Annotated in this window: 58 protein-coding genes and 1 pseudogene (1 of these 59 only partly in view); 41 read left to right on the plus strand and 18 right to left on the minus strand. The window is 74.4% G+C overall.

Annotated elements, in window-relative coordinates:
• Positions 1-64 precede the first annotated feature (64 nt).
• The 15 genes and pseudogenes from H9657_RS08560 to H9657_RS08630 all read left to right on the plus strand — a co-directional run.
• The gene (locus tag H9657_RS08560) at positions 65-673 is read left to right on the plus strand and encodes a signal peptidase I (protein ID WP_191782382.1); all 609 of its coding nucleotides are present in this window, start codon (positions 65-67) and stop codon (positions 671-673) included.
• Positions 670-1,302, plus strand: coding sequence for a hypothetical protein (locus tag H9657_RS08565; RefSeq protein WP_191782385.1), 633 nt, complete (start codon positions 670-672; stop codon positions 1,300-1,302). Before H9657_RS08560 ends, H9657_RS08565 begins: the two co-directional genes overlap by 4 nt.
• Positions 1,299-2,042 carry a hypothetical protein gene (locus tag H9657_RS08570; protein WP_191782388.1) on the plus strand — a complete coding sequence of 248 codons (744 nt, stop codon included), beginning with the start codon at positions 1,299-1,301 and terminating at the stop codon, positions 2,040-2,042. The genes H9657_RS08565 and H9657_RS08570 overlap by 4 nt, the downstream gene beginning before the upstream one ends.
• A gap of 5 nt (positions 2,043-2,047) precedes the next feature.
• The gene (locus tag H9657_RS08575; RefSeq protein ID WP_225214956.1) at positions 2,048-2,800 is read left to right on the plus strand and encodes a hypothetical protein; all 753 of its coding nucleotides are present in this window, start codon (positions 2,048-2,050) and stop codon (positions 2,798-2,800) included.
• 75 nt (positions 2,801-2,875) lie between these two features.
• Positions 2,876-4,171: a preprotein translocase subunit SecY gene (gene secY / locus H9657_RS08580; protein WP_191782394.1), complete on the plus strand. Its 1,296-nt coding sequence runs from the start codon at positions 2,876-2,878 to the stop codon at positions 4,169-4,171.
• The gene (locus H9657_RS08585) at positions 4,168-4,746 is read left to right on the plus strand and encodes an adenylate kinase (RefSeq protein WP_191782397.1); all 579 of its coding nucleotides are present in this window, start codon (positions 4,168-4,170) and stop codon (positions 4,744-4,746) included. The genes secY and H9657_RS08585 overlap by 4 nt, the downstream gene beginning before the upstream one ends.
• 10 nt (positions 4,747-4,756) lie before the next feature.
• Positions 4,757-5,590, plus strand: coding sequence for a type I methionyl aminopeptidase (map, locus tag H9657_RS08590; RefSeq protein ID WP_191782399.1), 834 nt, complete (start codon positions 4,757-4,759; stop codon positions 5,588-5,590).
• Positions 5,591-5,863: 273 nt separating this feature from the next.
• Positions 5,864-7,786, plus strand: coding sequence for a collagen-binding domain-containing protein (locus H9657_RS19030; RefSeq protein WP_225214957.1), 1,923 nt, complete (start codon positions 5,864-5,866; stop codon positions 7,784-7,786).
• A gap of 261 nt (positions 7,787-8,047) precedes the next feature.
• The gene (gene infA / locus H9657_RS08600) at positions 8,048-8,269 is read left to right on the plus strand and encodes a translation initiation factor IF-1 (RefSeq protein ID WP_012867920.1); all 222 of its coding nucleotides are present in this window, start codon (positions 8,048-8,050) and stop codon (positions 8,267-8,269) included.
• A 68-nt stretch (positions 8,270-8,337) separates the two neighbouring features.
• Positions 8,338-8,451 carry a 50S ribosomal protein L36 gene (rpmJ, locus tag H9657_RS08605; protein WP_013117849.1) on the plus strand — a complete coding sequence of 38 codons (114 nt, stop codon included), beginning with the start codon at positions 8,338-8,340 and terminating at the stop codon, positions 8,449-8,451.
• A gap of 168 nt (positions 8,452-8,619) precedes the next feature.
• Complete coding sequence (rpsM, locus tag H9657_RS08610) at positions 8,620-9,000, plus strand: 30S ribosomal protein S13 (protein WP_191782401.1); 381 nt, start codon at positions 8,620-8,622, stop codon at positions 8,998-9,000.
• Between the two features lie 77 nt (positions 9,001-9,077).
• On the plus strand, positions 9,078-9,479 hold the full coding sequence (gene rpsK, locus H9657_RS08615) for a 30S ribosomal protein S11 (RefSeq protein ID WP_135973018.1): 402 nt from the start codon (positions 9,078-9,080) through the stop codon (positions 9,477-9,479).
• Between the two features lie 213 nt (positions 9,480-9,692).
• A complete protein-coding gene (locus H9657_RS08620) occupies positions 9,693-10,706 on the plus strand; it encodes a DNA-directed RNA polymerase subunit alpha (protein ID WP_191782402.1) in 1,014 nt (337 codons plus the stop codon).
• 80 nt (positions 10,707-10,786) lie between these two features.
• Complete coding sequence (gene rplQ / locus H9657_RS08625; protein ID WP_191782404.1) at positions 10,787-11,329, plus strand: 50S ribosomal protein L17; 543 nt, start codon at positions 10,787-10,789, stop codon at positions 11,327-11,329.
• Between the two features lie 165 nt (positions 11,330-11,494).
• Positions 11,495-12,055: pseudogene (locus H9657_RS08630) on the plus strand (alpha/beta fold hydrolase); the annotation flags it as partial.
• A gap of 111 nt (positions 12,056-12,166) precedes the next feature.
• Here the strand turns inward: H9657_RS08630 and H9657_RS19035 are convergent.
• Positions 12,167-12,940 (minus strand): ROK family protein, encoded by a 774-nt coding sequence (locus H9657_RS19035; protein WP_318241381.1) that lies wholly within the window; start codon positions 12,938-12,940, stop codon positions 12,167-12,169.
• Between the two features lie 26 nt (positions 12,941-12,966).
• Between H9657_RS19035 and truA the strand changes: the two genes are divergently transcribed.
• Positions 12,967-13,896: a tRNA pseudouridine(38-40) synthase TruA gene (gene truA / locus H9657_RS08635; protein WP_191782408.1), complete on the plus strand. Its 930-nt coding sequence runs from the start codon at positions 12,967-12,969 to the stop codon at positions 13,894-13,896.
• A 50-nt stretch (positions 13,897-13,946) separates the two neighbouring features.
• On the opposite strand, the gene H9657_RS08640 is transcribed toward truA, so the two are convergent.
• Complete coding sequence (locus tag H9657_RS08640; protein ID WP_191782410.1) at positions 13,947-14,438, minus strand: DUF5709 domain-containing protein; 492 nt, start codon at positions 14,436-14,438, stop codon at positions 13,947-13,949.
• 103 nt (positions 14,439-14,541) lie between these two features.
• On the opposite strand from H9657_RS08640, the gene H9657_RS08645 reads away from it, so the two are divergent.
• The 8 genes from H9657_RS08645 (at position 14,542) to H9657_RS08680 (ending at position 22,034) form a co-directional block, all read left to right on the plus strand.
• Entirely contained in the window at positions 14,542-16,218 is a 1,677-nt protein-coding gene (locus H9657_RS08645) for an ATP-binding cassette domain-containing protein (protein ID WP_191782412.1), read from the plus strand.
• Positions 16,219-16,447: 229 nt separating this feature from the next.
• Complete coding sequence (gene rplM, locus H9657_RS08650) at positions 16,448-16,891, plus strand: 50S ribosomal protein L13 (RefSeq protein WP_191782414.1); 444 nt, start codon at positions 16,448-16,450, stop codon at positions 16,889-16,891.
• Between the two features lie 43 nt (positions 16,892-16,934).
• Positions 16,935-17,423 (plus strand): 30S ribosomal protein S9, encoded by a 489-nt coding sequence (gene rpsI / locus H9657_RS08655; RefSeq protein ID WP_191782416.1) that lies wholly within the window; start codon positions 16,935-16,937, stop codon positions 17,421-17,423.
• A 167-nt stretch (positions 17,424-17,590) separates the two neighbouring features.
• Positions 17,591-18,940, plus strand: coding sequence for a phosphoglucosamine mutase (gene glmM / locus H9657_RS08660; RefSeq protein ID WP_191782417.1), 1,350 nt, complete (start codon positions 17,591-17,593; stop codon positions 18,938-18,940).
• A gap of 52 nt (positions 18,941-18,992) precedes the next feature.
• The gene (locus H9657_RS08665; protein ID WP_191782420.1) at positions 18,993-19,685 is read left to right on the plus strand and encodes a peptide deformylase; all 693 of its coding nucleotides are present in this window, start codon (positions 18,993-18,995) and stop codon (positions 19,683-19,685) included.
• The gene (locus H9657_RS08670; RefSeq protein WP_191782421.1) at positions 19,685-20,479 is read left to right on the plus strand and encodes a glutamine amidotransferase; all 795 of its coding nucleotides are present in this window, start codon (positions 19,685-19,687) and stop codon (positions 20,477-20,479) included. The genes H9657_RS08665 and H9657_RS08670 overlap by 1 nt, the downstream gene beginning before the upstream one ends.
• 91 nt (positions 20,480-20,570) lie before the next feature.
• Complete coding sequence (locus H9657_RS08675; protein ID WP_191782423.1) at positions 20,571-21,272, plus strand: DedA family protein; 702 nt, start codon at positions 20,571-20,573, stop codon at positions 21,270-21,272.
• Positions 21,273-21,482: 210 nt separating this feature from the next.
• On the plus strand, positions 21,483-22,034 hold the full coding sequence (locus H9657_RS08680; protein ID WP_191782426.1) for a hypothetical protein: 552 nt from the start codon (positions 21,483-21,485) through the stop codon (positions 22,032-22,034).
• A gap of 39 nt (positions 22,035-22,073) precedes the next feature.
• On the opposite strand, the gene coaA is transcribed toward H9657_RS08680, so the two are convergent.
• The gene (coaA, locus tag H9657_RS08685; protein ID WP_191782428.1) at positions 22,074-23,039 is read right to left on the minus strand and encodes a type I pantothenate kinase; all 966 of its coding nucleotides are present in this window, start codon (positions 23,037-23,039) and stop codon (positions 22,074-22,076) included.
• Positions 23,040-23,110: 71 nt separating this feature from the next.
• Here coaA and glmS point away from each other — a divergent pair, with 71 nt between their 5' ends.
• Both glmS and H9657_RS08695 read left to right on the plus strand, forming a co-directional pair.
• Positions 23,111-24,967 carry a glutamine--fructose-6-phosphate transaminase (isomerizing) gene (gene glmS / locus H9657_RS08690; RefSeq protein WP_191782430.1) on the plus strand — a complete coding sequence of 619 codons (1,857 nt, stop codon included), beginning with the start codon at positions 23,111-23,113 and terminating at the stop codon, positions 24,965-24,967.
• A gap of 25 nt (positions 24,968-24,992) precedes the next feature.
• Positions 24,993-25,349, plus strand: coding sequence for a holo-ACP synthase (locus tag H9657_RS08695; protein ID WP_191782432.1), 357 nt, complete (start codon positions 24,993-24,995; stop codon positions 25,347-25,349).
• Between the two features lie 150 nt (positions 25,350-25,499).
• Here the strand turns inward: H9657_RS08695 and H9657_RS08700 are convergent, their stop codons facing one another.
• Positions 25,500-26,486, minus strand: a complete 987-nt coding sequence (locus H9657_RS08700; protein WP_191782434.1) for an LLM class F420-dependent oxidoreductase — start codon at positions 26,484-26,486, stop codon at positions 25,500-25,502.
• 55 nt (positions 26,487-26,541) lie between these two features.
• On the opposite strand from H9657_RS08700, the gene H9657_RS08705 reads away from it, so the two are divergent.
• The 7 genes from H9657_RS08705 (at position 26,542) to H9657_RS08735 (ending at position 32,642) form a co-directional block, all read left to right on the plus strand.
• A complete protein-coding gene (locus tag H9657_RS08705) occupies positions 26,542-28,044 on the plus strand; it encodes a bifunctional ADP-dependent NAD(P)H-hydrate dehydratase/NAD(P)H-hydrate epimerase (protein WP_191782436.1) in 1,503 nt (500 codons plus the stop codon).
• Positions 28,041-28,733: a nucleoside/nucleotide kinase family protein gene (locus H9657_RS08710; RefSeq protein WP_191782438.1), complete on the plus strand. Its 693-nt coding sequence runs from the start codon at positions 28,041-28,043 to the stop codon at positions 28,731-28,733. Before H9657_RS08705 ends, H9657_RS08710 begins: the two co-directional genes overlap by 4 nt.
• A 73-nt stretch (positions 28,734-28,806) precedes the next feature.
• The gene (alr, locus tag H9657_RS08715) at positions 28,807-30,039 is read left to right on the plus strand and encodes an alanine racemase (RefSeq protein ID WP_191782440.1); all 1,233 of its coding nucleotides are present in this window, start codon (positions 28,807-28,809) and stop codon (positions 30,037-30,039) included.
• Positions 30,036-30,584, plus strand: coding sequence for a tRNA (adenosine(37)-N6)-threonylcarbamoyltransferase complex ATPase subunit type 1 TsaE (tsaE, locus tag H9657_RS08720; RefSeq protein WP_191782442.1), 549 nt, complete (start codon positions 30,036-30,038; stop codon positions 30,582-30,584). The genes alr and tsaE overlap by 4 nt, the downstream gene beginning before the upstream one ends.
• Positions 30,584-31,273 carry a tRNA (adenosine(37)-N6)-threonylcarbamoyltransferase complex dimerization subunit type 1 TsaB gene (gene tsaB / locus H9657_RS08725; protein WP_225214959.1) on the plus strand — a complete coding sequence of 230 codons (690 nt, stop codon included), beginning with the start codon at positions 30,584-30,586 and terminating at the stop codon, positions 31,271-31,273. Before tsaE ends, tsaB begins: the two co-directional genes overlap by 1 nt.
• Positions 31,270-31,791, plus strand: coding sequence for a ribosomal protein S18-alanine N-acetyltransferase (rimI, locus tag H9657_RS08730; RefSeq protein WP_191782444.1), 522 nt, complete (start codon positions 31,270-31,272; stop codon positions 31,789-31,791). Before tsaB ends, rimI begins: the two co-directional genes overlap by 4 nt.
• Complete coding sequence (locus H9657_RS08735) at positions 31,788-32,642, plus strand: sulfurtransferase (RefSeq protein ID WP_191782446.1); 855 nt, start codon at positions 31,788-31,790, stop codon at positions 32,640-32,642. The genes rimI and H9657_RS08735 overlap by 4 nt, the downstream gene beginning before the upstream one ends.
• Positions 32,643-32,645: 3 nt before the next feature.
• Here H9657_RS08735 and H9657_RS08740 read toward each other — a convergent pair whose 3' ends face one another.
• Positions 32,646-33,311: a malonic semialdehyde reductase gene (locus tag H9657_RS08740; RefSeq protein ID WP_318241382.1), complete on the minus strand. Its 666-nt coding sequence runs from the start codon at positions 33,309-33,311 to the stop codon at positions 32,646-32,648.
• Between the two features lie 87 nt (positions 33,312-33,398).
• On the opposite strand from H9657_RS08740, the gene tsaD reads away from it, so the two are divergent.
• The gene (gene tsaD / locus H9657_RS08745) at positions 33,399-34,439 is read left to right on the plus strand and encodes a tRNA (adenosine(37)-N6)-threonylcarbamoyltransferase complex transferase subunit TsaD (protein ID WP_191782448.1); all 1,041 of its coding nucleotides are present in this window, start codon (positions 33,399-33,401) and stop codon (positions 34,437-34,439) included.
• Between the two features lie 24 nt (positions 34,440-34,463).
• Here tsaD and H9657_RS08750 read toward each other — a convergent pair whose 3' ends face one another.
• Both H9657_RS08750 and H9657_RS08755 read right to left on the minus strand, forming a co-directional pair.
• Positions 34,464-35,012, minus strand: coding sequence for a hypothetical protein (locus tag H9657_RS08750; protein ID WP_191782450.1), 549 nt, complete (start codon positions 35,010-35,012; stop codon positions 34,464-34,466).
• Between the two features lie 44 nt (positions 35,013-35,056).
• Positions 35,057-35,443 carry a PadR family transcriptional regulator gene (locus tag H9657_RS08755; RefSeq protein ID WP_318241384.1) on the minus strand — a complete coding sequence of 129 codons (387 nt, stop codon included), beginning with the start codon at positions 35,441-35,443 and terminating at the stop codon, positions 35,057-35,059.
• Between the two features lie 84 nt (positions 35,444-35,527).
• On the opposite strand from H9657_RS08755, the gene H9657_RS08760 reads away from it, so the two are divergent.
• Positions 35,528-36,886, plus strand: a complete 1,359-nt coding sequence (locus H9657_RS08760) for a hypothetical protein (protein WP_191782452.1) — start codon at positions 35,528-35,530, stop codon at positions 36,884-36,886.
• A 4-nt stretch (positions 36,887-36,890) separates the two neighbouring features.
• Here the strand turns inward: H9657_RS08760 and H9657_RS08765 are convergent, their stop codons facing one another.
• Together H9657_RS08765 and H9657_RS08770 are read right to left on the minus strand one after the other, a co-directional pair.
• Positions 36,891-38,039: a glutamate--cysteine ligase gene (locus tag H9657_RS08765; protein ID WP_191782454.1), complete on the minus strand. Its 1,149-nt coding sequence runs from the start codon at positions 38,037-38,039 to the stop codon at positions 36,891-36,893.
• Positions 38,039-39,241 carry a class I SAM-dependent methyltransferase gene (locus H9657_RS08770; protein ID WP_191782456.1) on the minus strand — a complete coding sequence of 401 codons (1,203 nt, stop codon included), beginning with the start codon at positions 39,239-39,241 and terminating at the stop codon, positions 38,039-38,041. The genes H9657_RS08765 and H9657_RS08770 overlap by 1 nt, the downstream gene beginning before the upstream one ends.
• Positions 39,242-39,484: 243 nt before the next feature.
• On the opposite strand from H9657_RS08770, the gene groES reads away from it, so the two are divergent.
• Positions 39,485-39,778, plus strand: coding sequence for a co-chaperone GroES (gene groES / locus H9657_RS08775; RefSeq protein ID WP_191782457.1), 294 nt, complete (start codon positions 39,485-39,487; stop codon positions 39,776-39,778).
• 95 nt (positions 39,779-39,873) lie between these two features.
• On the opposite strand, the gene H9657_RS08780 is transcribed toward groES, so the two are convergent.
• Positions 39,874-40,170, minus strand: a complete 297-nt coding sequence (locus tag H9657_RS08780) for a WhiB family transcriptional regulator (RefSeq protein WP_191782459.1) — start codon at positions 40,168-40,170, stop codon at positions 39,874-39,876.
• A gap of 258 nt (positions 40,171-40,428) precedes the next feature.
• Between H9657_RS08780 and H9657_RS08785 the strand changes: the two genes are divergently transcribed.
• From H9657_RS08785 to H9657_RS08800, 4 genes are all read left to right on the plus strand, one after another.
• Positions 40,429-41,538, plus strand: a complete 1,110-nt coding sequence (locus tag H9657_RS08785) for a MerR family transcriptional regulator (protein WP_191782461.1) — start codon at positions 40,429-40,431, stop codon at positions 41,536-41,538.
• 250 nt (positions 41,539-41,788) lie between these two features.
• On the plus strand, positions 41,789-42,409 hold the full coding sequence (locus tag H9657_RS08790; protein ID WP_318241386.1) for a response regulator transcription factor: 621 nt from the start codon (positions 41,789-41,791) through the stop codon (positions 42,407-42,409).
• A gap of 42 nt (positions 42,410-42,451) precedes the next feature.
• Positions 42,452-43,975, plus strand: a complete 1,524-nt coding sequence (gene guaB / locus H9657_RS08795) for an IMP dehydrogenase (RefSeq protein ID WP_191782465.1) — start codon at positions 42,452-42,454, stop codon at positions 43,973-43,975.
• A gap of 47 nt (positions 43,976-44,022) precedes the next feature.
• Entirely contained in the window at positions 44,023-45,147 is a 1,125-nt protein-coding gene (locus H9657_RS08800) for a GuaB3 family IMP dehydrogenase-related protein (RefSeq protein ID WP_191782467.1), read from the plus strand.
• Between the two features lie 54 nt (positions 45,148-45,201).
• On the opposite strand, the gene H9657_RS08805 is transcribed toward H9657_RS08800, so the two are convergent.
• The 5 genes from H9657_RS08805 to H9657_RS08825 form a co-directional block, all read right to left on the minus strand.
• Positions 45,202-46,302 carry an alpha/beta hydrolase gene (locus H9657_RS08805; RefSeq protein WP_191782468.1) on the minus strand — a complete coding sequence of 367 codons (1,101 nt, stop codon included), beginning with the start codon at positions 46,300-46,302 and terminating at the stop codon, positions 45,202-45,204.
• Positions 46,303-46,306: 4 nt separating this feature from the next.
• Positions 46,307-47,107, minus strand: coding sequence for an ABC transporter ATP-binding protein (locus H9657_RS08810; protein ID WP_191782625.1), 801 nt, complete (start codon positions 47,105-47,107; stop codon positions 46,307-46,309).
• Between the two features lie 71 nt (positions 47,108-47,178).
• Positions 47,179-48,231, minus strand: a complete 1,053-nt coding sequence (locus H9657_RS08815) for a FecCD family ABC transporter permease (protein ID WP_191782470.1) — start codon at positions 48,229-48,231, stop codon at positions 47,179-47,181.
• A complete protein-coding gene (locus tag H9657_RS08820; protein WP_191782472.1) occupies positions 48,228-49,283 on the minus strand; it encodes a FecCD family ABC transporter permease in 1,056 nt (351 codons plus the stop codon). Before H9657_RS08820 ends, H9657_RS08815 begins: the two co-directional genes overlap by 4 nt.
• On the minus strand, positions 49,280-50,341 hold the full coding sequence (locus H9657_RS08825; protein ID WP_191782474.1) for an ABC transporter substrate-binding protein: 1,062 nt from the start codon (positions 50,339-50,341) through the stop codon (positions 49,280-49,282). Before H9657_RS08825 ends, H9657_RS08820 begins: the two co-directional genes overlap by 4 nt.
• A gap of 204 nt (positions 50,342-50,545) precedes the next feature.
• Here H9657_RS08825 and H9657_RS08830 point away from each other — a divergent pair, with 204 nt between their 5' ends.
• Positions 50,546-52,159, plus strand: coding sequence for a succinic semialdehyde dehydrogenase (locus tag H9657_RS08830; RefSeq protein WP_191782476.1), 1,614 nt, complete (start codon positions 50,546-50,548; stop codon positions 52,157-52,159).
• A gap of 52 nt (positions 52,160-52,211) precedes the next feature.
• On the opposite strand, the gene H9657_RS08835 is transcribed toward H9657_RS08830, so the two are convergent.
• The 3 genes from H9657_RS08835 to H9657_RS08845 all read right to left on the minus strand — a co-directional run.
• On the minus strand, positions 52,212-53,432 hold the full coding sequence (locus H9657_RS08835; protein ID WP_191782478.1) for an acetate/propionate family kinase: 1,221 nt from the start codon (positions 53,430-53,432) through the stop codon (positions 52,212-52,214).
• A 5-nt stretch (positions 53,433-53,437) separates the two neighbouring features.
• On the minus strand, positions 53,438-55,546 hold the full coding sequence (gene pta / locus H9657_RS08840; protein ID WP_191782627.1) for a phosphate acetyltransferase: 2,109 nt from the start codon (positions 55,544-55,546) through the stop codon (positions 53,438-53,440).
• Positions 55,547-55,638: 92 nt separating this feature from the next.
• Positions 55,639-56,449 carry the final stretch of a phosphoketolase family protein gene (locus tag H9657_RS08845; protein ID WP_225214960.1) on the minus strand. It continues 1,739 nt past the right edge of the window, so the window shows 811 of its 2,550 coding nt (coding positions 1,740-2,550); its start codon lies beyond the right edge, outside the window; the stop codon is at positions 55,639-55,641.

Consider the following 56,449-nt stretch of genomic DNA (forward strand, 5'->3'; position numbering starts at 1 on the left):
GGGGGGGCGCCCCCCCCCCCCCCCCCCCCCCCGCCCCGTACCGCCGACCACCCGAGGAGGACCGATGAGGACCACGCCCGCCGCCCCGCGCGACAGCTGGCTCTCCGGCCTCCTGTCGACCCTCACGACCTTCGCGCTCCTCGTGCTGCTCGCCGCGGCCGTGGCGCTCGCGGTGGTCCCCAAGGTCGTCGACGGTGCCGCACTGACGGTGCTCACCGGCTCGATGGTCCCCACGTACGATCCCGGCGACGTGGTCGTCGTCCGCGGCGTCAAGGACGTCGCGGCCGAGGTCCAGGTCGGCGATGTCGTCACGTTCCAGCCGGTGTCGGACGACCCGACGCTCATCACGCACCGTGTGGTGGAGAAGATCTTCACCGCCGAGGGCACGATGTTCGTCACGCGCGGCGACGCCAACAGCGCCGACGACGACCCGCTCGTGCCCGCTCAGGTCAAGGCGGAGGTCATGTACCACGTGCCGTACGTCGGGTACGCGTCGCTCTACCTCGGCCAGCAGCGCGGGCTGCTCGTCGTGGGCGTCGCCGTCGCGCTGCTCGGCTACGGCGCGTTCATGGTCCTGCGTCCCGAGCGCCGTCGCGCCGACGCAGCGGAGAGCCCCGCCGCGCTCACCCCTGACCTCCCCGCGCTCGCACACGTCCAGGAGGAGACCCGATGAGGCGCCGCCGCGCGCTGTCGCTCGTCGCGACGGCCCTGGTCGTCGCGGGTGCGACGGCCGGCATCACCTACGCCATGTGGGGCAAGGACGCCTCACTCGCCATGCCTGTCGTCCGCGCGGGCAACCTGGACCTCGCGCTCGTCGGCACCCCGCAGTGGAGCGAGACGACCCCGGGCATCACCCATGCCGTGCCCACGCAGAGCGACTACGTGACCGCGAACCACCTCGCGACGCCCGGGGACACGTTCACCGTGCGCCAGGAGTTCCGCACGACGCTCACCGGTGACAACCTGGCCGCGCGCGTCAACGTCCGGTGGGACACCCCGCCGAGCCTGACCCCGGCCGGACGGGTCACGGCCACCTACGTGGTCACCACCCCCGGCGGGACGTCGTCGACACCCGCCGCGGTCGGGTCGCCCGTCACGGTCCCGAGCGGCGGCGCGAACATCACGCCCGCCCAGGTGGCGGCATGGGGGTCCACGCCGTGGTCGGTCACCGTCACGCTCGCCTACACCGGCACGTCGTCGTTCGTCGTCGCGCCCACCGCCGTCGACTCGCAGCCGGCGACGTCGCTCGGCACGGTCGTGATCGAGCTCGCGCAGGTGCGGACGGGGGCCGGGTTCTCGTGACGACCGCGACGCGCCCCTCGTGGCGTCGACCGCACGGCTGGGTCCTCACGGCTGCCGTGGTGCTGGCGGCGGTCCTCGTGGGCGCCGGCACCGGCGGCACCTTCGCGCTGTGGCGCGACCAGGAGAGGGGCACGGCCGCGATGCCCGTGGGTGTCACCGTGTTCGGCGTCGGTGCCCCGGCCACGCCTGGCTCGCTCGCGACCTACGCGACCGCGGACGGCCAGTCGCTCGTCTTCGAGTTCGGCCCTGCGCAGGCGGCGACGCTGTACGGCACGACGGCGACGGGCGGCGCCGTGGCGATCCCCGTCCAGGTCGACTCGCTCGCGCAGGGTCACCGCGGCCTGTCGTACACGGTCACGCCCTCCGTCTCCGGCGGTGTGTTCGGGGCGTCGACCTGGGCGCTGTACAAGGTGGCGTCGCAGGCGGCGTGCACGACGTCGACGACGGGGACCGCGACGACGACCGCGACGCCGTGGAGCACCGCCTACACCTCGACCAGGGCGCTGACGTCCGAGTACTGGTGCCTCGTCGCGACGTTCGTCCCGGTCACCGGCACGCACGAGAACACCGCGACCGTGACCGGCACACCCGACACCCCGGGCATGGCCACTCCCCGGGAGGTCACCGACACCAGCGACACGTGGCGCGCGACCGTGGCCCAGACGCTCGACCCCGCGGCCGAGCCCACCCACCGCCTGACCTTCACGTTCACGACGACCCGTCCGGGCGGCACCCCGTGAGGGCCGTGCGCCACGCCGCAGGGGGTGTCCTCGCCCTGCTCCTGACCGTCGCGCCCGCGGCAGCCGCCACGGCCGCCGTCGACGTGGCCTGGACCGGCCCGACGCTGTCGCTCGCGTGGGACGGCTCGACGCGCGCGACCGCCGAGAGCTCGTTCGTCGGGGTGCCCGTGACCGTGCCGGGCGACCGAGCGGTGCGCTCGGTGACCGTGCGCAACGACGGCCCGAGCGGCGGCACGCTCCGCGCGTGGGTGACGCAGGTCGACCTGCTCGACCCGCCGGCCGGCTCCGTCGACCCGTTCTACGACGACCTCCGCCTCGACTGGGACACCGCGTCGCAGACCGACGGCGCGTCGTTCGCCGCGCTCGCGGACGCGCAGGAGACCCTCATCGCGCAGACCCACCTCGCGCAGGGGGCGTCGACGCACCTGCAGGTGGCGTACGAGCTGCCCCTCGCCGCGACGAGCGGCAACCGCTCCGCGGCCGGGGCGCGGCAGGCGTCGTTCGTCGTGCGGGTGCAGATCCAGGGCGACACCCCGACGTCCGCGCCGACTCCCGTCCCGGGCGCATCCGGGGGCATCGCCGCCGCTCCCGGGGCCGGCTCGGCCGCCGCCCTCGCCCTCACGGGCCTCGACGCGCTCCGTGCGGCCCTCCTCGCGGTCGTCGCCATCGGCGTCGGATCGACCCTTCTCGGCGCCGCTCGACGACGTCGCGACGTCCAGAACCCGGGCGGGGCCGGCACCACGCCGTCCGCGGGGTAGTCTCTACCGGCGGTCCGTCCCGCTCATCGACGGCGACGGGGTCGGAGGACGGCCCACACAGCAGGAGGACGACAGGTGCTCAGTGCATTCGCTCGGGCGTTCAGGACGCCCGACCTGCGGCGCAAGCTGCTCTTCACCATCGGGATGATGGTGCTCTTCCGCGCCGGGTCCTTCCTGCCGACCCCCGGGGTCAGCTATCCCAACGTGCAGGCCTGTATCGAGCAGACCGCGGACAACGACCTGCTGGGCCTGGTCAACCTGTTCAGCGGCGGCGCGCTCCTGCAGCTGTCCGTCTTCTCGCTCGGGATCATGCCGTACATCACGGCGAGCATCATCGTGCAGCTGCTGCGCGTGGTGATCCCCAAGTTCGAGGAGCTCCACAAGGAGGGGCAGTCCGGCACCGCGAAGCTGACGCAGTACACGCGGTACCTGACCATCGGCCTGGCGATCCTGCAGTCGACGACGATCATCACGTTCGCGCGCAGCGGCAACCTGTTCCAGGGCTGCACGCTCGACGTCATCCCGAACGACACGCCGCTGACGCTGCTCATCATGGTCATCACGATGACCGCGGGCACCGGCCTGATCATGTGGTTCGGCGAGCTCATCACCGAGCGCGGTGTCGGCAACGGCATGTCGCTGCTCATCTTCACGTCCATCGCCGCGTCGTTCCCCGGCGCCCTGTGGTCCATCGCCGGCGGCAACAACGGCGTCGGCAAGTTCATCGCCGTCCTCGCGATCGTCGTGCTGGTCATCGGGCTCGTCGTGTTCGTGGAGCAGTCGCAGCGCCGCATCCCGGTGCAGTACGCGAAGCGCATGGTCGGCCGCCGCATGTACGGCGGGTCGAGCACCTACATCCCGATCAAGATCAACATGGCCGGCGTCATCCCCGTGATCTTCGCGTCGTCGCTGCTCGCGGTGCCGACGCTGATCGCGCAGTTCGGTGACGCGACCGCGGGCTGGGTGCAGTGGATCAGCGTGAACGTGGCCGACCCGGCCGCGCCGCTGCACATGGCCCTCTACATCGTCCTGATCATCTTCTTCTGCTTCTTCTACACGGCGATCACGTTCAACCCGGACGAGGTCGCGGACAACATGAAGAAGTACGGCGGCTTCATCCCGGGGATCCGGGCCGGCCGTCCGACGGCCGAGTACCTCGACTACGTGATCACGCGTATCACGACGCCGGGCTCGCTCTACCTCGCCCTCGTCGCGCTGATCCCGATGATCGCCTTCATCGTGCTCGGCGTCGGTGCCAACATCCCGTTCGGCGGGGCGTCGATCCTCATCGTGGTGGGCGTCGGCCTCGAGACCGTCAAGCAGATCGAGTCCCAGCTGCAGCAGCGGCACTACGAAGGGTTCTTGCGTTGAGTTCACGTCTGGTCCTGCTCGGCCCCCCCGGTGCGGGCAAGGGAACGCAGGCCGCGCGCCTGGCCGAGGAGCTGGGCGTCCCGGCCATCTCGACCGGCGACATCTTCCGCTCCAACATCAAGAACGGCACGGAGCTCGGGCGACGCGTGCAGGACATCACGGCGTCGGGCGCGCTGGTCCCGGACGAGCTCACCAACGAGCTCGTCCGTGACCGCCTCGCGCAGGCGGACGCCGTCGACGGGTTCCTGCTCGACGGGTACCCCCGCAACGTCGCCCAGGTCGCGGCGCTCGACGAGATCCTGGCGTCCGCGGGGCACGAGCTGGACCTCGCGGTGGAGCTCACCGTGGACCCGCAGGTCGTGGTCGACCGTCTGACGAAGCGCGCGCAGATCGAGGGGCGCGCGGACGACACCGAGGACGTCGTCCGCCACCGGCTCGACGTGTACGCCGAGCAGACGGCGCCCATCTCGCAGGTCTACGCCGCCCGCGGCCTGCTCGTGCAGGTCGACGGGCTCGGCGAGGTCGACGACGTCACGGCTCGGCTCCTGGCGGTGCTGAGCCCGTCCGCCTCCTAGGGGAGCGGCCGTGTTCGGGCGCGAGCGCGTCGAGTACAAGACCCCGGAGCAGGTCGCGGTCATGCGGCGTGCCGGCCTGGTCGTGGCGGACGCGCTCGACGCCGTCCGCGCCGCGCTGGCGCCGGGTGTGACGACCGCCCGGCTCGACGCGGTGGCGGAGGACGTCATCACGTCCGCCGGTGCCACGCCGTCGTTCCTCGGCTACCACGGGTACCCCGCCTCGCTCTGCGTCTCCGTCAACGACGAGATCGTCCACGGGATCCCGGGCTCGCGTGTGCTCCAGCCCGGTGACGTCGTCTCCGTGGACTGCGGCGCGATCGTCGACGGCTGGCACGGCGACTCCGCCTTCACGGTCGTCCTGGACCCCGCCGACCCCGCGGACGTCGAGCTCGCGGCCACGACCGAGGACGCCATGTGGGCCGGCATCGCGGCGCTCGCCACCGGCGAGCGGCTCGGCGCGGTGGGGGAGGCCGTCGAGGAGGTCGTCGAGACCGCGGCCGCGCGCAGCGGCTCGGCCCCGTTCGGCATCGTCGAGGACTACGTCGGCCACGGGATCGGCACGGCCATGCACCAGCCGCCCGACGTCCCGAACTTCCGGACCCGCGACCGCGGCCTCAAGCTCCGGCCGGGGCTGTGCGTGGCGGTCGAGCCGATGCTGGTCCGCGGCGACCAGGCCAACCGGACGCTGGCCGACGACTGGACCGTCGTCACCGACGACGGCTCGCGTGCCGCCCACTGGGAGCACACCGTCGCGCTGCTCGAGGACGGCATCGTCGTGCTCACCGCGCGGGACGGCGGCGCCGCGCGGCTGCGCGCCCTCGGTGTCGAGGTCGCCTCGCTCTGACCTCAGCCGCCCGGCCGGCCGTCGAGCCGGCACCGCGACATCGGTCGTTCCGACTCGACCGCGGTGAGGTGGCGGAGACGGGGGTCGTGGCTCCGAGAGGGTGACGTCGCCCACGAAGGAGTGAGCGGACGGTGCCCGCGGGCGTGCACCCTGCACCGTCGAGGCGCCCCCCGTCGCGAGCGGGGGAGAGTGAAGGCGGCCGTGCGTGGCGATCATCGCGCGACGGTGCGTCGCAGCGGCCGACTGGCCGCCGCGACGAAGGAGCAGACACCGATGGACCGCCCCCGTACCACCCCCGTGCGCAGCAGCAGGAGAGCGCTGCGTCGACGCGCCGCAGCAGCGGCGCTCGCCGGGAGCGTGGTGATGCTGTCCGTCGGCCTCGTCGCCGGCCCCGTCCAGGCGGACGTCGCCGGCGTGTGCGTGGCGGGTGAGACGGTCAACCCCATGGGTGTCGCGACGCCCGTCGGCGCCGATCACGGGTACACGATCTGGACCTCCGGAGACACGCTGCTCGACAACAGCGAGGTCGAGGGGTCACTCGCGGTCGGCGGCACCCTGACCGTGGGCAGCACGCACCAGGGCGACTTCCCGATCGTGCACGCCATCGCCGGCAACGCCGCGTACGGACTGCCGGTGGTCGACGGCCACGTGAACCGCCTCCTCGTCAACGCCTACACCCCGGGGGACGGGCCCGCCCGCGCGGTGAAGGTCAAGACGCAGGGCAGCGCAGGCGTCACGGGCTACGGGGATCTGGACGGCCACGCGGTGCTCGTGGACACGTCCACGCCCCCCGGCTTCGAGGTGCGGCCTGGCTTCGAGAGCGCAGGTCATCTCGCCTTCTGGGCGGGTGCGACATCCGCGTGGGGCGGTCTGAACGCGAACCAGCGGCCCGGCATCGAGTCGTTCACGCAGACGCCGGCCGAGGCCTCGACGCTCCAGGCGCAGCACGCGTTCACGGACTACTTCGGGCCGGACGCGGGGACGGCGCTGCTGGCGCAGACCGACGGCTGGCTCGCTCCGACCTACCCGTCGGACCAGAACCAGCCGATCGTCCTCGCGCCCGGTGGCGCCAACCGCACCACCTTGTCCGCCCTCGTCACCCGGTACGGCGGCATCGGCAAGTTCGCGCTCGCGGGACACGGTTCGACCGGCAGCTCCCTCATCGTCAAGGTCACGCCCGCCGACGTCGTGGGTGGGGTCCTCGTCCTGCCGAGCGTCGCGCAGGCCGGCAAGGACGGAGACATGGCGAGCTACGTCCTGTGGGACCTGTCCGACCTGACCGGGACGGTGACGCTCCGGGCGCCGAACGAGCCGGTCCGCGGTGCGGTGTACGCGCCGGCGGCTCGCGTCGTGGTCGACGACCGCGAGTTCGAGGGGCAGATCGTGGCCGAGAGCTTCGTGGGCATCGCCCCCGGCAAGGAGGTGCACACCAGCCTGTTCCTCGGCAGCGTGCCGTGCACGAGCAGCTCGGTCGTGCCGACGCCCACCGCCGAGCCGACGGTTCAGCCGACCGCCGAGCCGACGGTTCAGCCGACCGCCGAGCCGACCGTCGAGCCGACGGTTCAGCCGACGGCCGGGCCGACCGCCGAACCGACGGTTCAGCCGACGGCCGAGCCGACCCTCCAGCCGACGGCTGAGCCGACCGTTCAGCCGACCGTCGAGCCGACGGCCGAGCCGACCGTTGAGCCGACGGCCGAGCCGACCGTCCAGCCGACGGTCGAGCCGACGGTCGAGCCGACGGTCGAGCCGACGGTCGAGCCGACCCTCCAGCCGACGGCCGAGCCGACCGTTCAGCCGACGGCCGAGCCGACCGTTCAGCCGACGGCCGAGCCGACGGCCGAGCCGACGGTTCAGCCGACGGCCGGCCCGACCGTCGAGCCGACGGCCGGACCCACAGCAGGAGCGACGCCGACCGTCGAGCCCACGGCGACGGTCGAGCCCACGGCGACCCCGACGGCTGAGCCGACGTCGACCGTGGGCGCGCAGCCGTCGGACACCGCGACGCCGACCCCGACGGCAGCCGTCGGCGTCGAGACCTCCGGGCCCACCTCGGGGGCGGCGGCAGAGGGCGGCGACGTGCTGGCGGTCACCGGTGCGTCGGCCGGAGGCGTCGCCCTGTCGGCGGGCGTGCTCCTGCTGGCCGGGACGCTGATCCTCGCTGCGCGCGCTCGTCGGGTGAGGTCCGTCGAACGCTGAGCACCCCCGGGGGCGGGGCCCCCCCCCGCCCCCCCCGGGCCACGCGCTCCGTTGCGCGGGGCGTACGGCGACGCAGGCCGGTACCGACCGGCGTCGGGATGCCGTATGATTGCTCGTTGGTTGTGTGCGCCGTTCGTTCGGCGACCAGTCACCCCATGATCAGGCCGCACGATCTCGTGCGGGTCCGGCACGTCCTGCGGACGGTCCAGGGGTGGTACGACCACCGGCAGGACAAGTCGAGCACGACAGTTAGCGGAGGACATGGCCAAGAAGGACGGCGTCATCGAGATCGAGGGCAGCGTGGTCGAAGCGCTGCCCAACGCGATGTTCCGCGTGGAGCTGGCCAACGGCCACAAGGTGCTCGCGCACATCTCAGGCAAGATGCGCCAGCACTACATCCGGATCCTCCCCGAGGACCGTGTGGTGGTCGAGCTCAGCCCGTACGACCTGTCCCGCGGGCGCATCGTCTACCGCTACAAGTAACCACCACCATCGAGACGCCGTCGGTCGGACCCACGTGGCCCGGGCGCGGCGGCGGAGGAACGAACGCGATGAAGGTCAAGCCGAGCGTCAAGAAGATCTGCGACAAGTGCAAGGTGATCCGCCGGCACGGTCGCGTCCAGGTGATCTGCGAGAACCTGCGCCACAAGCAGCGCCAGGGCTGAGCAGCAGCACCACCGCCCCCTCCCGGGGGCAGCAAGCGCACCGCCGCCCCGTGACCCCGGCTCCGGCCCAGGTCACGGTGAACCCCCAGCTCGGAGGCTGGGGCCCGCAAGGACTGCGGGAGGACGGTGCGGCAGACCTCCGAGTGCAGTACAGGAGCCACCAGGCACATGGCACGTCTCATCGGTGTCGACCTGCCCCGCGACAAGCGGGTCGAGGTCGCCCTCACGTACATCTTCGGGGTCGGGCGCACGCGTGCGCAGCAGGCCCTGGCCGCCACGGGCATCAGCCCCGACGTCCGGGTCAAGGACCTGGGCGACACCGAGCTGGTCGCACTGCGCGACTTCCTCGAGGGGAGCTTCAAGCTCGAGGGTGACCTCCGTCGCGAGATCGCCGCCGACATCCGCCGCAAGGTCGAGATCGGCAGCTACGAGGGTCTGCGTCACCGCCGCGGCCTCCCGGTGCGTGGTCAGCGCACCAAGACCAACGCGCGTACCCGCAAGGGCCCCAAGCGCACCGTCGCCGGCAAGAAGAAGGCCGGGCGCAAGTGACGCAGCGGGCTGGTCGCGCCTGTCGCTGACCGCCCGCCCGTCGGCCCACCGACCCGCAGACCCCGAGAGAAGAAAAGATGCCTCCCAAGTCCCGTACCGCCGTGCGCAAGCCGCGCCGCAAGGAGAAGAAGAACGTCTCCCACGGCCAGGCGCACATCAAGAGCACGTTCAACAACACCATCGTGTCCATCACCGACCCGTCGGGCGCCGTGATCGCCTGGGCGTCGTCGGGCCAGGTGGGCTTCAAGGGCTCCCGCAAGTCGACGCCGTTCGCCGCGCAGCTCGCTGCCGAGGCGGCGGCCCGCAAGGCGCAGGAGCACGGCATGCGCAAGGTCGACGTCTTCGTCAAGGGCCCCGGCTCGGGCCGTGAGACCGCGATCCGCTCGCTGCAGGCCACCGGCCTGGAGGTCGGCTCGATCCAGGACGTGACGCCGCAGGCCCACAACGGCTGCCGTCCGCCGAAGCGTCGCCGCGTCTGACCCGCGTCCGGCCGGGACGGTACCCGTGGTACCCGTCCCGGCCGTCGCGTGCCCGCCGCGCAGCACGTGCGGCCGCCCCGCAGGGGGCAGCCGACCGTGGGCGCGTCGGTCCACCACAGCACTTACGCCCAGGCGTGCAGACCGAGGCACGTCCAGGCACGCAGTACCTGCGAAAGCGTCATATGGCGGACGCTCGCGGAGAGGAATCACACCGTGCTGATCGCACAGCGTCCCACCCTGACCGAAGAGGTCATCTCGGAGCACCGTTCGCGGTTCTCCATCGAGCCCCTCGAGCCCGGCTTCGGCTACACCCTCGGCAACTCCATGCGCCGGACGCTCCTGTCGTCCATCCCGGGCGCCGCTGTGACGTCGATCCGTATCGACGGCGTGCTGCACGAGTTCTCGACGATCCCGGGTGTCAAGGAGGACGTCACCGAGATCATCCTCAACATCAAGAACCTCGTCGTCTCCTCCGAGAACGACGAGCCCGTCGTGATGTACCTGCGCAAGCAGGGTGCGGGTGAGGTCTCCGGCGCGGACATCGTGCCGCCCGCCGGCGTCGAGGTGCACAACCCCGAGCTGCACCTGGCCACGCTGAACGAGAAGGGCAAGCTCGAGATCGAGCTGACCGTCGAGCGCGGCCGTGGCTACGTGTCGGCGAACCAGAACAAGTCGTTCGACGCCGAGATCGGCCGCATCCCGATCGACTCGATCTACTCGCCGGTCCTCAAGGTGACCTACAAGGTCGAGGCGACCCGTGTCGAGCAGCGCACCGACTTCGACAAGCTCATCGTCGACGTCGAGACGAAGCCGGCGATCAGCCCGCGCGACGCCCTCGCGTCGGCCGGCCGCACGCTGGTGGAGCTGTTCGGGCTCGCCCGTGAGCTCAACGTCGAGGCGGAGGGCATCGAGATCGGCCCGTCGCCGACCGACGCCGCCCTGGCTGCGGACCTGGCGCTGCCGATCGAGGACCTGCAGCTGACGATCCGGTCCTACAACTGCCTCAAGCGCGAGGGCATCCACTCCGTGGGCGAGCTCGTGGCGCGGTCCGAGGCGGACCTGCTGGACATCCGCAACTTCGGTGCGAAGTCGATCACCGAGGTCAAGGAGAAGCTGGCCGAGCTCGGCCTGACGCTCAAGGACAGCCCGCTGGACTTCGACCCCTCGGCCGCCGGCGGCTACTACGGGGACGACGAGACCGACTTCGTCGAGGACGAGCAGTACTGACGTAGGTGCTCCCGTGACCGTGCGCTGACGCGCCGGCCACGGGACGTCGCCCTCATCGCAGAACCCAAGGAGTAGAGACCATGCCCACGCCCACCAAGGGTCCCAGGCTCGGTGGTAGCCCGGCGCACGAGCGGCTCATCCTCGCGAACCTCGCGACGGCGCTGTTCGAGCACCGGAGGATCACGACCACGGAGACGAAGGCCAAGCGCCTGCGTCCCCTGGCCGAGCGCCTCATCACGTTCGCCAAGCGCGGCGACCTGCACGCGCGTCGCCGCGTGCTGACCGTCGTGAAGGACAAGGGTGTCGTGCACACCCTGTTCACGGAGATCGCGCCGGCCGTGGCCGACCGCCAGGGCGGCTACACGCGCATCACCAAGATCGGTCCGCGCAAGGGCGACAACGCCCCCATGGCCGTCATCGAGCTCGTCCTCGAGCCGCTGTCGCCCAAGCAGGCCGTCGTCAAGGAGGCCACCCGCGCCACCGAGAAGGCAGCGCCCAAGAAGGCGGCGAAGTCCGAGGACAAGCCGGTCGAGGACGCTCCGGTCGAGGACGCTCCCGTCGAGGACGCCCCGGTCGAGGACGCCAAGGTCGAGGACGCTCCCGTCGAGGACGCCAAGGCCTGACGCACCCCGCACCACGACAGGGCCCGGACACCGCACGGTGTCCGGGCCCTGTGCCGTCCCGCCTGCTGCGTCCCTCGGGCGGGTGCACCCGTGCCCGCATAGCCTCGGCCCATGGCCCCGGCACTGCCCGTCGTCCTCGTGCACGGCCTGCGGGCGTCCCGCACGATGTGGCGCGCGCAGGTCGAGGCCCTCGAGCGCGCCGGTCACGTCGCGCTCGCCGTGGACCTCCCCGGGCACGGTGAGCGCATCGCGGAGACGTTCACGTGGGACGGCGCGCTGCAGGCCGTACGGGACGGTGTCGACGCCGTCGGGGGACGGGCGCTCGTCGTCGGCCTCTCGCTCGGCGGGTACGTCGCCGTCGCGCACGCGGCGCGCTACCCCGAGCAGGTCGCCGGGCTCGTGGCGGCGGCCTGCAGCTCGCGGCCGTACCCGGCCGTCCTGCGCGCCTGGGCGGCGGCGGCGGACGGGTTCTTCGCGCGCCTGCCCGACCGCGGGGCGGCCATCAACCAGGCGCTCGTCGACCGCACGCTGCCGCCGCAGGCTGCCGTCGACGTCGGGGCGGGCGGCTTCGCCCTCGACGTCGTCGGGGACACCATGCGCGCGATGCGGCGCGCGGACCCGCTGACCGACCTCGCGCGCCTCGACGTGCCCGTCTGGATCGTCAACGGCCGGTTCGACCACTTCCGCGGTGAGGAGCGGCGCTTCGTGGCCGCCTGCCGGGAGGGCCACCTCGTGGTCGTGCCGGGGGCCACCCACCTGGTCAGCCTCGTGCAGCCCGTGCGCTTCACGCGCGTGCTGCTGGAGGTGCTCGACGACCTCGACGCCCGGGCGGAGCCGTCAGGCGTCGTGCGTGCGCAGGTCCCACGCGCGGACGCCCCCGACGATGCCGGCCCGGTTGGGCACGACGACGACGTCGTCGCCGAGCCGTTCGAGCGTGGGCGGCGACACGCGCCGGGAGTTGCCGCCGCCGAGGTACAGGCGGTCCCAGTGGAAGACGGGCCGCAGCCCCTCGACGACCTTGCGGACCCGTCGTGACCACAGCGCGTCCCCGAGGCGCGCGCGCTCGTGCTCGCCGACGTACGCGTCGTACGTCGTGCCCCACCGCACCGGGGCGTGCGACAGCTCCAGGTGGGGCGCCAGCCGCCCGCCGTCGAACAGTGCGGCGCCCAGGCCCGTGCCGAGCGTGAGGACGAGCTCGAGGCCCGTGCCGGAGACCACGCCGGCACCGTGCACCTCGGCGTCGTTCAGGACGAGCGTCGGGATGCCGAGGCGCGCGGTCAGCAGCGCCTGCACGTCGCAGCCGGCCCACGCGGCGCGCAGCTCGGGCACCACGGCGCTGCGCGGTCCGGAGCGGGTCACGTAGTGCGGTGTGGCGACGACGACGCCGTGGCGGACCATCCCGGGGACGCCCACGGTGGCGCGCTGCGCGACCGGCAGGCCGGCGGCGATGTCGGCGATCGTGTCCGCCAGGCGCTGCGGGGGCAGGGGGTACGGCGTGGGGACGCGCACGGCCGGGGCGTGCAACGTGCCGGCGGCGTCGAGCACGGACGCCTTGATCCCGCTGCCGCCGCAGTCGACGGCCAGCGTGTACGGCTCGGACGGACGGTGCACCGTGCCACGGTAGCCCGCCGGTTACGGTGGGGCCCGTGACCGGCGAGGAGACGCGCACCGTGCGCCTGCGTCTGGACCTGGCGTACGACGGCGGGCGGTTCGCCGGCTGGGCCCGGCAGCCGGGTCTGCGGACCGTGCAGGGTGAGCTCGAGGCGGGTCTCGCGACGGTGCTGCGCAGCGAGCCGCGTGGCGAGCCCGTGCCGCGCGTGACGGTCGCCGGGCGCACCGACGCCGGCGTGCACGCGCGGGGTCAGGTGGCCCACGTGGACGTCGTGACGGGCGCGCTGGCGGCCGCGCGCGGCCGGTCGGACCGTCAGGACGTGGACGCGCTCGCGACGCGCCTGGCGGGCGTCCTGCCGGACGACCTGGTGGTCCGGGCCGTGCGCCGTGCGCCCGACGGGTTCGACGCGCGGTTCTCCGCGCTGCGCCGGCGCTACGCCTACCGGGTGTGCGACACCCCGGCCACGCGTGACCCGCTGCGTCGGGGCTGGGTCCTGTGGCACCGCCGGCCGCTCGACGTCGCCGCGATGGACGCCGCGGCCGGCACGCTCGTGGGGCGCCACGACTTCGCGGCCTACTGCAAGCCGCGTCCGGACGCGACGACGATCCGCACGCTCGAGGCCTTCGGCTGGTCGCGGCCCGACGCGGGTCCCGACGCCGGGCTCGTCGTGGCCCACGTGCAGGCCGACGCGTTCTGCCACTCGATGGTGCGGGCGCTGGTCGGTGCGAGCATCGCCGTGGGGGAGGGGCGACGGCCCGTCACGTGGCCGCGCGAGCTCCTCGACGGGCGCGTGCGGCACGGCGGCGCGACCGTCGTCCCGGCGCACGGCCTGACGCTCGAGGAGGTCACGTACCCCGCGGACGACGAGCTGGAGGGCCGTGCGGAGCAGACGCGCGCGCGCCGCAGCGCCGACGACGTGGACGGTGCGCCGCCCGTGCCCGGCTGCTGCGGCTGACGTCGCCGGCACCACGCGACGGGCGCGGTCCCGGCGACGTCACTGCCGGCTCAGGGCGTGCGGGGCTCCTCGCCGCCGACGTCCTGCGACGTGACCTCGTCGTCGTCGTCCGTGGCCCAGGCGCCCACGTACTCCTCCTCGATGACGTGCACGGCCGCCTCCTCGGCGGACGCGGCGCCGCCGTCGACGCCCGCGTCGACCGCGAACTCGTCGGTCCCGCCGGCCTCGACCGCGTCGTCGTCCTCGACCAGGCGTCCGGCACGCAGCTCGTCGCGGTGCGGGGCGGGCGGCGTCTCGGCCTCCCAGACCTCCGGCTCCTCCTGCGCCACGCGCTGGTCGAGCGTCTCGCCGCGGGCCTCCTCCCACGCCGTCTCGCCGAAGTGCGCGGAGGCCGGCCGCGGGCGCTCGGGCACGGTGATGCCCTCGTCGAGCGGGTCGGTCACGCCGCGCTCGACCATCGTGTCCTCGCCGGGCAGCTGGTTGCTGTCGCCCTCGCTGCCCAGGGCCGGGTCGGTGCTGGTTGCTGGGGTGTCCTCGCTCATGCCCCCGACCCAAGCACTGCTCGCACGGTCCCGCCACAGGACCGCGGTGCGCGCCCCGCAATGCGCTTCCCGCCCCTGCGCGGCGGGCCCCACACTGATCCGCATGGGTCATCTCGACGTCGGCGGTGTCGGCTACACGCTCCCCGACGGGCGTCCTCTGCTGCACGACGTGACGTTCCGCGTCGGGGACGGTGCCCGCGTGGCGCTCGTCGGGCCCAACGGCGTCGGCAAGTCGACGCTGCTGCGCATCGTCACCGGCGACACCGCGGCGCACGAGGGGTCGGTGCAGCGCAGCGGGGGCCTGGGCGTCATGCGGCAGGACGTCGGGCGCATCGACGACGAGCGCAGCGTGCGGGACCTGCTCGCCGGCCTCGCGCCCGCGGCGGTCCGTGAGGCGGCGGCCGAGCTCGCCGCCGCCGAGCTGGCCATGATGGAGACGGACGACGAGCCGACGCAGATGCGCTACGCGCAGGCGCTCGCGGACTGGGCCGACGTCGGCGGGTACGAGGCCGAGGTCGGCTGGGACCGGGTGACCGACGCGGTGCTCTCGCTGCCGTTCGAACGGGCGCAGCACCGGTACGTGCGCACGCTGTCCGGCGGCGAGCAGAAGCGGCTCGTGCTGGAGGCGCTCCTGCGCGGGCCGGACGAGGTGCTGCTGCTCGACGAGCCGGACAACGCCCTGGACGTGCCGACCAAGCGCTGGCTCGAGGACCGGCTCGTCGCGAGCGGCCGCACCGTGCTGTTCGTCAGCCACGACCGTGAGCTGCTCGCACGCGTCGCGACCCACGTCGCGACCCTGGAGCCGGCCGAGGGCGGCGCGCGCGTCTGGGTGCACGGCGGCGACTTCGCGACCTACGGGCAGGCGCGAGCCGACCGGCGCGCGCGTCACGAGGAGCTGCTGCGGCGCTGGGAGGAGGAGCACGCGCAGCTGCGCGAGCTCGTCGTGACGCTCAAGACGAAGGCCGCGTTCAACGACGGCCTGGCCTCGCGCTACCAGGCCGCGCAGACGCGGCTGCGCAAGTTCGAGGAGGCCGGGCCGCCGGCCGTCGTCGCGCGCGACCAGCAGGTGAGCGTGCGGCTGCGCGGCGGGCGGACGGCCAAGCGGGCCGTGGTCGCGCAGGACCTCGAGCTCACCGGCCTCATGCGGCCGTTCGACCTCGAGGTCTGGTACGGCGAGCGCGTCGCGGTGCTGGGTGCCAACGGCTCGGGCAAGTCGCACTTCCTGCGGCTGCTCGCGGCCGGCGGCTCCGACCCCGAGCACGCGCCCGCGGGTGACGTGCCGGTCGCGCCCGTCGCCCACACGGGGTCGGTCGTGCTGGGGTCGCGCGTGCGGCCCGGGTGGTTCGCGCAGAACCACGCGCACCCCGAGCTCGTGGGGCGCACGCTGCTGGAGGTCCTGCACCGGGGTGACGGCCACCGCGCCGGGCTGGGTCGCGAGGCCGCGAGCCGCGCGCTGGACCGCTACGAGCTCGTCGCGGCGGCCGAGCAGCGGTACGAGACGCTGTCCGGCGGTCAGCAGGCGCGCCTGCAGATCCTGCTGCTGGAGCTCGGCGGCGCGACCCTGCTGCTCCTCGACGAGCCCACCGACAACCTCGACCTGCACTCGGCCGAGGCCCTCGAGGCGGGGCTCGCGGCGTTCGACGGCACGGTGCTCGCGGTGACGCACGACCGGTGGTTCACGCGCACGTTCGACCGCTACCTGGTGTTCGGGTCCGACGGCTCGGTGCTCGAGACGCCGGAGCCCGTGTGGGACGCGGGGCGGGTGCAGCGCGTACGGTAGGGACCGACGCACGTGACGCCTGCCACCTGTTTTGCCTGGCGGAGCCGGGCCGGGTAGTCTGGTGCGTCGTTGTGCGTCCCCTGTCGCGCACCGGTGGCTTCTCACCACCGGGTGCCGATGGACGTCCTGGTGCGATCCCACTCGCCGGGCGGGATGCTCCGGCAGCCATCCTCGGCCGGTCGCCCTGCGCGCCCGGCCACGACACGTATCACGAGACAGAGGCAACCCCGTGCGCACGTACACCCCGAAGCCCGGCGACGTCGAGCGGAACTGGTACGTCATCGACGCGACCGACGTCGTGCTCGGTCGTCTGGCCAGCCACGTGGCCACCCTGCTGCGCGGCAAGCACAAGGCGACCTTCGCTCCTCACGTCGACGGCGGCGACTTCGTCATCGTCATCAACGCGGAGAAGGTCGCGCTGACCGGCAACAAGCGGGAGACCAAGCTCGCCTACCGCCACTCCGGTTACCCGGGTGGTCTGCGGGCGACCCGTTACGTCGACCTCCTCGAGAAGCACCCGGAGCGTGCGATCGAGAAGGCCGTTCGCGGCATGCTGCCCCACACGACCCTCGGTCGCGGGCAGATCAGCAAGCTCAAGGTCTACCGCGGTGCGGAGCACCCGCACGCGGCCCAGCAGCCGAAGCCGTTCGAGCTCACCCAGGTGGCGCAGTAAGCCCCCGGCTGCTGCGGCAGAGAAACTAGAACGCGAGGATCCCGTGGCTCAGACCACCGTCGAGACCGAGTACGAGGGCGACGACACGCCCACCAGCTACACCTCCGAGACCGTCGCGCCCACCGGCCGCGGGCAGTCCCTCACGGCACCGGGCCAGGCGCTCGGCCGCCGCAAGGAGGCCGTCGCCCGCGTCCGTCTGGTGCCCGGCACCGGCCAGTGGAAGATCAACGGCCGCGCCCTCGAGGAGTACTTCCCGAACAAGGTGCACCAGCAGCTCGTCAACTCCCCGCTGAAGCTCGTGGACGTCGAGGGTCGTTTCGACGTCGTCGCGCGCATCACCGGTGGTGGCGTCTCCGGCCAGGCCGGCGCGCTGCGCCTGGGCATCGCCCGCGCGCTCAACGCGATCGACGCGGAGAACAACCGTCCGGCGCTCAAGAAGGCCGGCTTCCTCACGCGTGACGCTCGCGTGGTGGAGCGCAAGAAGGCGGGTCTCAAGAAGGCCCGCAAGGCGCCGCAGTACTCGAAGCGCTGACCCAGCGCTCCGGCCCGATGGCCCCGACGGTCGACAGACCGCCGGGGCCATCGGCATGTCGGGGCACTGCGGGCCGGCGCGCGGCTCGCGACGCCGGGAACGGATCAGGCACGGCGCCGGCAGCGTCCTCACGGGGGCGGGCGGTCGGCAGGACGAAGGAGCCGGGAATGGGTCGACTGTTCGGGACCGACGGGGTACGCGGTCTGGCGAACCGGGACGTCACGGCGGAGGTCGCGCTCGACGCGTCCGTCGCCGCGGCGCACGTGCTGGCCTCGCGGGGGGACTTCGCCGGGCACCGTCCGCGTGCGCTGATCGGCCGTGACTCGCGCATCTCGGGCGAGTTCCTCTCGGCGGCCGTCGCCGCGGGCCTGGCCTCCGCGGGCGTCGACGTCGACAACGTCGGCGTCCTGCCGACGCCGGCGGTGGCCTACCTGACGGCGGCGCGCGGCGTCGACATCGGTGTGGTGCTGTCCGCGTCGCACAACCCCATGCCGGACAACGGCATCAAGTTCCTCGCGCGCGGTGGCCAGAAGCTCGACGACGACGTCGAGGCGGCCATCGAGGCGCGCATGGGCGAGGACTGGGACCGGCCCCTGGGCGCCGACGTCGGTCGGATCCGCATGGACCTCAACCTCGCCGGCCAGCAGTACGTGGACCACCTCGTCGCGACGATCGGCGCCACGCGCCTCGACGGCCTGCGCATCGTCATCGACTGCGCCAACGGTGCCGCGAGCGAGGTCGGCCCCGTCGCGCTGCGCCAGGCGGGCGCGGACGTCGTGGTCATCAACGCGTCGCCCGACGGCCGCAACATCAACGAGGCGTGCGGGTCCACGCACCCCGAGCACCTGCAGGCCGCCGTCGTGGCCGCGCACGCGGACCTCGGCGTCGCGCTCGACGGCGACGCCGACCGCTGCCTGGCGGTCGACGCGAGCGGTCAGCTCGTCGACGGCGACCAGATCATGGGCGTGCTCGCCGTCGCGATGCACGAGCGCGGCGACCTGCCGCACGGCACCCTCGTCACGACGGTGATGAGCAACCTCGGCCTGCGGATCGCGATGCGCGAGGCGGGGATCGCGACCGTCGAGACGGGCGTCGGTGACCGGTACGTGCTCGAGGCCATGCGCGCCGGCGGGTTCGGCCTGGGCGGCGAGCAGTCCGGCCACATCATCATGGCGGCCCACGCGACCACGGGTGACGGCCTCCTGACGGCCCTGCACCTCGCGGCGCGCGTCGTGCAGACCGGACGTCCGCTGGCCGAGCTGGCGGGGGTCGTCCGCCGGCTGCCGCAGATCCTGGTCAACGTGCCGGACGTGGACCGCTCGCGCACCGACGACCACGTGCTCGCGCAGGCCGTCGCCGCCGCGACCGCGTCGCTCGGCGACACCGGACGCGTGCTGCTGCGCCCGTCGGGCACCGAGCCGCTCGTGCGCGTCATGGTCGAGGCCGCCACGCAGCAGGAGGCCGACGCCGTCGCGAACGAGCTCGCGGGAGTGGTCCGGGAGCGCCTGTCGCTGTGAGGTCAGCCGCCGGCGTCGCCGGCGTCGGCCGCGGCTGGAGGAGGAGGACGGGATGTCCGAGAGCGACCGCATCGCGCGGGACCTGGTGCGACGCACGCTGGACGCGGCGCGCGCCGCGGGACCCGACGCCGTCGCGCCGATCGTCCAAGCCGGGCACCCGGTGCTCCGCGCCGTGGCGCGGCCGTACGACGGCGGGCTCGCGGCCGACGAGCTCACCGAGCTGCTCGCGCTCATGCACCGCACGATGCGGGCGGCGCCGGGCGTCGGTCTGGCCGCACCGCAGATCGGGATCCCGCTGGCCCTCGCGGTCGTCGAGGACCCGGGAGCGGGCGACGGCGAGGTGGCCCAGGTGCGGGAGCGGCCCGCGCTGGCGTACCGGGTGCTGGTCGACCCGTCCTACGAGCCGGTCGACGACGAGCAGGTCGCCTTCTACGAGGGCTGCCTGAGCGTCGTCGGGTACCAGGCGGTCGTGGCGCGCGCGCGGACGGTGCGCCTCACGGGGCACGACGAGACGGGTGCGCCGATCGACGAGGTCCTGCGCGGCTGGCCCGCGCGGATCGTCCAGCACGAGACCGACCACCTGCGCGGCACGCTCTACGTCGACCGTGCGATGCCGCGCTCGCTCTCCGCGACGGACGCCTGGGGCGCACACTGGGGAGCGGAGCCGGTCCCGCGCGAGGCCGCGCGGGCGCTGGGCTTCGAGCTGCCGCGGACGGCACGGGGGAGTGCCGGGGAGGAGAGGTGATGAAGCCGTTCCTGTTCCTGGGGGTGCGTCCCGAGGCCGCGCCTGCGGACGACGAGTACGCCGCGATGCTGCGGTGCACGGGTCTCGACGAGTCGACGCTGCGTCGCGTGCGCCTCGAGGCCGCACCGCTCGGCGCCGTGGACCTCGACGCGTGGTCCGGCATCGTGCTGGGCGGGGGGCCGTTCTGCGTGAGCGACCCCGAGGACGCCAAGTCGGCGGTGCAGCGCCGCGTCGAGGCGGACCTCGCGCGGCTGCTGGACGCGGTCGTGCCCGCCGACCACCCCTTCTTCGGGGCCTGCTACGGCATCGGCACCCTGGGCCGGCACCAGGGGGGCGTCGTGGACCGTGCGCACCCCGAGCCCGTCGGCGCGGTCACCGTCGAGCTCACGGCCGCCGGGCGGGCCGACCCCGTCATGGGCGTCGGCCCCGCGCGCTTCGGAGCGTTCGTGGGGCACAAGGAGGGGCTCAGCGCGCTGCCGCCCCACGCGGTGCTGCTCGCGACGTCGAGCACGGCACCCGTCCAGGCGTTCCGCGTGGGCAGCAACGTGTATGCCACGCAGTTCCACCCGGAGCTCGACGTCGACGGGCTCGCGACGCGCGTCGAGGCGTACCGCTACGACGGGTACTTCGACCCCGCCGAGGCGGCGCAGGTCGTGGCCGACGCGCGCACCAGCGGCGTGCGCACGGTGCCGGGGGTGCTGCGGGCGTTCGTCGAGCGGTACGTCCACCCGCGGGGGGAGACCGGTCGGCACCGTACGGACCTGGGGGACGAGATCACCGTTCCTCAGGGCTGATTCGGGGGAATACCCGATGTGCCGGGGAGCGGTGCGCACCTAGCGTGGTCACGTCGCCACCACCGGGGTGGGTACGACGAGGGGAGGGCACGTGCTCGAGCAGTGGGCACTCGACCTCGCGGCGTCGCCGTGGGTCTTCGCGGCGCTGCTCGGGTTCGCGACGGTGGACGGGTTCTTCCCGCCGGTACCCAGCGAGTCGCTGGTCATCGGGCTCGCCTCGTTGTCGACCTCGACGGGCAGCCCCGTGCTGTGGCCGGTCATCGCGGTCGCGGCCCTCGGGGCGTTCACGGGCGACCAGATCGCGTTCCAGATCGGCAGGGCCCTGCCCATCCGCCGACTGCGCGGCTTCCGCGGCCGGCGCGGGCAGGCGCTCCTGGACTGGGCCGAGCGGGCGCTGCGCGACCGTGGCGCCGCGTTCATCATCGCGGCCCGCTACATCCCCGTCGGTCGGGTCGCGGTCAACATGACGGCCGGGGCGCTCGGCTTCCGCCGTCGGCGCTTCGTGCTCCTCACCGGGATCGCCGCGGTGACCTGGGCTCTCTACTCGACCCTCATCGGGATCGGCACGGGGACCGTGCTGGGGCACTCGCCGATCATCGGCGTGGGCGTGGGGGTCCTCGGCGGGTTCGTGATCGGGCTCGTCGTCGACCGGGTCCTGCGGCGCTGGCTGCGCATCGAGCCGCCACCCGCGCAGGACGCGTCGGCCGCGATCGACCAGGGGGCGACGTCCGACGCCCCACCCGCCGTCGTGGGCGACGCGCGCGTGCGGCCGGGCGAGGGCACGGCCGCCTGACGGCCAGTCGGAGGTCACGGTGACCTCACGATACGACCGCTGTGACAACGATCCGGTATCGACCGGTCGGCCGGGTGCGCTCCGGTGCCCGGCGCGTCCTACGCTCGAGGGAGCGCGACGTCGACGTCACGCTCCCCGCCCACCGCGAGGCCCCACGACGAGCAGGGGTCCGACCCCGTGCGTCCGGGGACGAGACGGCGGAGGTCGACGGTGCGGGCAGCAGGACGTGGTGCGACGACGGCGATCGCCGTGCTCGCGCTCGCGGGCTGCAGCCAGTCGGTCGCCGCACAGCCCGCCGTCACGACCGCCGAGGTCCGCACGGACGCGAGCTGCCTGGACGCGGAGGTGCTCGACGCGCTCGGGCTCGAGCTCGACGCGTCGCTGCGCACCGGCGCCCCGGCGGCGACGACGCGAGGGCTGCCACCCGACGGGTTCGTCCCCGACACCGCGCTGCTGTGCGACCGCGGCACGACGCTGCGCGACTCGGCCGGCCGGTGGTGGGCGGTCACGTCGACGCGGCTCGAGGGTGACCTGGAACCGCTGGTCGGCGTCATGACGCGCGCGTCCGCCGCGTGCGGCGTCGGGATCGTCGCCCAGGTGTGGCTCGTCGACGCGCTGGGTGCGGCCGTCCTGCTGCCGCGCGAGGCGGCGTGCTCCGACGACGGCCTGCCCGCGGCGCTCGAGCAGCTCGACGTCGTCGACCGCACCGAGCACCCCGTCGCGCTCGTGCCGGGCGGCACGGCGCAGGCGCCCACGCCCTGAGGCGAGGGCCGGGCACGTCGGGCACCGTGCGGCGGGACGTCAGATCTTGCGCAGCCGCACCCGCTGCACCGCGTGGTCCGGCCCCTTGGTGAGCACCAGCGTGGCGCGGCTGCGCGTCGGCAGGATGTTCTCCTCGAGGTTCGGCGCGTTGATGCTGTCCCAGATGCTCTCGGCGCGCGCGACCGCCTCGTCGTCGGTGAGTGACGCGTACCGGTGGAAGTACGACTCCGGGCGCGCGAACGCCGTCTCCCGCAGCGAGAGGAACCGGTCCACGTACCACTGCTTGACGTCGGACGTGCGGGCGTCGACGTAGATCGAGAAGTCGAAGAAGTCGCTCAGCGCGAGGTTCGACGTGCCCGCCAGGGTGGGGCGTGCCGGCTGCAGCACGTTGAGGCCCTCGACGATGAGCACGTCCGGCTGCCGCACCACCACGTGCGCGTCGGGCACGATGTCGTACGTGAGGTGGTCGTACACGGGGACCGTCACCTCGGGACGCCCGGCCTTGACCTTCGACACGAAGCGCAGCAGCGCGCGCCGGTCGTAGGACTCGGGGAAGCCCTTGCGCTGGAGCAGGCCGCGACGCTCGAGCTCGGCGTTGGGGTGCAGGAAGCCGTCCGTCGTCACCAGCTCGACGTGCGGCGTCGCCGGCCAGCGCGCCATGAGCTCCCGCAGCAGGCGCGCCGTCGTGGACTTGCCCACGGCGACCGACCCCGCCACGCCGATGACGAACGGCGTGCGGCCGACGTCCTCGCGCAGGAACGTGCTCGTCGCGTGGTGCAGACCGCGCGTCGCCTGGATGTACAGGTCGAGCAGGCGCGAGAGCGGACGGTAGATGGCGTCGACCTCGGCGAGGTCGATGGGGTCGCCGATGCCGCGCAGCCGGTCGACGTCGGCGTCGGTCAGCGGCAGGGGCGTCGAGGCCGACAAGCGGGTCCAGGCGCTGCGGTCGAGGTCGACGTAGGGCGTGGCGGGGACCAGGGACGGCACGCGACGATTCTTCCGCATGACGCGGTGTGCTGGTGCCGACGGTCCGCGCGCCACCCGTCCGCGCGGGGAGCCCCGGTAGAGTCGGCCCCATGTGCGGAATCGTCGGGTACGTCGGCAGCGCGACTCCGAGCGAGCGTCCCCTGGACGTGGTGCTCGAGGGTCTGCGGCGTTTGGAGTACCGCGGGTACGACTCCGCGGGTGTGGCGCTGGTCGTGCCCGGTGGTGGGCTCGCGACGGCCAAGAAGGCCGGCAAGCTCGTCAACCTGGTGGAGGAGCTCGCCGCGCACCCGCTGCCGCCGGCCACCGCGGCCATCGGCCACACGCGCTGGGCGACGCACGGCGGCCCGACCGACGTCAACGCGCACCCGCACGTGTCCGGGGGCCTCGCGGTCATCCACAACGGCATCGTCGAGAACTTCGCGCCCCTGAAGGCCGAGCTCGTGGGTGCCGGGGTCGAGTTCCTCTCCGAGACGGACACCGAGGTCGTCGCGCACCTGCTGGCCCGCGAGTACGACGAGGTGAAGGACCTGACGGCCGCGATGACCTCGGTCGCGCGGCGGCTGCAGGGCACGTTCACCCTGCTGGCGGTGCACGCGGACGTCCCCGACACGGTCGTCGGCGCGCGGCACGACTCACCGCTGGTCGTCGGCCTGGGTGACGGCGAGAACTTCCTGGGCTCGGACGTCGCGGCGTTCATCGGCTCGACGCGCAGGGCGCTCGAGCTGGGGCAGGACCAGGTCGTGACGATCACGCCGACGTCCGTGACGGTCACGGACCTCGCGGGGACGCCCGTCGAGGCCAAGCCGTACACGGTGGACTGGGACACCGCCGCCGCCGAGAAGGGCGGCTTCCGGTCCTTCATGGAGAAGGAGATCCACGACCAGCCCCAGGCGGTCGCGGACACGCTCCTGGGCCGGCTGGACGTCTCGGGCCGCCTCGTGCTCGACGAGCTGCGCATCGACGAGTCGGTGCTGCGCTCGATCGACAAGATCGTCGTCGTCGCGTGCGGCACGGCCGCCTACGCGGGCCACGTCGCCAAGTACGCCATCGAGCACTGGTGCCGCATCCCCGTCGAGGTCGAGCTCGCGCACGAGTTCCGCTACCGCGACCCGGTGGTCGACGAGCGCACCCTGGTCGTCGCCGTGTCGCAGTCCGGCGAGACGATGGACACGCTCATGGCGGTGCGTCACGCGAGCGAGCAGGGCGCCACGACGCTCGCGATCGTCAACACCCACGGCTCGACGATCCCGCGCGAGGCCGACGCCGTCCTGTACACCCACGCGGGCCCGGAGATCGCCGTCGCGTCGACCAAGGCGTTCCTGTCGCAGATCACCGCGGCGTACCTGCTGGGTCTGTACCTGGCGCAGCTGCGGGGCAACAAGTTCCCCGACGAGATCGCCGCGACCCTCGCCGACCTGCGCGAGATGCCCGGCAAGATCCAGCTGGTCCTCGACCGCGCCGAGCGGGTCCGGGAGGTCGCGCGCTGGATGGCGGACTCGCCCGCCGTGCTCTTCCTGGGCCGGCACGTCGGCTTCCCCGTCGCGCTCGAGGGAGCGCTCAAGCTCAAGGAGCTCGCCTACATCCACGCCGAGGGCTTCGCCGCCGGCGAGCTCAAGCACGGCCCGATCGCGCTGATCGAGCCGGGCCAGCCCGTGTTCGTCATCGTCCCGTCGCCGCGCGGGCGCGACTCGCTGCACTCGAAGGTCGTCTCCAACATCCAGGAGATCCGCGCGCGCGGCGCACGGACGCTCGTGGTGGCGGAGGACGGGGACGAGGCCGTCGTGCCGTACGCCGACGAGGTGTTCTCGGTACCCCAGACCTCGACGCTGCTCGCGCCGCTGCTCACCGTCGTGCCGCTGCAGATCTTCGCCTCGGAGCTCGCGAACGCCAAGGGCCTGGACGTCGACCAGCCGCGCAACCTCGCGAAGTCCGTCACCGTCGAGTGACCGGCGGGCCCGCGGGGGGTGCCGCGTGATCGTGGGCGTCGGCATCGACGTCGTCGACGTCGCGCGCTTCATGGCGACGGTGGAGCGCGTGCCCGCGCTGCGGGTGCGGCTGTTCACGCCCGACGAGCGCGACCTGCCGGACGCGTCGCTCGCCGCGCGGTTCGCCGCGAAGGAGGCGATCGCCAAGGCGCTCGGGGCCCCGCCGGGCATGAGCTGGCAGGACGCGACCGTGCGGCGCGTCTCGGGGGCGCAGCCCGTCGTCGAGATCGTCGGCACGGTGCTGGCGCGTGCCCGGGAGCTCGGCGTCGACCGGTTCCACCTGTCGATCTCGCACGACGCGGGCATCGCCTCCGCCGTCGTCGTCGCGGAACGCGACACCTGACGCCCGTCAGGGTCGTGAGAGAGCAGTCCGCCCGCCTCCTGTGGGGCGTGAGAGAGCAATCCGGTCGCCGCTGCGGGGACCGGATCGCTCTCTCACGCCCGGGGGGAGTGCTGGATTGCTCTCTCGCGGCCGGGGGAGGGGAGGGGAGGGTCAGCGGAGGTGGGGGGCGACCTCGCGGGCGAAGAGCTCGATGCCCGAGCGGTCGTACGCGGCCTCGGCGAAGTACGTGATCGCGTACGTCATGCCCAGCGACTGCAGCTCGCGCAGCTTCTCGACGATCTGCTCGGGCGTGCCGACCAGCGGGCCGCGGCGGAACTCCTCGGCGACGCCGGGCGCCTTGTCGGGCACCGTGTTGGCGTAGTGCTCCTCGACCCACGCGATGCGGTCGTCGACCTCGTCCTGCGTCGCGCCGATGACGACGTTGTAGTTGGCCGAGCGCGTGATCTCGTCGAAGTTGCGGCCGATGGCCTCGCAGTGCCCGCGCAGGATCTCGGACTTGTGCGCGAAGCCCTCGGGGCTGCCGTCGAAGTTGGTGTACTGCGCGTGCTCGGCCGCGATCCGCAGGGTCTTCTTCTCGCCACCGCCGGCGATCCACAGCGGCGGGCCGTCGACCTGCAGGGGGAGCGGCGAGAGCTGGGCGCCGTCGACCTGGTAGTGCACGCCGTCGAGCGTGGCGGTGCCGTTGGTCCACATCTGCTTGAAGATCTGCACGCCCTCGTCGAGCATCGCGATGCGCTCGCCCGCACGCGGGAAGCCGTAGCCGTACGCCCGCCACTCGTGCTCGTACCAGCCGGCACCGATGCCCATCTCGACGCGGCCGCCGGAGATGACGTCGGCCGTCGTCGCGACCTTCGCCAGGTAGGCGGGGTTGCGGTACGCCATGCACGTGCACATCTGGCCCAGGCGCACGCGCGACGTCGACGCCGCGAACGCGTTGATGAGGCTCCACGCCTCGTGGGTCGCCTCGCCGTTGGGCTCGGGCACGGCGTGGAAGTGGTCGTACACCCAGATGGACTCGAAGACGTCGCCGTCGTCGGCCCACTGCGCGAGACCGTGCATGACCTTCCAGTGGTCGCGGGTCTCGATGCCCGTGAGGTCCTGGCGCCAGCCCTGGGGGATGAAGAGTCCGAATCGCATGCGCGCCACGCTACCGGCGCTCGCCCCCCGGCTGCGCGCGGGCCAGGATGGGCGCGTGCTGCACTCCTGGGACGCCACCGCCGTGCGCGCGGCAGAGGAACCGTTGCTGACCGCCGGGGTGCCGCTCATGGCGCGCGCGTCGTTCGGGCTCGCCACGCACGTCGCGCGGGCGCTGCGCGAGCGGCGAGGGCGCGTGGGCGGTGCGCGGGCGGTCCTGCTCGTGGGGTCCGGCAACAACGGCGGCGACACGCTGCACGCCGGGGCACTGCTCGCGCGCCGCGGCGTCGCGGTCACGGCCGTGCTCGCGTCGGGGCGCGTGCACGGGGACGGGCTGGCCGCGTTGCGGGCCGCGCACGGGCGGGTGCTGACGCTCGACGGCCACCCCGAGCCGCACGGCGTCCCGGAGCCGGTCGCGGCGGCCGTGGCGGCCGCCGACGTCGTGCTCGACGGCCTGCTGGGCATCGGTGGCCGCGGCGGCGTGCGGGGTGCCGGGGCCCGGCTCGTCGACCTCGTCGCGACGGCCGACCCGCGGCCGCTCGTCGTGGCCGTCGACCTGCCGTCCGGCGTCGGCGTGGACGACGGCACGCGCACCGGCGCCGTCCTCGACGCGGACCTCACGGTGACCTTCGGTGCGCGCAAGCCCGCGCTGCTGCTGCCTCCCGCGTCCGGTGCCGCGGGCCGTGTCGTGCCCGTCGACATCGGGCTGCGGCCCGCGGGTGCGCCCGCGGTCGCCCGGCTCGAGGGCCACGACGTGGCCGCGCTGTGGCCGGTCCCGGGCACCGACGCGCACAAGTACGGTCGCGGCGTGCTGGGCGTCGTCACCGGGTCCGCCCGGTACCCCGGGGCGGCGGTCCTCTCGGTCGCGGGAGCGCTGCGCACGGGCGTCGGCATGGTCCGGTACCGCGGGCCCGCCGGTGCGCAGGTGCTCGCGGCGCACCCCGAGGTCGTCGAGGGCGACGGGCGGGTGCAGGCGTGGGTGGTGGGCTCGGGCGTCGCACCCGACGACGACGCGCAGCGCCACCGCGCGCGCGAGGCGCTCGCGCACGCGCTGCGGCACGACGAGCCGGTCGTCGTCGACGCCGGTGCGCTCGACCTGCTGCCGGACCGGGTGCCGCCGCACGTGGTCCTGACGCCGCACGCGGGTGAGCTCGCGGCGCTGCTCGCGGCGCGGGGGCAGCGCGTCGCGCGTGCCGACGTGGAGGCCGGACCGCTCGCGCACGCCCGCCGGGCGCACGAGCTGACGGGCGCCACCGTGCTGCTCAAGGGCGGGACGACCGTCGTCGTCGGACCGCACGGGGCCACGTACGCGCAGGCCGACGGGCCCGCGTGGCTCGCGACGGCCGGCGCCGGGGACGTGCTGGGCGGCGTGCTGGGCGCGCTGCTGGCGGGCAGGGCGGCCGACGCCGTGGCGGACCCCACGCTGCCCGCGGCGCTCGCCGCCGCGGCCGCGCACGTGCACGGCCGCGCGGCGCACCGCGCCAACCCGGGCGGTCCGGTGACGGCGAGCGACGTCGCGGCGGCGCTGCCGGCGGTCGTGGCCGCTCTGGTGCGCGCGTGAGCCCGCGCCCCGACGAGCCGTCGCCGACCCGGGCGTCGACGCCGCACGTCCCACCGCCCGCGCCGCTCGCCCCCGCGCTCGCGGACCGCGTCCACGCGCTGCTCGCCGAGGGCGGGCGGCGGGTGCTCGGCATCGTCGGCGCGCCGGGGGCGGGCAAGTCCACGCTGGCCGCGCAGGTCGCCGCGGCCTTCGGCGACGCGTGCGTCGTGGTCCCCATGGACGGGTTCCACCTCGCGCAGACCGAGCTCGAGCGCATCGGCCGCGCCGACCGCAAGGGCGCGCCCGACACGTTCGACGCCGACGGGTACGTGGCGCTGCTGCGACGCCTGCGCGCGCCGCGCCCCGGGCACGTGGTGTACGCACCCGAGTACCGCCGCGACCTGCGCAACCCCGTCGCGGGCGCCGTCGCCGTGCCGCACGACGTCCCGCTCGTCGTCACCGAGGGCAACTACCTGCTGCTCGACGACCACGGGTTCGGCCCCGTCGCGGACCTGCTCGACGAGTCGTGGTTCGTCGCACCCGACGACGACGTGCGCCTCGCCCGGCTGGTCGAGCGCCACGAGCGGTTCGGCAAGCCGCCCGCCGCCGCGCTCGCGTGGTCGACCGGCCCGGACGCCGCGAACGCGCGGCTCGTCGCGCCGACCGTCGGGCGCGCCGACGTGGTCGTCGGACCGGCGCTGCTGGGCTGAGCCCACCGGCCGGGGCGCCGCGGCCGGGCGGCGCGCACGGGACCGGGGGCCCGGTGGTGAGAGACTGGCAGGCGTGAACGACTTCCCGGCGCGCGCGGTGGTCGACCTCGGCGCCCTGCGCGGCAACGTCCGCACCCTCGCCTCCCTGGCCCCCACCGCGCAGGTGATGGCCGTCGTCAAGGCCGACGCGTACGGGCACGGCCTGGTGCCCAGCGCGCTCGCGGCGCTCGAGGGCGGCGCCACGTGGCTCGGCACGGCACAGGTCTCCGAGGCGCTGCACCTGCGCCGCGCGGGCGTCACGGGCGCCCGCATCCTCACGTGGCTGTACGCGCCCGGCGCGCCGCTGCGGGAGTCCGTGGAGGCGGACGTGGACCTGTCGGTCGCGTCGCGCTGGGCGCTCGACGACGTGGTCGCGGCGGCGCGCGCGGCGGGCCGGACCGCCCGCGTGCACCTCAAGATCGACACCGGGCTCGGTCGCAACGGCCTGCTCCCGGCACAGCTGCCCGACGTCCTGGCGGCCGCGCTCGCGGCCGAGGCCGAGGGGCTCGTGCGGGTCGTCGGCGTGTGGTCGCACCTGGCCTTCGCGGACGCGCCCGACCACGCCGTCGTGGGTCGGCAGGCGGCCGTCTTCACCGACGCGGTCGCGGCCGTCGAGGCAGCCGGCGCGCGCCTCGAGGTCCGCCACCTCGCCAACTCGGCGGCGACGCTCACGGCGCCCGCGCTGCACTGGGACCTCGTGCGGCCCGGCATCGCCGTCTACGGCCTGACGCCCGTGCCGCAGCTCGGTGGGCCCGAGCGGTTCGGCCTCGTGCCCGCCATGACGTTCGAGGCGGAGCTCGCGACCGTCAAGGCCGTGCCCGCGGGCTCCGGGGTGTCCTACGGGCACGAGTACGTCGTGCCGCAGGACACGGTGCTCGGCGTCGTCCCGCTGGGGTACGCCGACGGCATCCCGCGGCACGCCTCGGGCACGGCCGACCGCTGGGGCGGTCCCGTGCAGGTGGGTGGACGACGCCTCGGCATCGCGGGACGCGTGTGCATGGACCAGGTCGTGCTCGACCTCGGCCCCGGCGCGAGCGACGTCGCCGGCGACCGCGTCGTGCTGTGGGGCGACGGGCGCGACGGCGGGCCGACCGCGCAGGACTGGGCGGAGGTGGCGGGCACCATCTCCTACGAGCTCGTCGCGCGGCTGGGGGCACGGGTGCCCCGGGTGTACGTCGACAGCGAGCAGGACCGCGAGCAGGGCGCGGTCGGCGCGCACGCCCTCGCCACCACCGACCCGTCCTCCGTCGGCGGAGGTGCCGCGTGAACCAGCAGGTGCCGCTGCCCGACGCCGACGCGACCCGGGCCTGGGGCCGGGAGCTCGCCGCGCTGCTGCGCGCGGGCGACCTGGTCGTGCTCACCGGTGACCTCGGTGCCGGCAAGACGACGCTCACGCAGGGCCTCGGGCAGGGGCTGGGGGTCCGGGGGCAGGTCGCGTCGCCGACCTTCGTCATCGCCCGCGAGCACCCGCCGCTGCCGCGCCCGGACGGTACGCGCGGCCCCGCGCTCGTCCACGTCGACGCGTACCGGCTCGGGTCGCTCGACGAGGTCGAGGCGCTCGACCTGGACTCGGCGCTCGACGAGGCCGTCACGGTGGTCGAGTGGGGTGCGGGCTGGGTCGAGGGCCTGACGGACGACCGGCTCGAGCTGCGGCTCGAGCGCCCGCACGGCGGTGTCGGCGACGACGTCGAGGACGCCGCGGCGGGGGAGCGCGTGCTGACGGTGCACGGTGTGGGGGAGCGCTGGGCGGGCGTCGTCCTGCCGGGCGCGCCCGCGGCCGCGCACGCGAGCCACGAGGAGGGCGGGGCCTGATGCACCTGGGGATCGACACGTCCGGCGCGGTCGCCGCGTCGCTGGTGCTCGACGCGGACCGGGCCGACACGCTCACCGACGACGAGCCGCGCCGGCACGCCGAGCTGCTGGCCCCGCTCGTCACGCAGCTGCTCGCGCGGCACGGGCGTGCGGCGCGGGACCTCGAGAGCGTCGTGGTCGGCACGGGCCCGGCGCCGTTCACGGGTCTGCGCGTCGGGCTGGTGACGGCCCGCGTCCTCGGCCTGTCGCTCGGGATCCCGGTCCACGGCGTGCCCAGCCTCGACGCGCTGGCCGAGGCAGCGGCCCGGTTCGCCGGCCTCGAGGACGGGACCCCGCTGCTCGTCGTCACCGACGCGCGCCGCCGCGAGGTCTACTGGTCGCGCTACGAGGTGCGTGGCGGCGCCGCCGTGACCACGGCCGGGCCCGACGTGGCGCCGCCCGCCGACGTCCCGCGCACCCCGGACGACGTCGTGCTGGGGGCCGGCCGCGACCTGTACCCGCAGGTGTTCGGCGAGCCCGACCCGCGCGTGGCCGCGGGGTCGCCCGCGCTGCGGTCCCCGGACCCGGCGCTGCTCGTCCGCATCGCGCAGCGGCGGCTCGCTGCGGGCGAGGCCCTGCCCGCCGACCCGCTGTACCTGCGCCGCCCCGACGCCGTGCCTCCCGCGGGCGCCAAGCGGGTGCTGGCGTGAGCGCACCGGCCCTCGACGTGGCCGTGCGACCCCTCGTCGCGGGCGACCTGTCCGCGCTGGACCGCATGGAGCGGACGCTCTTCGGCGTCAGCGCGTGGACGCGGCAGATGCTCGCCGAGGAGCTGGTCGGCCCGGGGCGCACCTACGTCGGCGCCGAGCTGCCGGGCGGGTCCCTCGTCGGGTACGCGGGCATCTGGTTCGACGGCCGGGACGCCCAGGTCATGACGGTGGCGACGGACCCCGGCTACCAGGGCCGCGGCATCGCGCGGCGGATGCTGGTCACGCTCCTCGAGCGGGCGCGCGCGCTCGGCGCGGAGTCGGTGCTGCTGGAGGTGCGCGTGGACAACGCGCCGGCGATCCACCTGTACGAGACGCTGGGGTTCACGCAGCTGGGGCGCCGCCGCGGCTACTACCAGCCGGAGAACGTCGACGCCTGGACCATGCAGCTGCTGCTGCCCCGGGAGGTCCGCGTGGTCCGCGAGGTCCCGGAGGTCCGGTCCGAGCAGGAGGCGTCGTGAGCACGCAGGACGAGACGCGCCGACGGGTCCTGGTGGACGCCGACGAGCTCGCACGGCTGCTCGCCGACGACGAGCCGCCCGCGCTGCTGGACGTGCGCTGGGCGCTGGGCCGGACCGACGGCCACGAGAGATACCTCGCGGCGCACCTGCCCGGGGCGGTGTACGTCGACCTCGACACCGAGCTCGCCGCGCCGCCGTCGCCCGCGGCCGGCCGGCACCCGCTGCCGGACGTCGCCGACCTCGAGCGGGCCGCGCGGCGCTGGGGCGTGCGCGAGGGCGGCGCGGTCGTGGTGTACGACGACGCCGGCGGCACGTCCGCCGCACGGGCGTGGTGGCTGCTGCGCTGGGCCGGCGTCCGCGACGTCCGCCTGCTCGACGGCGGGCTCGCCGCGTGGGTCGCCGCGGGCTACGGCGTCGAGCCGGGTGACGTGACGCCCGAGCCGGGCGACGTGGTGCTCGTCCCGGGTGCGCTGGCGACCGTCGACGCCGACGGTGCCGCGGCGCTCGCGGCGGACGGTGTGCTGCTCGACGCCCGCGCCGCCGAGCGGTACGCGGGCGACGTCGAGCCGGTGGACCCGCGCGCGGGGCACGTGCCGGGTGCGGTGAGCGCGCCGACGGCCGCCAACCTGGACGACGCCGGCCGGTTCCTGCCCGCCGACGCGCTGCGCGCCCGGTTCGACGCGGCGGGCGTCGTGCCCGGCGGTGGGCCGGTGGGCGTCTACTGCGGCTCGGGCGTGACCGCGGCGCACGAGGTCGCGGCGCTGGCGTCGGTCGGCGTCGACGCGGCGCTGTACCCCGGGTCGTGGTCGCAGTGGTCGAACGACCCGTCCCGGCCGGTGGCCACCGCCTGACGCTCAGACCACGCGCGCGACGTCGTCCCAGGCGAGCCGGGGTGCGCGGGGACGGTCGGTGCCCTCCCCGTCGGGCCACCCGACGTTGAGCACGGACAGGGTCCGCCACGACGTGCCCGCGAAGAGGTCGGCGTCGACGCCCGCGGCGTCCAGGCCCGTCATGGGCCCGACGCCCAGGCCGGCGGCGCGCAGCCCCACGACGAGGTAGCCCGTCTGCAGCCAGGCGTTCTCGCGGGCCATGCGCTCGCGCAGGTCCGGCACGTCGGCGAACCGGTCGCCCGACGTCGGTGCGTGCGGCACGAGCGTCGGCAGGTGCAGGTGGAAGTCCACGTCCGCCGCGACGACCAGCGTCACGGGGGCGGCCAGGACGCGCTCGCGGTTGTGCTCGGCCATGTGCGTCGCGAGGCGCTCGCGGCTCTCGCGGCTGCGGACGACGAGCAGGCGCAGCGGGGTGGAGTTCATCGCGGTGGGCCCCCAGCGCACGGTGTCGTACACCGAGCGCAGGAGGTCGTCGGGGACGCCGTCGTCGACGAACCGCCCCACGGTGCGCCCACCCTCGAACACGATGTCCGGGAGCGGGGAGTCGCCCTCGCGGAGCAGCGTCGCCGACCCGTGGATGGGGTCGCTCGAGATCATGCTCATGTCCGTGTCGACGCTCGCTGTGGTCACACCGGTTCAACATCGTTGCGTCCGCAACGATGCCCCCCGGCAACAGTGAGGCCCGTCACGTCGCCGACGGCGCCTATCCTGAGGGACGTGAGCGCACCCCTCGTCCTCGGGATCGAGACCTCCTGCGACGAGACCGGCGTCGGGATCGTCCGCGGGTACGACCTGCTGGTCGACGCCGTCGCCAGCTCGGTGGACGAGCACGCGAGGTTCGGCGGGATCATCCCCGAGATCGCGGCGCGGGCCCACCTCGAGGCGATGGTGCCCACCATCGAGCGCGCGCTCGCGACGGCCCAGGTCACCCTGGACGAGGTCGACGCCATCGCGGTGACCGCGGGCCCCGGCCTGGTCGGACCGCTGACGATCGGTGCCGCGGCAGCCAAGGCGCTCGCGGTGGGTCTCGGCAAGCCGCTGTACGGCGTGAACCACGTCATCGGGCACGCCGTCGTCGACGAGCTCGTCGACGGGCCCTTCCCCGAGCGCGTCATGGCGCTCGTCGTGTCCGGCGGGCACTCGTCGCTCCTGCTGGTCGACGACACGGTGAACGTCACCGAGCTCGGCTCGACGCTCGACGACGCCGCGGGCGAGGCCTTCGACAAGGTCGGCCGGCTGCTCGGGCTGCCGTACCCCGGAGGGCCGCACATCGACCGCCTCGCGCGCGAGGGCGACCCCACGGCGATCCGGTTCCCGCGAGGGCTGACCGCACCCAAGGACCAGGCCGAGCACGCCACCGACTTCTCGTTCTCGGGTCTCAAGACGGCCGTGGCGCGGTGGGTCGAGTCCCGGCAGGACGCGGGAGAGGCGATCCCGCTGCAGGACGTCGCCGCCTCGTTCGCGGCCGCGGTGGCCGACGTGCTCACCGCCAAGACGATCGCGGCGTGCCGGCGCGAGGGCGTCTCGACGCTCGTCGTCGGGGGCGGCTTCTCCGCCAACTCCCAGCTGCGTGACATGGCGGCCGCCCGGTGCGCCGAGGCGGGCATCGAGCTGCGGATCCCGCCGATCCGCTACTGCACGGACAACGGCGCGATGATCGCGGCGCTCGGTGCCGCGGTCGTGCGCCGGGGCCTGCCGCCGTCCCCGCTCGACCTGCCGGTGGACTCGACCATGCCGCTCACGCAGGTCCTCGTCTGAGCGGACCTGCGGCTCGGTCGTCGGTCAGCTGACCGGCGTCCGGCGCCACACGCGCCAGACGCGAGCGCCGAGCGCGAAGCCGAGCGCGCCGAGCGCGAGGGAGACGGCGAACGGCTGCCACCCCAGCGGGAAGGTGAGCCCGTACGTCGCGTCGCTGTTCTCCGCGGTCATGGGCACCCCGAGCCAGGAGAGCTCCGCGCGTCCGCCGCCCATGGCGCCGACCGCCTCGACCGCCCCGACGGCCCAGGCGGCCCACATGTACAGCGGGAGGCCGAACCCGAGGAGCGTCGCCAGGACGGCGCCGTCGTTCCACCGCGGCCGGGCGCTGTCGAGCGCGTCGAGGTGGTCGGCGGCCACCCGCCACGGGCTGCCGATCTCGCGCAGCGCCGCGTCGACGCCGATCCGCCCGGCGTCGTCGAGGAGCGCGGCCCCCAGGTCGCGACGGATGCGTCGCGCCTCGCGCGCCGGGTGGTCCTGCATCGCGAGCGAGAAGCGCCACAGCCACCGGCGCACGCGGGCGCGCTCGCGTCGCCCCAGGACGGTGGGGTGGGCGGTGGTGGTCGTCGGGGGCATGGGGGTCTCCTGGGGTCGTCGACGCGCGAGGCGGTCGTCGGTGGTCATGGTGCGCAGCCCGCGGGGGAGGGTGCGCCGGTCGGCGGCGGGTCGCTCGGGGGTGGTGAGCCGTCGAGCACGCGCCCGGCGGTGGCGACCAGCTCGGCCCAGGCGGCGCGCTGGGCGGCGAGCGCCTCGAGGCCGGGTGCGCTGGGCCGGTAGTACTTGCGCGCCGGCCCGGAGGGCGACGCGACCAGGCGGGAGACCAGCAGGCCGTCGCGCTCGAGCCGGGTCAGGACCGGGTACAGCGTGCCGGTGGAGAGGTCGTCGAGACCGGCGTCGCGCAGCGTCGCGACGAGCTCGTAGCCGTACGTCTCCGCGCGGGCGAGCGCCGCGAGCGCGAGCATCGGCAGCACGCCCTTGAGGAGCTGGGGGTCGCGGGGCTCGGTCACGGCATGAAGGTAACGCCTGGTACTCGGCTATGCAAGATACCGGCGCCGCTTCAGCGCCCCCGCTCGTGTGCCGACATCTCTGCGGTGAGCACCTCCGCGACGCCGCTCGCCGTCGTCGTCGACCACGTCGCCCGGGTGACGGACAGCTGGGTCCCGGGCGCCTGGCTGCGCCCGGTGCTCTTCGTGCTGCTCGTGCTCGTCACCCTCGGGGTCGTCGTGGCGGCCGTGCCGGTCGGCCCGCTGTTCCGCTGGCGGCTGCGGCGCCGGATGCTCGCGATGCTCGACCCCGCCCTGTCCGCCGAGGAGCGCGAGCGGGCGCGCGCGACCCTGCGCGAGGCGATCCCGGTGCGGGGCCGCCCCGCCGTCGTCGACGAACGGCTGCCGCGCGGTCACGACCCCGTCGCGCTGCGGGTCCCGGTCGTCGTGGCGCCCGGCCCCGACGGCTGCCCGGGCTTCCGCATCGCGGCACCCTGGCACAACCGTCCCGTGCCCGAGCACCAGCCCGGCAGCCGCCAGGTCGTCAGCGTCCTGCTCCGCGGCGGGCGCGCGCTCCTGGTCGTCGTGCTCGGACGCGTGGGGGAGGTGGACGCCGGCGTCGTGCTGGCGGGCGCCCCCGACCGCCCGCACGTGCAGCGCGCGACGGCGCGGGACGGCACGACCTTCCCCGGCGACGTCGTCGAGGTGCCCACGCCGATCGGGCCGGTCTGGCGCCACACGTACGGCGTCGGGCGCTCCTTCGTGACGGACACCCACCTGGACCGCGACGGCTGGGCGTTCGTCATCGGGGTGGTGCGCAGCAACGAGGACACGAGCCTCAAGGGCCTGGGCGACGCGGTGCTCGCGACGTGGCAGTGGCTCCCGGCGGACGACGACGGCGAGGTGCCACCCGCCGCCGTGCCGACGGACGCCGCCGTGCCGACGGACGCCGCCGTGCCGACGGACGCCGCCGTGCGGGACGTCGGCCTCGTCCTGGCCGACGAGCGGGGCCCCCTCGCCCGGTTCCGGGTGCCCTCGGCGCCGGCGGCCGTCGACGTCCCCTGCCCGGACGGCTCGACCACGTGGGCCTACCTGCGGCTCTCGCCGACCGCCCACCTCGTCGTCTCGTCGACGCCCTGGGACGGGGTGGTCGGGACGGCGCTGGGCGACCTCGAGCAGCCGGGTCGCACGGCGTGGGGGCCGTCCGTGACGCCCGCCGGGCCCGTGTCCGAGCGTCGGACCGGTGCCGGTGACGTCCTGGTGCGCACGTTCCGCGTGGACGGCGTCCTGCGCACGCAGGCGCGCCTCGACCGTGCGGACCGCAGCTGGACGTGGTCGCTGACCCGCACGCCCGACGAGCGGGACACGCTCGCCGCCCTCGACGACGTGCTGCGGACCTGGCAGTGGGCGCCGTTCACGGAGCCCGACCCGGCACCGACCGCCGTGGCCGCGCCGCCGCCCGGCTGAGCCGCTAGAGCGGGCGGCCGGCCGCGAGCTCGGCGACCAGCGAGCGCACGACGGGCTCGAGCTCCCCGGCGTTGCGGCGTGCCACCGCACGCTGCCGCTGGTACGACGCACCGCGCCGCAGGATGGTGCGCACCTGCTCGAGCTCGGCCGCGCAGCCCAGCCGCTCGGCCACCGGCGCGAGCTCGACCAGCCACCGGCTCACCGAGTCGGTCACGAGCTCCTCGGCGCCCGCGGCGTCGGTGATGACGATCGCGTCCATGCCGTAGCGCGCGGAGCGCCACTTGTTCTCCTGCACGAACCACGGCGGCATGGTGGGCAGGGGCTCGCCCGCGTCGATCATGGACGAGAAGTGCTCCACCAGGCAGTGGGTGAAGGCGCTGATGGCCGTGACCTCGAGCAGGCTCGCGGCGCCGTCGGCGATGCGCATCTCGAGCGTGCCGAAGCGCGGCGACGGCCGGATGTCCCACCGGACCTCGTTGACCTGGTCGATCACTCCGGTGTGCACCATGTCGCCGACGTACTGCTCCAGCTGCTCCCACCGCTCGAACTGCGGCGGCAGGCCGGCCGTCGGCAGCTGCTGGAAGAGCAGCGCACGGTTCGACGCGTACCCGGTGTCCTTGCCGCCCCAGAACGGCGACGAGGCCGACAGCGACTGGATGTGCGGGAACACCGTGAGCATCGCGCGGCTCAGCGGCAGGACCTTGTCGCGGTCCTCGACGCCCACGTGCACGTGCACGCCGTAGATGAGCATCTGGCGGCCCCACCACTGGGTGCGGTCGATGAGCGTGGCGTACCGCTGCTTGTCCGTGACGCGCTGGTGGGCCCAGTTGGCGAACGGGTGGGTCCCGGCGCCCATGAGCTCGATGCGCAGGGGGCGCGCCGCGGCGGCGACCTCGTCGAGGGCGCGCTGCAGGTCGGCGCCGGCCTCGCCGACCGTGCGGCACTTGCCCGACGACACCTCGACGGTGTTGAGCAGCAGCTCGGACGTGATGTGCGGGTGCTCGCTCCCGTCGGGCGGCTGCACGGCGGCGAAGATGGCCTGCGCCGCCTGGCGCAGGTCGCCCGAGTCGGCGTCGACCAGCGCCACCTCCCACTCGATGCCGACCGTCGACCGCTCCGAGAACGCGAACGGCAGGGTCACGGGCGCGGCCATCAGACCGGCTCCACGACGAGCACGCGCTGCTGCCCGGCGACGCGTGTGAGCACGACCGTGCTCTCGGTGCCGCCGCGCAGGTCGAGCTGGCGGCGCAGCGTCTCCGGGGTCACGGCGGTGCCTCGCTTCTTGATCGTCAGCCGGCCGACGTCCCGCTCCCGCAGGTAGGTGCGCAGGCGCTTGAGCCCGAACGGCAGGTCGTCGAGCACGCGGTAGGCGGTGGCCAGCGGCTGCCAGGCGGCGCGGTCGGCGAGGGCGTCGGACGTCACGTAGGCGATCGTGGGGTCCACGAGCCGGCCGCGCACGCGGTGCGCGACCGTGCCGACCAGGCCGGCGCGGATCACGGCGCCGTCGGGCTCGTACAGGTAGCCGCCGACCGGGCCGACGGGCGGTGCGTCGTCGTCCCCGTCGGGGTCGGCACGCAGGACGTGCGCGCTGCCGTCGCGCAGGACGAGCGCGGAGCGTCCCGGGCCGTCGGGAGCCAGCGGGCCGAACCACAGCCCGAGCTCCACGACCTCGCCGCCGGACGACACCCACTGCGCCTCGGCGTCGTGCGGCAGGTCGCGGTGCGCGATGCCGGGGCCCAGCTTGAGCCCGAGCGCCGGGACCGTGCCGCGCACGGCGAGGACCTCGTCGAGCGGCGGCGAGTAGGCCCGCGGGTCGAACACCCGCCGGCCGGTGCCCGTGCGGCGTGCGGGGTCGGCGTAGACGCCGTCGACGCCCTCGGCCGCCAGGTCGAGCGCGAGCCCGTCGCCCATGCGGACCTCGACCTCGGGGAACGCGCGCAGGTTGACGGTGGCCAGGGCGGCGGTCGTCTCGTCGACGTCGGTGGCCAGCACCCGGATGCCGATGCCGGCCATGGCCAGTGCGTCGGCGCCGAGGCCGCACGTCAGGTCGGCCACGTACCGGCAGCCGGCCTCGCGGTACCGGCCCGCGTGGTGCGCGGCGACCTCGAGGCGCGTGGCCTGCTCGAGGCCCGCGACGGTGAAGAGCATGCCGTCGGCGAACTCACCGAGCTTGGCGCGTGCCTTGGCGCGCAGCCGCGACTGCGTGAGCGCGGCCGCGACCAGCGCGGGGTCGAGCCCGTCCTTCTGCAGCCGCTCGGCCAGCGGCAGCGCGAGGCGCTCGTCGTACGGCGGCAGCGCCTGCAGCAGCGCCCAGCCGTCGGGACTGAGCAGCTTGACCAGCCCGGCGTCGTCCACGCCACCACCTTCCCACGTCGCGACCCGCCCGCTCACCACACGCCGCCGACACGCGTGCGGCGGCGGCACGTCACCACCAGTTCTGGCACTCGGGTTGACCGAGTGCTAACGCGTTCCTAGAGTGAGGAACTGGCACTCTCCCCGTGAGGGTGCCAACCGCTCCCGTGGCCCGGCTCCCGCGACGACGGCGCGACGGTGCGGCGCAGACTCCTGAACTACTCACATGCGAAGGGGAGGTCCGCTGTGTCGGTCTCCATCAAGCCCCTCGAGGACCGCATCGTCGTCAAGGCCCTCGAGGCCGAGACGACGACCGCGTCGGGTCTCGTCATCCCGGACAGCGCCAAGGAGAAGCCCCAGGAGGGCGAGGTCCTGGCGGTCGGCCCCGGTCGTATCGACGACAAGGGCAACCGCGTGCCGCTGGACGTGGCCGTGGGTGACAAGGTCATCTACTCGAAGTACGGCGGCACCGAGGTCAAGTACAGCGGCGAGGAGTACCTCATCCTCTCCGCGCGCGACATCCTCGCGGTCGTCGCCTGACGACAGCTGTCCCGGCCGGGGACCAGTCCCCGGCACGACGAAGGCCCCCTCCCTCGGGAGGGGGCCTTCGTCGTGGTCGGGAGTCCCGCTCGGGATCAGGCGGTGACGCGGCGTCCGGCGCGCTCGGCGAGGACCGCGGCGCGCTCCTCCTCGGACAGGCCGCCCCACACGCCGTAGGGCTCGCGGACGGCGAGGGACTGCTCGCGGCACTCCTTGAGCACGGGGCACGTGGCGCAGATGGCCTTCGCCGCCTCCGCACGGCGGCGGCGGGCCGAGCCGCGCTCGCCCTCGGGGTGGAAGAAGAGATCCTGGTCCGCGTCGCGGCAGGCACCGTCGAACTGCCACTCCCACAGGTCCATCACCGGTCCGGGGAGACGCGAGATCTCGGCCATGTGTTCCTCCTTGGCTCCTGCGTGGTCGTCCTGCGGCGCTGGCCGGACGAAAGTCGGTGGTCGCCGCGGTTCCCCGTGTCGACGTGACGCCACGCTACAACCGCTTCAGAAGTTGTTCAAGACCCTCTTTTGTGACGCGATCGTGTGAATCGGTGCCTGGCGCGATCTGGACGCCGGTGCAGGACGCGTGTCCGTGGGTGTGGTCGGTGCGTGGCGCGGGGGCGTGGGATCGCGTCACACGGCTGGCACAATCGCTTCATGGTCCCCGCAGCAGACGAGACCCCGGCCGGACCGGTCGACCCGAAGGGCACGCCCGAGCCCGCCGGTCGCCCGGACGTCCCGGCGGCTCGCGACGCGGACCCGGCGCAGGTGCCGAGCGGCCCGGCGCTCACCGTCGCCGCCGTCGCCCGGCGGCTCGGCGTCGCGCCGGCGACGCTGCGGACGTGGGACCGCCGCTACGGGCTCGGGCCCTCCGAGCACCTCGCCGGCGCCCACCGTCGCTACACGAACCAGGACCTCGAGCGGCTCCTGGTGATGCGACGCCTGACGATCGACGGTGTCGCGCCCGCCGAGGCGGCACGGCTCGCGCTGGCGTCGGAGGTGCCCGACGTCCCGGCCGTCCCCACGGCCGGCAGCGACGACCTCACCGGCCGCCTGCCGGTCCGGCCGGACGCCGGGCCGTCGGCCGAGGGGTCCGGCCCGACCCCCCGCCCCGTCGTCCACCCGCCCGTCGCCGGTGTGCCCGCCGGTGGCGCGAGCGCCGTCGCGGCCCTCGTGGACGCCGCGCTCACCGGACGCGCGGACCGCTGCGCGGCGCTGCTGGACTCGACGGGTGTCGACGTCACCCGGTGGTGGACCGACCGCGTGCAGCCCGCGCTCGCGGCGCTCGCGCGCCGCACCGTCGTGGAGCGCCCGGGGGTCGACGCCCGGGAGACCCTGCTGGGCGCCGTGCTCGGCGCGCTGCGTGCCCGCACCGCGGCACCACCGCCGGCCGGCGCGCCCGTGGTCCTGCTCCTGCCCGTGCCCGGCGAGCCGCGCCCCGTCCTGGCGCACGTGCTCGCGGCGGCGCTCGTCGACGGCGGTGTCGACGCGCGGCTCGTCGCCGGGCCCGTCTCGACGCGGCACGCCGGCGAGCTCGCGCTCATGACGCGGGCGCGGGCCGTCGTGACGCTGTCGGAGTCCGCGGCGCCGGACCTGTCGGTCGTCGCACGTCTCGCGCAGGAGCGCGCGGACCTGCCGCAGTTCGTCATGGTGGCCGCGGCGGCCGAGGAGCGCGTGCCTCTCGACCGCTCCGTGCACCGCGCGCGCACCCTGCCGGGACTGCTCCACGAGGCCCTCGCGGCCGTCACGCAGTCTGCGTCGCTGTGACCGGTTGTCATCGCACGACGAGGCGATGACCCGTTCGCGTGACGTCATTTCACGTGTCAGCCCGCAAGTGTGAGGAAACGGCGCGTTCGATTCTCGACGGTCCACCCCGGGGGCTAACGTGACGCACCGGTAACGCCGATGCAGGCATAGACCCGTGCACGCATGTGGTGTCGGGATCGGCGCGAGGAGGAACCCCATGGCTGGAGTCGTGGTTTGCCACGGCTCGGCGACCGTTCGTGAACGGCTCGTCGTGACTTCGATCGGTGTGCCCTCGTTGGCCCCCGTCCGCGCTGCTGCGACGGCCGACGAGCTGCTGGCGCTCGCCCGCCGGATCGCCCCCACCGTCGTCCTGCTCGACGCGCACCTGCCCGGTGCGGGTCCGGCCGAGGCGATCCGACGGCTGCGTGCCGTGGCGCCCTCGGCGGCCGTCGTGCTGCTCGCCGGTCCTGAGGACGGCGAGGCGCTCGACCGCGCCCTCGCCCTCGGTGCCCGCGGCTTCCTCGCGCCCGCCGTCGGGCGCGCCGAGCTGGCGGCCGTCGCCGCGCACGTGCAGGCGAGCCCGGTCTCGTCCCCGCCTCCTGGGGGACCGGCGGTCCCGCACCCGGCCTCGCCGCTGCAGGAGAGCCACACGACCCGCACCGAGGCGGGCGTCGGCGCGCGCCAGGGCGACGCGAACCCCGTGCTCACCAAGCGGGAGATCGAGGTGCTCGTCGGCATGAGCCACGGCCGGTCGAACGCCCAGATCGGCCAGGAGCTGTTCCTCTCCGAGGACACGGTCAAGACGCACGCGCGGCGGCTCTTCCGCAAGCTCGGTGCGTCCGACCGTGCCCAGGCCGTCGCCATCGGCCTGCGCCGGGGGATCATCGACTGAGCGGGCGTTCCGACGCCGTCGTGCGCGCCGTATCCTGATCTGATGACGGCGCCCGACTTCTCCACGTCTCCCGCGGACCCGTTCGCCCGGGTCGGACTCACCTACGACGACGTCCTGCTGCTGCCCGGCGAGACGGACGTCATCCCCTCCGAGGTGGACACGACCTCACGCCTGACGCGTGAGATCACGGTGCGCGTGCCGCTGGTCTCGGCGGCCATGGACACGGTCACGGAGTCGCGCATGGCGGTCGCCATGGCGCGCCAGGGCGGCGTCGGCATCCTGCACCGCAACCTGTCGATCGCCGACCAGGCCCACCAGGTCGACGTGGTCAAGCGCTCCGAGTCCGGCATGGTCTCCGACCCGGTGACGGTCGGACCCGACGCGACGCTCGCCGAGCTCGACGCGCTGTGCGGGACCTACCGGGTCTCGGGCCTGCCCGTCGTCGACGACGACGGCCGCCTCCTGGGCATCATCACCAACCGCGACCTGCGCTTCGTGCCCGCCGCCGAGTTCGCGACGCGCCGCGTGCGCGACGAGATGACGTCGATGCCCCTGGTCACCGCGCCGGTCGGCATCGCGCGCGCCGACGCCGCGGCGCTGCTCGCCAAGCACAAGGTCGAGAAGCTGCCGCTCGTCGACGACCACGGCCGGCTCGCGGGCCTCATCACGGTCAAGGACTTCGTCAAGACCGAGCAGTACCCCCACTCCACCAAGGACGCCGACGGGCGCCTCGTCGTCGGCGCGGCGATCGGGTTCTTCGGTGACGCGTGGGAGCGCGCGACGGCGCTGGTCGACGCCGGCGTCGACGTGCTCGTCGTCGACACCGCCAACGGCCACGCGCGGCTCATGCTCGACATGGTGCGCCGCCTGAAGTCCGACCCGGCCACGCGCCACGTCCAGGTGATCGGCGGCAACGTGGCGACGCGCGCCGGCGCCCAGGCGCTGGTCGAGTCGGGCGTCGACGCCGTGAAGGTCGGCGTCGGACCGGGCTCGATCTGCACGACGCGGGTCGTGGCCGGTGTCGGCGTGCCGCAGGTGACCGCGATCCACGACGCGTCGCAGGTGTGCCGCCCGGCGGGTGTGCCGGTCATCGGCGACGGCGGTCTGCAGTACTCCGGCGACATCGCCAAGGCGCTCGTCGCGGGTGCCGACACCGTCATGCTCGGCTCGCTGCTCGCGGGCTGCGACGAGTCGCCCGGCGACCTCGTGTTCGTCAACGGCAAGCAGTTCAAGCACTATCGCGGCATGGGGTCGCTCGGCGCGATGGCCTCGCGCGGGCGCGTGTCCTACTCCAAGGACCGCTACTTCCAGGCCGACGTGACGACGGACGAGAAGATCGTGCCCGAGGGCATCGAGGGCCAGGTGCCGTACCGGGGTCCGCTGTCGGCCGTCGCGCACCAGCTCGTCGGCGGGCTGCACCAGTCGATGTTCTACGTCGGCGCGCACACGATCCCCGAGCTCCAGCAGCGGGGCCAGTTCATCCGGATCACGCCGGCGGGGCTCAAGGAGTCGCACCCGCACGACATCCAGATGACGGTCGAGGCGCCCAACTACACCGGCCGCTGACCCGGCCGCGCGCCGGGCCCCCCGGCGCGCGCCGGTAGGCTCGTCGGGTGACCAGCGACATCGAGATCGGTAGGGGCAAGCGAGGACGCCGGGCGTACTCCTTCGACGACATCGCGGTGGTGCCCTCGCGGCGCACGCGCGACCCGGAGGAGGTGTCGGTCGGCTGGCAGATCGACGCCTACCACTTCGACCTGCCCGTCCTCGCGGCCCCCATGGACTCCGTCGTGAGCCCGGCGTCCGCGGTCGCGCTGGGACGCGCCGGCGGTGTCGGCGTGCTCGACCTCGAGGGCCTGTGGACGCGCTACGACGACCCGACCGGCCTGCTCGAGGAGATCGCCGCGCTGGACGCGTCGCGCGCGACCGCCCGCATGCAGGAGATCTACGCGGCGCCGATCCGGCCCGAGCTCATCCGCGCCCGGCTGCAGGAGGTCCGTGACGCGGGCGTCGTGGTCGCGGGCGCGCTGAGCCCGCAGCGCACGCAGGAGCACTGGCGCACGGTCGTCGACGCGGGCGTCGACCTCTTCCTCATCCGCGGGACCACGGTGTCGGCCGAGCACGTCTCGGGCCGGGCCGAGCCGCTGAACCTCAAGCGCTTCATCTACGAGCTCGACGTCCCGGTGATCGTGGGCGGTGCGTCGACGTACACCGCGGCGCTGCACCTCATGCGCACGGGTGCGGCCGGTGTGCTCGTCGGGTTCGGCGGGGGAGCGGCGCACACCACGCGCGTGTCGCTGGGCATCCACGCCCCCATGGCCACGGCCGTCGCGGACGTGGCCGCGGCGCGGCGCGACTACCTCGACGAGTCCGGCGGCCGGTACGTGCACGTCATCGCCGACGGCGGCGTCGGGCGCTCGGGCGACCTGGTCAAGGCTGTCGCGTGCGGCGCCGACGCGGTGATGCTCGGTGCCGCGCTCGCGCGTGCGACCGACGCCCCCGGGCGCGGGTTCCACTGGGGCCCCGAGGCGCACCACCCGCAGCTGCCGCGCGGTGAGCGCGTCGAGGTGGGCACGGTGGGGACGCTCGAGCAGATCCTGTTCGGCCCTGGTCACACGGCCGACGGCACGCTCAACCTCATCGGCGCGCTGCGCCGTGCGATGGCCACGACCGGCTACTCCGACCTCAAGGAGTTCCAGCGCATCGAGGTCGTCGTCTCGCCGTACCAGCCGCACTGACGCACCGGTCCGCACTGACGCACCCGCCGCACGGACCCGCGGGCGCGGCCGGCCTCAGCGCCGGCCGTGCCGCTCCGGCACGTCGGGCAGGCGGGGACGCGCCGGGGCGCTGCCGTGCGGGTGCGGCGCACGGGCGGTGGCGACGGCCGCGTGCCCCAGCGTGACCGTGCCGGCGAGCCACTGCGCCATCGCCTCGTAGGCCGTCCGACGCACGGGCGCGGGCGACAGCACGACGTCGTGCAGCGCGTCCTCGATCCGCACGATGGTCACGTGCCGGCCCACGTCGGCCGCGCGCCGGGCAACGCCCTCGACGTCGAGCGCGACGTCGGCGCGGCTCATGGACGGGTCCCAGCGGGGCAGGAGGGCGCTGCGCGTGGACAGCAGGACGAGCGCGGGCACGCGCACGTCCAGGCCGCGAGCGAGCCGGGCCTGGCCGGTGAGGACCGCCGCGAGCCAGCCGGACGTCACCCGGAAGCCGTGCTCGGGCCGCCACGTCAGGTCGTAGTGCCACTCGCCGCCGTACGCGTCGGACACGACGCGCGTGTAGAAGCCGCGGTCGACGACCGGCAGCCGGTGGGCCGGGTTGAGCCGCGCGTCGGCCTGCACCATCGGCTCCAGCACGGCACGCCCCACCTCGCGGGTCTGGAGCTCGAGCCACGGGCTGTTGAGGACCAGGGCGGTGGCCTCGCCCGGGTGCCGCGCGGCCCACAGACTGAGTGTCAGGCCGCCGGTGGAGTGGCCCATCAGGACGAGTCGCCGGGGCCGGTCGGGCGGCACGTCCTCGGCCATGGCGGCGCGGGCCGCGGCCACGTCGGCGTCGTACGTCGTGAGGTCCGTGACGAACCCGGGGATCTGCCCGGGGCGCAGGCTCCGGCCGTACCGGCGCAGGTCGAGCGCGAAGAACCGGGCACCCTGCGAGCCCCAGAAGTCGGCGAGCTCGGTCTGGAAGAAGTAGTCCGACCACCCGTGCACGTACAGCACGTCGAGGCCCAGGTCGGGGTCCTCCGCGACGGGGAGCCGACGCACGAGCGTCGCGACGGCCGGTCCGGCGTCGTCCGCGGGCAGCGGCAGCGTCCGCTGCTCGTAGCCGGGGCCGAGCACGTCCGGCACCCAGCCGGGTGCCGGGGCCGCCGCGTCGTCGTCGTCGGACGTCATCACCTCACGGTACGGGCTGTGCCGCCGGGCGCTCGGTGGGAGGTGTGGCGGCACCCTCGTCGGCCGGCTGCGTGCCGCGGCCCGTGCGGTGCCGGCCCAGCGGCAGCACCAGCGGCGTCCCGCTGACCGGGTCGGGGACGACGCGCGCGGCCATGCCGAACACGTCCCGCACCATCTGCTCGGTCACGACGTCCGACGGGTCCCCCTGCGCGTAGAGGCGGCCGTCCGTGAGCGCGACGAGCCGGTCGGCGTACCGCGCGGCGAGGTTGAGGTCGTGCAGGACCATGACGATCGTCGTGCCGCGGTCACGGTTGAGGTCGACCAGCAGGTCGAGCACGTCGACCTGGTGCGCGACGTCGAGGAACGTCGTCGGCTCGTCGAGCAGCAGGACGTCCGTCTGCTGCGCGAGCGCCATGGCGATCCACACGCGCTGCCGCTGCCCGCCGGAGAGCTCGTCGACGGGCCGGTCGGCGAGGTCGAGGATGTCGGTCGCGACGAGCGCCTGCTCGACGACCGCGTCGTCCTGCGCCGTCCACCGGCGGAACCAGCCCTGGTGCGGGTACCGGCCCCGGCCCACCAGGTCCGCGACCGCGATGCCCTCGGGGCACACGGGCGCCTGCGGCAGCAGCCCCAGGACCGTCGCGACGTCCCGCGACCGCATCGAGTCGATCGGCGTGCCGTCCAGCAGGACGCGACCCGTGCGCGCGGGCAGCAGGCGTGCCATCGCGCGCAGCAGCGTGGACTTGCCGCAGCCGTTGGCGCCGACGATGGCCGTGACCGCACCGGGCGTGATCTCGAGCGTCATGTCGTGCACGACGACCCGGTCGTCGTACCCGACGGTGATGCCCTCGACCGCGAGCGTGTGGACGGGGTCCGTCACAGGGAGCCTCCGGATCGGTTGGTCCTGGCCAGCAGCCAGAGCAGGTAGGGCGCGCCCAGGACGCCGGTGACGACGCCCACGGGGAACCGGTGCACGAGCAGGTGCTGCCCGACGAGGTCGGCGGACAGGACGAGCAGCGCACCGACGAGCGCCGCGGGGACCAGCAGCGCCCCGGTGCCGCGCATCAGGCGGTGCGCGATGGGCCCGGACAGGAAGGCGACGAACGCGATGGGCCCGGTCGCCGCCGTCGCGACGGCGATGACCGCGACGGCCACGAGCAGCAGCCCGAGCCGCGACCGGTCCGGGGATACCCCGAGACCGGCGGCAGCGTCGTCGCCGAGCTGCAGCGCGGGCAGGCGGCGGGCCAGCACGAGCAGGACGGGGAGCAGCACCGCGAGGGCCGCCGCGAGCGGGCCCACACCGGGCCAGAACGCCGAGTTGAGGGAGCCCGTGAGCCAGCGCAGCGCCTCGTTCGCGTCGTAGACCCCCGCACGGGTCAGGGCGTACCCGATGACGGAGTCGAGCATGGCGCCCACGGCGATGCCGATGAGCACGAGCCGGGCACCCTGCACGCCGCTGCGCCACGACAGCGCGTAGATCGCGGCGGCGACGGCCAGCCCGGCCACGACGGCCACGACGGACAGGGCGGCACCGGACAGTCCGAACAGCGTGATCGCGACCACGGCCGCCGCGGAGGAGCCGGCGCTCACGCCGATGATGTCGGGGCTGGCCAGCGGGTTGCGCAGCATCGTCTGGAACACGACGCCGCCCATGCCGAAGGCGACGCCCACGAGGATGCCCGTCAGGACCCGCGGGGCGCGCAGCACGCCCACGTTGAACGACGCACCGGGCACCTGCTCGCCGAGCAGCACGCGCAGCACCTCCGCCGGGGAGGAGGACCGCTCGCCGACGCACAGCGCGAGGACGGCCACGGCGAGGACCGCCAGCACGAGCACGACCAGCACCGTGCGGCGGCGTCGGGTGCGGGCGCGCCGGCCACGGGCCACGACGGCGCCGGCGGCCGGGGCCGGGGCGAGCGCGGCGGTCACAGCGCCGCCACCTTGTGGCGCCGGATGATGGCGATGAACACGGGGGCCCCCAGCAGCGCGGTGACGATGCCGACCTCGATCTCCTGGGGGCGTGCCACCACGCGGCCGATGACGTCGGCGGCGAGCAGCAGGGCCGCGCCGAGCGCGGCCGAGGTGGGCAGCAGCCAGCGGTGGCTGGGTCCCGTGAAGGTGCGCGCGAGGTGGGGGATCACGAGCCCGACGAAGCCGATGGGGCCCGCGACGGCGACCGCGGTCCCGCACAGCAGCACGGCCGCGGTCCCGCCGACGGCACGGATCACGCCGACGCGCTGACCGAGCCCGACGGCCACGTCGTCACCGAGCGCGATGGCGTCCATGCCGCGCGCGCAGCCGACCGCGAGGACGGCGCCCACGGCGAGGAACGGCAGCACCTGGCCGAGCTCCGCGAACGACGCACGGCCCAGGGACCCGACCTGCCAGAAGCGGAACGTGTCGAGCACGTCGGTGCGCGAGAGCAGCACCATGGACACGCCCGAGCCGAGCGCCGCCGTCGTCGCGGCCCCCGCGAGCGCGAGCTTGAGCGGGGTGGCGCCCTCGCGGCCCAGCGAGCCGATCGCGTACACCAGGACCGACGCGAGCGCGGCGCCCGCGAACGCCATCCACACGTACTGCGTGAGCGTCGACAGCCCGAGCAGCATGATCCCGAGGACGACGGCGAGGGACGCCCCGGAGCTGATGCCCAGCAGCGCGGGGTCCGCGAGCGGGTTGCGCGTCAGGCCCTGCAGGACCGCACCGCCGACGCCGAGAGCGGCGCCGACGAGCAGGCCGAGCAACGTGCGCGCGACGCGCGAGCGCACTGCCGCCTGCGCGATGTCGGACGTGTCCGGGTGCAGGACGCCGGCGACGACGTCGGACGGACCGACGACGCGGGCGCCGAACGCGAGCGACGCGACGACCGCGAGCAGCACCGCCACGACGCACGCGGCGAGCCCGACCGTGCGTCGACGGCGCAGGGACGCCGGCCGCCCCCCGAGGGTGGCAGCCGGCGTTCCGGGTGTGGCGGTGAGGGTCATCCGACCTGCGCGGCCGCGGCCTGGAACAGGTCGAGGTACGCGTCGAGCGCCCACGGCACCGACAGGACGGTCGGGCCCGACGTGGCCGAGGAGATCGGGTCGCCGTCGGGGACGACGACGACCGACCCGCGGGCCACGGCGGGGATCTTGTTGAGCAGCGGGTCCGCCTGGAGCGTCGCGAGCGTCGTGTCGTCGCCGTAGGTGACGAGCACGTCGACGTCGGCGAGCGTGTCGGCCTGCTCGGCGGCGAGGTTGACGAAGAACTCCTCGGTGTCGCCGGCGAGCTCGACGACCGACGGCGCGGTCGTCATGCCGAGGTCGTCGAGGAGCTGGACGCGCGCGTCGAGCGGCGTGTAGACGCCGATCGTGCTCGGGTCGGCCGGGTCGATCCACGTGTAGGCGACGGTCTTGCCCTCGACGTCGGGCCGCTCGGCGAGCGCGTCGTCGATCTGGGCCAGGACGTCGTCGACGAGCGCCTGCGCCTCGGCCTTGCGTCCGATGGCCTCGCCGTTGATGAGCGCCATGTCCTTCCAGTTCGTCCCCCAGGCGAACTCGGGCCACGAGACGGTGGGGGCGATCTGCGAGAGGGTCGTGAAGTCCTCCTCGGTCAGCCCGGAGTAGGCCGCGAGCACGACGTCGGGGGCGGTGTTGTTGACCGCCTCGAACGGGATGCCGTCCGTCTCGTCGAACAGCTCCGGCAGCGCGTCGCCGGTGGCCCCGAGCTCCTCGAGGGCCTCGTACGTCCAGGGGTGGACGCCGTCGGTGTCGTTGTCGCCGTACGTCGCCTTCGCGAACCCGACCGGCACGATGCCCAGGGCGATCGGCACGTCGTGGTTGCCCCAGTTGACGGTGGCGACCGCGGTCGGCTCCGACTCGATCGTGGTCTCGCCGAACGCGCTGGTCAGCGTGACGGGGAACGCACCCGAGGCGGCGGCGGAGGAGGTGGCGTCGTCGGCGGGCTCGTCCGTGCCGCCGGTGGCGCAGGCGGCGAGCAGGAGCGACACGGCGGTCGCGGCGACCAGCGGTCGCCAGGCGCGGCGGGAGGGCGCAGTGCGCATGATGTCCTTCGCAGGGGGTCGCTGTCGTCGTGGGCGCGGGACGGCCCCGACGGGCCCGCGGGAGGCGGGCTCAGTAGGTGAGGCTTACCTTACGGCATGACCCTTCGCGGGCGGGAGTGACGTCAGCGACATGTCCGTCGTGCCGGTCGCGGGGCCCGCGGCGCGTCCGCGGTGCCTCCGGGGTGCCCGGCGTACGCTGACGCGATGGCGCACGAGCATGCCGACCTGCAGGACCCGGAGACCGACCCGCTCGCGACGTACGTGCTCGAGCCGGACGACGTCCGACCGCTCCTGGCCCGGGTGGTCGCCGGCCCCGGCCACGCGACGTCGACGTCCATCGCCCCGTTCACCGGGGCGCCGATCGCCGCCGTCCCGCTCACGGGCGTCGACGACCTGCCCGACGCGGCCCGCCGGGCCCGGGCCGCCCAGCGGCTGTGGGCGGCGCGGTCCGTGACCGAGCGCGCCGCGCTGCTGCTGCGCGTGCACGACCTGCTGCTCGAGCGGCAGTCGGACGTGCTCGACCTGCTCCAGGTCGAGACGGGCAAGGCCCGCACGCACGCGTGGGAGGAGCTCGGCGAGGTCGCCAACACGGCGCGCTACTACGCGCTGCGCGCCCGCCGGCTGCTCGCGTCCCGCCGGGTGCGCGGCCTGACGGGTCCCTTCTCCTCGGCGCGCGTGCTGCGTCACCCGCTCGGCGTCGTCGCGATCGTCACGCCCTGGAACTACCCGCTGTCGCTCGGGCTGGGGGACGCCCTGACCGCGCTCGTGGCGGGCAACGCGGTCCTGCTGCGCGCCGACCCGCAGACCGCGCTCACGCTGCTGTGGTGCGCCGAGCTGCTCGAGGACGCGGGCCTGCCGGCCGACCTCGTGCAGGTCGTGGTCGGTGGCCCCGAGGTCGGGATGGCGCTGCTCGAGCACGTCGACCAGGCGGGCTTCACCGGCTCGACGCGCTCCGGACGCGTGTTCGCCGCGCGGGCGGGGGAGCTGGGCGTGCCCGTCACGCTCGAGCTCGGCGGCAAGAACGCGATGTACGTCGCGGCCGACGTCGACGTCGAGGCGGCCGCCGAGGGTGCGGTGCGCGCGTGCTTCGGGTCGGCCGGTCAGCTGTGCGCGAGCATCGAGCGCCTCTACGTCCACGAGGACGTCCGGGACGCGTTCGTCGCGGCCCTGGTGCGCCGCACGGCCGCGCTGCGCCTCGGGTCGGGCCTCGACTACCGCGCCGACATGGGCTCGCTCGTCGGCACCGCGCAGCTCGCGCGCGTCGTCGAGCACGTCGAGGACGCGGTCGGCCACGGCGCCACCGTCCTGGTCGGCGGCGAGCAGCGGCCCGACCTGGGCCCGTACTTCTACGAGCCGACCGTGCTGGCCGACGTGCCGGAGGCCGCCCGCGCGTACCGCGAGGAGACGTTCGGCCCGGTCGTGGCCGTGTACCCCGTGGCGTCGGACGACGAGGCGGTCGCCGCCATGAACGACTCCGAGCTCGGGCTCGTCGCCGCCGTGTGGACGCGCTCGGCGGCCCGCGGTGCGGCGCTCGCGACGCGCGTGCGCGCCGGTGCCGTGGTCGTCAACGACAGCCACCACCTGCTGTGGGGGAGCGTCGGGGCGCCGCTCGGCGGTGTCGGCGCGTCGGGCCACGGGCGGCGTCACGGGCGCGAGGGCCTGTGGGAGACGACGTGGACCCAGTCCGTCGTGGCCCAGCGCGGTGTGCACGCGGGCCGCACGGTCGGCGTCCGGCAGATCCACGAGCTCGGGACCGAGGTGTGGCCGCGCGTCTTCACGCGTCTGCTGCGCGTCGAGCGGGCGCTGCGCCTGCCCTGAACGCACGGCGACCGGGACCCGCAGGACGGGCCCCGGTCGCTCGTGGGTGCGCTCAGGCGCCGACGACCGCCACCGACTGCCGCGCGATGGCCAGCTCCTCGTTGGTCGGCACGACCATCACGGTCACGCGCGAGCCGTCCGCGGAGATGACCGTGGGCTCGCTCTTGCGGCCGGCGTTGCGCTCGAGGTCGATGACGATGCCCATGCCCTCCAGCCCGCACAGGGCCCCGGCGCGCACGATGTCGTCGTTCTCGCCGACGCCCGCCGTGAACGTGATGACGTCGACGCCGCCGAGCACCGCGTAGTACGCGCCGATGTACTTGCGCAGGCGGTGCAGGTAGACGTCGAGCGCGAGCCGCGCACCGGCGTCGCCCTTCTCGACCAGCTCGTGCAGGGCCCGGAAGTCGTTGACGCCCGACAGGCCCTTGATGCCCGAGCGGCGGTTGAGGAGGTCGTCGAGCTCCTCGACGCTCATGCCCGCGTTGCGGTGCAGGTGGAACAGGACGGCAGGGTCGAGGTCGCCCGAGCGCGTGCCCATGACCAGGCCCTCGAGCGGCGTCATGCCCATCGAGGTCTCGACCGCGACGCCGCCGCGCACGGCCGACGCCGACGCGCCGTTGCCGAGGTGCAGCACGATCTGGTTGAGCTCCTCGAGCGGACGGCCCAGCACGCGCGCGACCTTGTCCGACACGTACTGGTGCGACGTCCCGTGCGCCCCGTAGCGGCGCACGCGGTACTTCGTGGCCACCTCGGTGTCGATCGCGTACGTCGCCGCCGCGGCGGGCAGGTGGTGGAAGAACGCGGTGTCGAAGACCGCCACGTGCGGCACGTCGGGCAGCAGCGCCTGCGCGACGCGGATGCCCGTGAGGTTCGCCGGGTTGTGCAGCGGCGCCAGCGGCGACAGCTCGTCGATGTCCCGCTCGACCTTCGCGTCGACGAGGGCCGGCCCGTCGAACCGGGCGCCGCCCTGCACGACGCGGTGGCCGACGGCCACGACGTGGGCGGACGCCAGGTCCGGCCCGATCTCCTCGAAGAGCCCCAGGACGATCCGCAGACCCTCCGCGTGGTCCGGCACCGGCAGCTCACGACGCGTCGTGACGCCGTGGGCGACGTGCTTGACGGCGCCCGTGCTCTCGCCGATCTGCTCGACCAGGCCGGAGGCGACGGCGCGGCCGTCGTCCGGGGTGACCAGCTGGTACTTGATCGACGACGAGCCGGAGTTGATGACCAGCACGCTCGCGCGGGGCTGGTCGGACGGGGTGGACGTGCTCATCGTGCTCATGCCTCCGGTGTCGGTACGGTGCCGGGTTCCCCGGCGACGGAGGCCTGGTCGAGCGCCTGCGCCTGGATCGCGGTGATCGCGACGGTGTTGACGATGTCCTGCACGAGTGCACCCCGCGACAGGTCGTTGACGGGCTTGCGCAGCCCCTGCAGGACCGGGCCGATGGCGACGGCGCCGGCCGAGCGCTGCACGGCCTTGTACGTGTTGTTGCCGGTGTTGAGGTCGGGGAAGACCAGCACGGTCGCCCGGCCCGCCACGGCCGAGTCCGGCATCTTGGTCATCGCGACCGACGCGTCCACGGCTGCGTCGTACTGGATGGGGCCCTCGACGGACAGGTCGGGACGCCGCTCGCGGACCAGGCGCGTCGCCTCCCGCACCTTCTCGACGTCCGCGCCCGAGCCGGACTCGCCGGTCGAGTAGGAGAGCATCGCGATGAGCGGCTCGATGCCGAACTGCACGGCCGTCGCGGCCGAGGAGATCGCGATGTCAGCGAGCTGCTCGGCGGTGGGGTCGGGGATGACGGCGCAGTCGGCGTAGACGAGCACGCGGTCCTCGAGGCACATGAGGAAGCAGCTCGACACGCTGTTCACGCCGGGCGTCGTCTTGATGATCTCGAAGGCGGGCTTGATGGTGTGCGCGGTCGTGTGCAGCGCGCCCGACACCATGCCGTCGGCCATGCCGAGCTGGACCATGAGCGTGCCGAAGTACGACACCGAGGAGACGATCTCGCGCGCGCGCTCGACCGTCATGCCCTTGTGCCGGCGCAGCTCGGTGTACACCTCCGCGAACCGCTCGAGCGTCGCGCCGTTCTTCGGGTCGAGCACCTGCGCACCGTCGAGGTCGAGCCCGAGCTCGGTCGCGCGCGCCCGGATCGCCGTCTCGTCGCCGAGGAGCGTCAGGTCCGCGACCTGACGCTGCAGCAGCGTGGACGCCGCCCGCAGGATGCGGTCGTCGTTGCCCTCGGGCAGCACCACGTGCTTGCGGTCCGAGCGCGCCCGGTCGAGCAGCGCGTACTCGAACATCAGCGGCGTGACCACGCCCGGGCGCGGGACGGCCAGCATCGCCAGCAGCTCGGCCCCGTCGACGTGCTGCTCGAACAGCGCGAGCGCGACGTCGACCTTGCGCTGCGCGTCGTGCGTCAGCCGCCCGCGGGTCGTGGCCGCGGCGCTCGCGGACCGGAACGTCCCCAGGGACGTCGTGATGAGCGGCAGGCGCGAGCCGAGGCCCGCGACGAGGCGCTCGATGGAGGGGGCGGGGGCGAGCCCGCCGTTGAGGATGAGGCCCGCGAGCGAGGGGAAGCCCTCGGCCTGGTGCGCCATGAGCAGGCCCAGCAGCACGTCGGCGCGGTCGCCCGGGGTGATGACGACGGCGCCGTCCTGCAGCCGGTCCAGCAGGTGCTCGATCGACATGGCGCCGACGAGCACGTCGAGCACCTCGCGGCCCAGCAGCTCCTCGTCGCCGCCGGTCAGCGTGCCGCCGACCGCGTGCATGAGCTGACGCAGCGTGGGCGCGTACAGCAGGGGCGAGTCCGGCACCGCCCACACGGGGACCTCGCCGGCGAGCGCCGCGCGCACCTGGTCGAGCGACGCGGGGTCGCAGCGGTTGGCGATGACCGAGACGACCTGGGCGTGGTTCGCCACGATCTCCGTCGTCGCGACGTCGACCGCGTGGTGCACGTCCTCGAGCGAGCGCTGCGCACCGTTGACCACGAGCACGACGGGCGCGCCGAGGTTGGCCGCGATCCGCGCGTTGTAGGCGAGCTCGGTGGGCCCCGCGACGTCGGTGTAGTCGGTGCCGACCACCACGACGGCGTCGCAGCGGCGCCCCACGTCGTGGAACCGCGACACGATGCGCGACAGCGCGGCCTCGGGGTCGTCGATCACCTCGTCGTACGTCGCCCCGACGGCGTCCTCGTAGGCGATGTCGACGCCGTCGTGCTCGAGCAGGAGCTCGAGGACGTAGTCCCGCTCCTCGGTCGACCGTGCGACGGGGCGGAAGACGCCGACGCGCTGCACCGTGCGCGTCAGCAGGTCGACGAGACCCAGGGCGACGACGGACTTGCCCGTGTCACCCTCGGCCGACATGACGTAGATCGTCCTGGCCACTGTGCTGCTCACTCTCCTGGCCCCGGTAGGGGCACGTGGTCCTCCGGTCGCGTCCGGGCGGGTGGGCCCTGACGCGACCGCTGGCAAGCCTGCTACTCGTTGTCCCCGCCCGTGTCGGCGGCGACCGGCGCCCGCGACGGCTGCGGGCCGCCCTCCTCGGTGGCGGTCTCGCCGACGTCGGGCCACACCCAGTCGCGGACCTCGGGGATGTCCTCGCCGTGCGCGCGCGTGTACTGCCGCGCGCGGATGCGCTCGTCGACCATCCGCTGGCGCAGCCCCGCCTGGGACGCGCGCAGCCAGTGCACGTGGTCGATGACGTCGATGACGAGGTGGAACCGGTCGAGGTCGTTGAGCATGACCATGTCGAAGGGCGTGGTCGTCGTGCCCTCCTCCTTGTACCCGCGCACGTGCAGGTTCGCGTGCCCGTTGCGGCGGTACGTGAGGCGGTGGATGAGCCACGGGTAGCCGTGGTAGGCGAACACGATCGGCCGGTCGGCCGTGAAGATCGTGTCGAACTCCTGGTCCGACAGCCCGTGCGGGTGCTCGCGCGCGTCCTGCAGGCGCATGAGGTCCACGACGTTGACGACGCGCACCTTGAGCTGCGGCAGCTCACGACGCAGGATGTCCGCCGCGGCGAGCACCTCGAGCGTCGGCACGTCGCCGGCGCACGCGAGGACCACGTCGGGCTCCTCGTCCTGCGCCTCCGACCCGGCCCACTCCCAGATGCCCAGGCCGCGCGTGCAGTGGGCGACCGCCTGCTCCATCGTGAGGAAGTTGGGCGCGGGCTGCTTGCCGGACACGACGACGTTGACGTACTGCCGGCTGCGCAGGCAGTGGTCGTACGTGCTCAGCAGCGTGTTGGCGTCCGGCGGCAGGTAGACCCGCACGACCTCCGCCTTCTTG

This window comes from Cellulomonas avistercoris (assembly GCF_014836445.1).
In the GTDB taxonomy this organism is placed as follows: Bacteria; Actinomycetota; Actinomycetes; order Actinomycetales; family Cellulomonadaceae; genus Cellulomonas; species Cellulomonas avistercoris.

Coding starts and splice junctions, on each gene's coding strand:
- H9657_RS08560 (WP_191782382.1), top strand. CDS start 65: ATGAGGACCACGCCCGCCGCCCCGCGCGACAGCTGGCTCTCCGGCCTC.
- H9657_RS08565 (WP_191782385.1), top strand. CDS start 670: ATGAGGCGCCGCCGCGCGCTGTCGCTCGTCGCGACGGCCCTGGTCGTC.
- H9657_RS19030 (WP_225214957.1), top strand. CDS start 5,864: ATGGACCGCCCCCGTACCACCCCCGTGCGCAGCAGCAGGAGAGCGCTG.
- infA (WP_012867920.1), top strand. CDS start 8,048: ATGGCCAAGAAGGACGGCGTCATCGAGATCGAGGGCAGCGTGGTCGAA.
- rpmJ (WP_013117849.1), top strand. CDS start 8,338: ATGAAGGTCAAGCCGAGCGTCAAGAAGATCTGCGACAAGTGCAAGGTG.
- rpsM (WP_191782401.1), top strand. CDS start 8,620: ATGGCACGTCTCATCGGTGTCGACCTGCCCCGCGACAAGCGGGTCGAG.
- rpsK (WP_135973018.1), top strand. CDS start 9,078: ATGCCTCCCAAGTCCCGTACCGCCGTGCGCAAGCCGCGCCGCAAGGAG.
- rplQ (WP_191782404.1), top strand. CDS start 10,787: ATGCCCACGCCCACCAAGGGTCCCAGGCTCGGTGGTAGCCCGGCGCAC.
- H9657_RS08640 (WP_191782410.1), bottom strand. CDS start 14,438: ATGAGCGAGGACACCCCAGCAACCAGCACCGACCCGGCCCTGGGCAGC.
- H9657_RS08645 (WP_191782412.1), top strand. CDS start 14,542: ATGGGTCATCTCGACGTCGGCGGTGTCGGCTACACGCTCCCCGACGGG.
- glmM (WP_191782417.1), top strand. CDS start 17,591: ATGGGTCGACTGTTCGGGACCGACGGGGTACGCGGTCTGGCGAACCGG.
- H9657_RS08665 (WP_191782420.1), top strand. CDS start 18,993: ATGTCCGAGAGCGACCGCATCGCGCGGGACCTGGTGCGACGCACGCTG.
- H9657_RS08670 (WP_191782421.1), top strand. CDS start 19,685: ATGAAGCCGTTCCTGTTCCTGGGGGTGCGTCCCGAGGCCGCGCCTGCG.
- coaA (WP_191782428.1), bottom strand. CDS start 23,039: ATGCGGAAGAATCGTCGCGTGCCGTCCCTGGTCCCCGCCACGCCCTAC.
- glmS (WP_191782430.1), top strand. CDS start 23,111: ATGTGCGGAATCGTCGGGTACGTCGGCAGCGCGACTCCGAGCGAGCGT.
- H9657_RS08700 (WP_191782434.1), bottom strand. CDS start 26,486: ATGCGATTCGGACTCTTCATCCCCCAGGGCTGGCGCCAGGACCTCACG.
- tsaB (WP_225214959.1), top strand. CDS start 30,584: ATGCACCTGGGGATCGACACGTCCGGCGCGGTCGCCGCGTCGCTGGTG.
- H9657_RS08750 (WP_191782450.1), bottom strand. CDS start 35,012: ATGCCCCCGACGACCACCACCGCCCACCCCACCGTCCTGGGGCGACGC.
- H9657_RS08765 (WP_191782454.1), bottom strand. CDS start 38,039: ATGGCCGCGCCCGTGACCCTGCCGTTCGCGTTCTCGGAGCGGTCGACG.
- H9657_RS08780 (WP_191782459.1), bottom strand. CDS start 40,170: ATGGCCGAGATCTCGCGTCTCCCCGGACCGGTGATGGACCTGTGGGAG.
- H9657_RS08785 (WP_191782461.1), top strand. CDS start 40,429: ATGGTCCCCGCAGCAGACGAGACCCCGGCCGGACCGGTCGACCCGAAG.
- guaB (WP_191782465.1), top strand. CDS start 42,452: ATGACGGCGCCCGACTTCTCCACGTCTCCCGCGGACCCGTTCGCCCGG.
- H9657_RS08805 (WP_191782468.1), bottom strand. CDS start 46,302: ATGACGTCCGACGACGACGACGCGGCGGCCCCGGCACCCGGCTGGGTG.
- H9657_RS08810 (WP_191782625.1), bottom strand. CDS start 47,107: ATGACGCTCGAGATCACGCCCGGTGCGGTCACGGCCATCGTCGGCGCC.
- H9657_RS08820 (WP_191782472.1), bottom strand. CDS start 49,283: ATGACCCTCACCGCCACACCCGGAACGCCGGCTGCCACCCTCGGGGGG.
- H9657_RS08825 (WP_191782474.1), bottom strand. CDS start 50,341: ATGCGCACTGCGCCCTCCCGCCGCGCCTGGCGACCGCTGGTCGCCGCG.
- H9657_RS08830 (WP_191782476.1), top strand. CDS start 50,546: ATGGCGCACGAGCATGCCGACCTGCAGGACCCGGAGACCGACCCGCTC.
- H9657_RS08835 (WP_191782478.1), bottom strand. CDS start 53,432: ATGAGCACGTCCACCCCGTCCGACCAGCCCCGCGCGAGCGTGCTGGTC.